57 protein-coding genes, 1 tRNA gene and 3 pseudogenes are annotated in these 54,560 nt (G+C 62.0%); 23 read left to right on the top strand and 38 right to left on the bottom strand.

Annotated features, from left to right (window positions below; translation table 11 throughout):
* Positions 1-177: 177 nt before the first annotated feature.
* Positions 178-1,845, bottom strand: coding sequence for an energy-dependent translational throttle protein EttA (gene ettA, locus OR16_RS19645; protein WP_006159698.1), 1,668 nt, complete (start codon positions 1,843-1,845; stop codon positions 178-180).
* Between the two features lie 64 nt (positions 1,846-1,909).
* Positions 1,910-2,677 carry a FadR/GntR family transcriptional regulator gene (locus tag OR16_RS19640; RefSeq protein ID WP_006159697.1) on the bottom strand — a complete coding sequence of 256 codons (768 nt, stop codon included), beginning with the start codon at positions 2,675-2,677 and terminating at the stop codon, positions 1,910-1,912.
* 327 nt (positions 2,678-3,004) lie between these two features.
* Here OR16_RS19640 and OR16_RS19635 point away from each other — a divergent pair.
* The 8 genes and pseudogenes from OR16_RS19635 to OR16_RS19600 form a co-directional block, all read left to right on the top strand.
* Positions 3,005-4,182 (top strand): annotated as a pseudogene (locus tag OR16_RS19635) (dihydroxy-acid dehydratase); the annotation flags it as partial.
* Positions 4,176-5,147: pseudogene (locus OR16_RS19630) on the top strand (ABC transporter ATP-binding protein); the annotation flags it as partial. The pseudogenes OR16_RS19635 and OR16_RS19630, both read left to right, overlap by 7 nt.
* Positions 5,148-5,230: 83 nt before the next feature.
* Positions 5,231-6,553, top strand: coding sequence for an ABC transporter substrate-binding protein (locus OR16_RS19625; protein ID WP_006159694.1), 1,323 nt, complete (start codon positions 5,231-5,233; stop codon positions 6,551-6,553).
* Between the two features lie 77 nt (positions 6,554-6,630).
* Complete coding sequence (locus OR16_RS19620) at positions 6,631-7,530, top strand: carbohydrate ABC transporter permease (protein WP_006159693.1); 900 nt, start codon at positions 6,631-6,633, stop codon at positions 7,528-7,530.
* Entirely contained in the window at positions 7,527-8,414 is an 888-nt protein-coding gene (locus OR16_RS19615; RefSeq protein WP_006159692.1) for a carbohydrate ABC transporter permease, read from the top strand. The genes OR16_RS19620 and OR16_RS19615 overlap by 4 nt, the downstream gene beginning before the upstream one ends.
* Before the next feature lie 86 nt (positions 8,415-8,500).
* On the top strand, positions 8,501-8,725 hold the full coding sequence (locus OR16_RS19610; protein ID WP_043420367.1) for a hypothetical protein: 225 nt from the start codon (positions 8,501-8,503) through the stop codon (positions 8,723-8,725).
* A 59-nt stretch (positions 8,726-8,784) separates the two neighbouring features.
* Positions 8,785-9,279: a M48 family metallopeptidase gene (locus tag OR16_RS19605; protein WP_043420376.1), complete on the top strand. Its 495-nt coding sequence runs from the start codon at positions 8,785-8,787 to the stop codon at positions 9,277-9,279.
* 267 nt (positions 9,280-9,546) lie between these two features.
* Positions 9,547-11,376, top strand: coding sequence for a DEAD/DEAH box helicase (locus OR16_RS19600; RefSeq protein ID WP_006159689.1), 1,830 nt, complete (start codon positions 9,547-9,549; stop codon positions 11,374-11,376).
* 46 nt (positions 11,377-11,422) lie between these two features.
* On the opposite strand, the gene OR16_RS19595 is transcribed toward OR16_RS19600, so the two are convergent.
* The gene (locus tag OR16_RS19595; protein ID WP_006159688.1) at positions 11,423-12,280 is read right to left on the bottom strand and encodes an endo alpha-1,4 polygalactosaminidase; all 858 of its coding nucleotides are present in this window, start codon (positions 12,278-12,280) and stop codon (positions 11,423-11,425) included.
* A gap of 730 nt (positions 12,281-13,010) precedes the next feature.
* Here OR16_RS19595 and OR16_RS19590 point away from each other — a divergent pair.
* From OR16_RS19590 to OR16_RS19580, 4 genes are all read left to right on the top strand, one after another.
* Entirely contained in the window at positions 13,011-13,787 is a 777-nt protein-coding gene (locus OR16_RS19590) for a retron St85 family effector protein (protein WP_141639892.1), read from the top strand.
* 161 nt (positions 13,788-13,948) lie between these two features.
* Complete coding sequence (locus OR16_RS41550) at positions 13,949-14,869, top strand: retron St85 family RNA-directed DNA polymerase (protein WP_006159686.1); 921 nt, start codon at positions 13,949-13,951, stop codon at positions 14,867-14,869.
* A 93-nt stretch (positions 14,870-14,962) separates the two neighbouring features.
* Complete coding sequence (locus tag OR16_RS19585) at positions 14,963-16,312, top strand: ATP-binding protein (protein ID WP_050983030.1); 1,350 nt, start codon at positions 14,963-14,965, stop codon at positions 16,310-16,312.
* A gap of 29 nt (positions 16,313-16,341) precedes the next feature.
* Positions 16,342-16,674, top strand: coding sequence for a TOPRIM nucleotidyl transferase/hydrolase domain-containing protein (locus OR16_RS19580; RefSeq protein WP_050983029.1), 333 nt, complete (start codon positions 16,342-16,344; stop codon positions 16,672-16,674).
* Positions 16,675-16,705: 31 nt separating this feature from the next.
* Here OR16_RS19580 and OR16_RS19575 read toward each other — a convergent pair.
* Positions 16,706-17,269: pseudogene (locus tag OR16_RS19575) on the bottom strand (IS3 family transposase); the annotation flags it as partial.
* A 1,457-nt stretch (positions 17,270-18,726) separates the two neighbouring features.
* On the opposite strand from OR16_RS19575, the gene OR16_RS19570 reads away from it, so the two are divergent.
* From OR16_RS19570 to OR16_RS19550, 7 genes are all read left to right on the top strand, one after another.
* Positions 18,727-18,987 (top strand): AlpA family transcriptional regulator, encoded by a 261-nt coding sequence (locus OR16_RS19570; protein ID WP_006159684.1) that lies wholly within the window; start codon positions 18,727-18,729, stop codon positions 18,985-18,987.
* A 13-nt stretch (positions 18,988-19,000) separates the two neighbouring features.
* A complete protein-coding gene (locus OR16_RS19565; protein ID WP_006159683.1) occupies positions 19,001-19,753 on the top strand; it encodes a PspA/IM30 family protein in 753 nt (250 codons plus the stop codon).
* A 2-nt stretch (positions 19,754-19,755) separates the two neighbouring features.
* Positions 19,756-19,971 carry a hypothetical protein gene (locus tag OR16_RS19560; RefSeq protein ID WP_006159682.1) on the top strand — a complete coding sequence of 72 codons (216 nt, stop codon included), beginning with the start codon at positions 19,756-19,758 and terminating at the stop codon, positions 19,969-19,971.
* Positions 19,971-20,267, top strand: coding sequence for an ogr/Delta-like zinc finger family protein (locus OR16_RS41545; protein ID WP_337459852.1), 297 nt, complete (start codon positions 19,971-19,973; stop codon positions 20,265-20,267). The genes OR16_RS19560 and OR16_RS41545 overlap by 1 nt, the downstream gene beginning before the upstream one ends.
* A 347-nt stretch (positions 20,268-20,614) precedes the next feature.
* Positions 20,615-20,791 carry a hypothetical protein gene (locus OR16_RS44610; protein WP_006159680.1) on the top strand — a complete coding sequence of 59 codons (177 nt, stop codon included), beginning with the start codon at positions 20,615-20,617 and terminating at the stop codon, positions 20,789-20,791.
* Complete coding sequence (locus OR16_RS19555; RefSeq protein ID WP_006159679.1) at positions 20,784-21,122, top strand: DUF1484 family protein; 339 nt, start codon at positions 20,784-20,786, stop codon at positions 21,120-21,122. The genes OR16_RS44610 and OR16_RS19555 overlap by 8 nt, the downstream gene beginning before the upstream one ends.
* A gap of 10 nt (positions 21,123-21,132) precedes the next feature.
* Entirely contained in the window at positions 21,133-23,943 is a 2,811-nt protein-coding gene (locus tag OR16_RS19550) for a toprim domain-containing protein (RefSeq protein WP_050983031.1), read from the top strand.
* Between the two features lie 419 nt (positions 23,944-24,362).
* On the opposite strand, the gene OR16_RS43580 is transcribed toward OR16_RS19550, so the two are convergent.
* Positions 24,363-24,674, bottom strand: a complete 312-nt coding sequence (locus tag OR16_RS43580) for a hypothetical protein (protein WP_141639891.1) — start codon at positions 24,672-24,674, stop codon at positions 24,363-24,365.
* 565 nt (positions 24,675-25,239) lie between these two features.
* On the opposite strand from OR16_RS43580, the gene OR16_RS43575 reads away from it, so the two are divergent.
* Positions 25,240-25,719, top strand: a complete 480-nt coding sequence (locus OR16_RS43575) for a hypothetical protein (protein ID WP_141639890.1) — start codon at positions 25,240-25,242, stop codon at positions 25,717-25,719.
* A 74-nt stretch (positions 25,720-25,793) separates the two neighbouring features.
* Positions 25,794-26,198, top strand: coding sequence for a hypothetical protein (locus OR16_RS19545; RefSeq protein WP_006159677.1), 405 nt, complete (start codon positions 25,794-25,796; stop codon positions 26,196-26,198).
* A gap of 131 nt (positions 26,199-26,329) precedes the next feature.
* On the opposite strand, the gene OR16_RS19540 is transcribed toward OR16_RS19545, so the two are convergent.
* From OR16_RS19540 to petA, 7 genes are all read right to left on the bottom strand, one after another.
* Positions 26,330-27,535 (bottom strand): tyrosine-type recombinase/integrase, encoded by a 1,206-nt coding sequence (locus OR16_RS19540; RefSeq protein WP_006159676.1) that lies wholly within the window; start codon positions 27,533-27,535, stop codon positions 26,330-26,332.
* 175 nt (positions 27,536-27,710) lie between these two features.
* A tRNA-Thr gene (locus OR16_RS19535) sits at positions 27,711-27,786 on the bottom strand.
* A gap of 61 nt (positions 27,787-27,847) precedes the next feature.
* Positions 27,848-28,345 carry a ClpXP protease specificity-enhancing factor gene (locus OR16_RS19530; RefSeq protein WP_006159675.1) on the bottom strand — a complete coding sequence of 166 codons (498 nt, stop codon included), beginning with the start codon at positions 28,343-28,345 and terminating at the stop codon, positions 27,848-27,850.
* A 63-nt stretch (positions 28,346-28,408) separates the two neighbouring features.
* Positions 28,409-29,020, bottom strand: coding sequence for a glutathione S-transferase N-terminal domain-containing protein (locus tag OR16_RS19525; protein ID WP_006159674.1), 612 nt, complete (start codon positions 29,018-29,020; stop codon positions 28,409-28,411).
* 262 nt (positions 29,021-29,282) lie between these two features.
* Entirely contained in the window at positions 29,283-30,026 is a 744-nt protein-coding gene (locus tag OR16_RS19520) for a cytochrome c1 (protein WP_006159673.1), read from the bottom strand.
* A gap of 37 nt (positions 30,027-30,063) precedes the next feature.
* Entirely contained in the window at positions 30,064-31,467 is a 1,404-nt protein-coding gene (locus tag OR16_RS19515; RefSeq protein ID WP_006159672.1) for a cytochrome b, read from the bottom strand.
* Positions 31,468-31,469: 2 nt separating this feature from the next.
* Positions 31,470-32,087, bottom strand: a complete 618-nt coding sequence (petA, locus tag OR16_RS19510; protein WP_006159671.1) for a ubiquinol-cytochrome c reductase iron-sulfur subunit — start codon at positions 32,085-32,087, stop codon at positions 31,470-31,472.
* 212 nt (positions 32,088-32,299) lie between these two features.
* On the opposite strand from petA, the gene mscL reads away from it, so the two are divergent.
* Complete coding sequence (gene mscL, locus OR16_RS19505) at positions 32,300-32,731, top strand: large conductance mechanosensitive channel protein MscL (protein WP_006159670.1); 432 nt, start codon at positions 32,300-32,302, stop codon at positions 32,729-32,731.
* A gap of 55 nt (positions 32,732-32,786) precedes the next feature.
* Here mscL and OR16_RS19500 read toward each other — a convergent pair whose 3' ends face one another.
* Positions 32,787-33,533 (bottom strand): Nif3-like dinuclear metal center hexameric protein, encoded by a 747-nt coding sequence (locus OR16_RS19500; RefSeq protein WP_006159669.1) that lies wholly within the window; start codon positions 33,531-33,533, stop codon positions 32,787-32,789.
* Between the two features lie 19 nt (positions 33,534-33,552).
* Here OR16_RS19500 and OR16_RS19495 point away from each other — a divergent pair, with 19 nt between their 5' ends.
* Positions 33,553-34,746, top strand: coding sequence for a Do family serine endopeptidase (locus tag OR16_RS19495; RefSeq protein ID WP_006159668.1), 1,194 nt, complete (start codon positions 33,553-33,555; stop codon positions 34,744-34,746).
* A gap of 516 nt (positions 34,747-35,262) precedes the next feature.
* On the opposite strand, the gene OR16_RS19490 is transcribed toward OR16_RS19495, so the two are convergent.
* From OR16_RS19490 to mlaE, 25 genes are all read right to left on the bottom strand, one after another.
* A complete protein-coding gene (locus OR16_RS19490) occupies positions 35,263-36,354 on the bottom strand; it encodes a porin (RefSeq protein WP_006159667.1) in 1,092 nt (363 codons plus the stop codon).
* 246 nt (positions 36,355-36,600) lie between these two features.
* Positions 36,601-37,398, bottom strand: coding sequence for a twin-arginine translocase subunit TatC (gene tatC / locus OR16_RS19485; RefSeq protein ID WP_043420362.1), 798 nt, complete (start codon positions 37,396-37,398; stop codon positions 36,601-36,603).
* A 130-nt stretch (positions 37,399-37,528) separates the two neighbouring features.
* Positions 37,529-38,038 carry a Sec-independent protein translocase protein TatB gene (tatB, locus tag OR16_RS19480; RefSeq protein WP_006159665.1) on the bottom strand — a complete coding sequence of 170 codons (510 nt, stop codon included), beginning with the start codon at positions 38,036-38,038 and terminating at the stop codon, positions 37,529-37,531.
* 151 nt (positions 38,039-38,189) lie between these two features.
* Positions 38,190-38,426 carry a Sec-independent protein translocase subunit TatA gene (tatA, locus tag OR16_RS19475; RefSeq protein WP_006159664.1) on the bottom strand — a complete coding sequence of 79 codons (237 nt, stop codon included), beginning with the start codon at positions 38,424-38,426 and terminating at the stop codon, positions 38,190-38,192.
* A 167-nt stretch (positions 38,427-38,593) separates the two neighbouring features.
* The gene (locus OR16_RS19470; RefSeq protein WP_006159663.1) at positions 38,594-38,950 is read right to left on the bottom strand and encodes a histidine triad nucleotide-binding protein; all 357 of its coding nucleotides are present in this window, start codon (positions 38,948-38,950) and stop codon (positions 38,594-38,596) included.
* A 72-nt stretch (positions 38,951-39,022) separates the two neighbouring features.
* Positions 39,023-39,397, bottom strand: coding sequence for a DUF4870 family protein (locus OR16_RS19465; protein ID WP_006159662.1), 375 nt, complete (start codon positions 39,395-39,397; stop codon positions 39,023-39,025).
* 51 nt (positions 39,398-39,448) lie between these two features.
* Positions 39,449-39,829 carry a phosphoribosyl-ATP diphosphatase gene (locus OR16_RS19460; protein ID WP_006159661.1) on the bottom strand — a complete coding sequence of 127 codons (381 nt, stop codon included), beginning with the start codon at positions 39,827-39,829 and terminating at the stop codon, positions 39,449-39,451.
* Positions 39,826-40,233, bottom strand: a complete 408-nt coding sequence (hisI, locus tag OR16_RS19455) for a phosphoribosyl-AMP cyclohydrolase (RefSeq protein WP_006159660.1) — start codon at positions 40,231-40,233, stop codon at positions 39,826-39,828. Before hisI ends, OR16_RS19460 begins: the two co-directional genes overlap by 4 nt.
* A gap of 15 nt (positions 40,234-40,248) precedes the next feature.
* Positions 40,249-41,019: an imidazole glycerol phosphate synthase subunit HisF gene (gene hisF / locus OR16_RS19450; RefSeq protein ID WP_006159659.1), complete on the bottom strand. Its 771-nt coding sequence runs from the start codon at positions 41,017-41,019 to the stop codon at positions 40,249-40,251.
* A gap of 79 nt (positions 41,020-41,098) precedes the next feature.
* Positions 41,099-41,845 (bottom strand): 1-(5-phosphoribosyl)-5-[(5-phosphoribosylamino)methylideneamino]imidazole-4-carboxamide isomerase, encoded by a 747-nt coding sequence (hisA, locus tag OR16_RS19445; protein ID WP_006159658.1) that lies wholly within the window; start codon positions 41,843-41,845, stop codon positions 41,099-41,101.
* 89 nt (positions 41,846-41,934) lie between these two features.
* Positions 41,935-42,588, bottom strand: coding sequence for an imidazole glycerol phosphate synthase subunit HisH (gene hisH, locus OR16_RS19440; RefSeq protein WP_006159657.1), 654 nt, complete (start codon positions 42,586-42,588; stop codon positions 41,935-41,937).
* Positions 42,585-43,208, bottom strand: a complete 624-nt coding sequence (locus OR16_RS19435; RefSeq protein ID WP_006159656.1) for a YchE family NAAT transporter — start codon at positions 43,206-43,208, stop codon at positions 42,585-42,587. Before OR16_RS19435 ends, hisH begins: the two co-directional genes overlap by 4 nt.
* A 123-nt stretch (positions 43,209-43,331) precedes the next feature.
* Positions 43,332-43,925, bottom strand: a complete 594-nt coding sequence (gene hisB, locus OR16_RS19430) for an imidazoleglycerol-phosphate dehydratase HisB (RefSeq protein ID WP_006159655.1) — start codon at positions 43,923-43,925, stop codon at positions 43,332-43,334.
* A 4-nt stretch (positions 43,926-43,929) separates the two neighbouring features.
* Positions 43,930-45,030 carry a histidinol-phosphate transaminase gene (gene hisC / locus OR16_RS19425; protein WP_006159654.1) on the bottom strand — a complete coding sequence of 367 codons (1,101 nt, stop codon included), beginning with the start codon at positions 45,028-45,030 and terminating at the stop codon, positions 43,930-43,932.
* Between the two features lie 88 nt (positions 45,031-45,118).
* The gene (gene hisD / locus OR16_RS19420; RefSeq protein ID WP_006159653.1) at positions 45,119-46,456 is read right to left on the bottom strand and encodes a histidinol dehydrogenase; all 1,338 of its coding nucleotides are present in this window, start codon (positions 46,454-46,456) and stop codon (positions 45,119-45,121) included.
* 33 nt (positions 46,457-46,489) lie between these two features.
* Positions 46,490-47,152: an ATP phosphoribosyltransferase gene (gene hisG / locus OR16_RS19415; protein WP_006159652.1), complete on the bottom strand. Its 663-nt coding sequence runs from the start codon at positions 47,150-47,152 to the stop codon at positions 46,490-46,492.
* Positions 47,153-47,177: 25 nt separating this feature from the next.
* On the bottom strand, positions 47,178-48,428 hold the full coding sequence (gene murA / locus OR16_RS19410) for a UDP-N-acetylglucosamine 1-carboxyvinyltransferase (protein ID WP_006159651.1): 1,251 nt from the start codon (positions 48,426-48,428) through the stop codon (positions 47,178-47,180).
* A gap of 204 nt (positions 48,429-48,632) precedes the next feature.
* The gene (locus OR16_RS19405; RefSeq protein WP_006159650.1) at positions 48,633-48,890 is read right to left on the bottom strand and encodes a BolA family protein; all 258 of its coding nucleotides are present in this window, start codon (positions 48,888-48,890) and stop codon (positions 48,633-48,635) included.
* 81 nt (positions 48,891-48,971) lie between these two features.
* A complete protein-coding gene (locus OR16_RS19400; RefSeq protein ID WP_085961303.1) occupies positions 48,972-49,742 on the bottom strand; it encodes an ABC transporter permease in 771 nt (256 codons plus the stop codon).
* Positions 49,743-49,798: 56 nt separating this feature from the next.
* Complete coding sequence (locus tag OR16_RS19395) at positions 49,799-50,752, bottom strand: ABC transporter ATP-binding protein (protein WP_006159648.1); 954 nt, start codon at positions 50,750-50,752, stop codon at positions 49,799-49,801.
* Between the two features lie 247 nt (positions 50,753-50,999).
* Positions 51,000-51,380 (bottom strand): STAS domain-containing protein, encoded by a 381-nt coding sequence (locus OR16_RS19390; RefSeq protein ID WP_337459851.1) that lies wholly within the window; start codon positions 51,378-51,380, stop codon positions 51,000-51,002.
* Between the two features lie 61 nt (positions 51,381-51,441).
* Positions 51,442-52,065, bottom strand: a complete 624-nt coding sequence (locus OR16_RS19385; RefSeq protein WP_006159645.1) for an MlaC/ttg2D family ABC transporter substrate-binding protein — start codon at positions 52,063-52,065, stop codon at positions 51,442-51,444.
* Between the two features lie 202 nt (positions 52,066-52,267).
* The gene (locus OR16_RS19380; protein ID WP_006159644.1) at positions 52,268-53,095 is read right to left on the bottom strand and encodes an MlaA family lipoprotein; all 828 of its coding nucleotides are present in this window, start codon (positions 53,093-53,095) and stop codon (positions 52,268-52,270) included.
* Positions 53,092-53,619: an outer membrane lipid asymmetry maintenance protein MlaD gene (mlaD, locus tag OR16_RS19375; protein WP_006159643.1), complete on the bottom strand. Its 528-nt coding sequence runs from the start codon at positions 53,617-53,619 to the stop codon at positions 53,092-53,094. Before mlaD ends, OR16_RS19380 begins: the two co-directional genes overlap by 4 nt.
* A 49-nt stretch (positions 53,620-53,668) precedes the next feature.
* The gene (gene mlaE / locus OR16_RS19370; RefSeq protein ID WP_006159642.1) at positions 53,669-54,445 is read right to left on the bottom strand and encodes a lipid asymmetry maintenance ABC transporter permease subunit MlaE; all 777 of its coding nucleotides are present in this window, start codon (positions 54,443-54,445) and stop codon (positions 53,669-53,671) included.
* Positions 54,446-54,560: the final 115 nt, after the last annotated feature.

Below are 54,560 nucleotides of genomic sequence, written 5' to 3'. Positions count from 1 at the left end.
AGCGTAACGGCTGAGGCGACAACTACCTTGACACACGCCGCGAGACAAGAAAGTAGGTCGCCGCCCCGCAGGGGGGGTGAAACTGCCGTTGAAGTTGCCTTTGACCTTAAGCCGTTGCAGCTGAAGTTGCAGTTGCAGTTGCAGTTGCAGTTCAAAGCCCCCCCCAAAAAAATCCCCTTAACGAACAATAGGCTTATAGCGAATACGCTTAGGCTTAGCCCCCTCCTCACCCAGGCGGCGCTTCTTATCCGCCTCATACTCCTGATAATTGCCCGGGAAGAACTCCACATGCGACTCGCCCTCGAAGGCCAGGATGTGGGTGGCGATCCGGTCCAGGAACCAGCGATCGTGGGAGATCACCATCACGCAACCGGCGAACTCCAGCAGCGCATCCTCCAGCGCGCGCAGCGTTTCCACGTCGAGGTCGTTGGACGGTTCATCGAGCAGCAGCACATTGCCGCCGGAGATCAGCGTCTTGGCCAGGTGCAGGCGCCCGCGCTCGCCGCCCGAGAGCGTGCCCACGTGCTTCTGCTGGTCGGAGCCCTTGAAGTTGAAGCGGCCGATGTAGGCGCGTGACGGCGTTTCGTAGCGGCCAACCGTCAGCACGTCGGCGCCGCCCGAGATCTCTTCGAACACGGTCTTGCTGCCGTCGAGCGCGTCGCGGCTCTGGTCCACGTAGGCCATCTTCACGGTCGGGCCAACCTTGATCTCGCCGCTGTCCGGGGTTTCCTTGCCGGTGAGCATGCGGAAGAAGGTCGACTTGCCGGCGCCGTTGGGGCCGATGATGCCGACGATGGCACCGGGCGGCACCTTGAAGCTGAGGTCGTCGATCAGCAGGCGGTCGCCGTAGGCCTTGCTCACACCGTTGAACTCGATCACCTCGTTGCCCAGGCGCTCACCCGCGGGGATGAAGATCTCCTGGGTTTCGTTGCGCTTCTGGTATTCCTGGCTGTTCAGTTCGTCAAAGCGCGCAAGACGTGCCTTGGATTTGGCCTGGCGCCCCTTGGGGTTCTGCCGCACCCATTCCAGTTCCTTGTGCAGCGCCTTCTGGCGCGCCGATTCGCTCGATTCTTCCTGCTTCAGGCGCGCTTCCTTCTGGTCCAGCCAGGAGCTGTAGTTGCCCTTCCAGGGAATGCCGTGGCCACGGTCCAGCTCCAGGATCCACTCTGCCGCGTTGTCGAGGAAGTAGCGATCGTGGGTCACCGCCACCACGGTGCCGGGGAAGCGCGTGAGGAATTGCTCCAGCCATTCCACCGATTCCGCATCCAGGTGGTTGGTGGGTTCGTCAAGCAGCAGCATGTCGGGGCGCGACAACAGCAAGCGGCACAGCGCCACGCGGCGCTTTTCGCCACCCGACAGGTTGCCCACCTTGGCTTCCCACGGCGGCAGGCGCAGCGCGTCGGCCGCGATCTCCAGCTGCAGCTCGGCGTTGTTGCCGTCGCTGGCCGCGAGGATGGCTTCGTACTTGGCCTGGTCCGCTGCCAGCGCGTCGAAATCCGCGTCCGGCTCGGCATAGGCCGCATAGATCTCGTCGAGCTTCTTGCGGGCTTCGAACACGCCGCCCAGCGCGGCTTCCACCGACTCGCGCACGGTCTGCTCGGGATCGAGCTGCGGCTCCTGCGGCAGGTAGCCGATGTTCAGGTTGGGCATGGGCGTGGCTTCACCCTCGATTTCCTTGTCGAGGCCCGCCATGATCTTCAGCACGGTCGACTTGCCCGAGCCGTTCAAGCCCAGCACGCCGATCTTGGCGCCCGGGAAGAAGGACAGGGAGATGTCCTTGAGAATGTGACGCTTGGGCGGGACGATCTTGCCCACGCGGTTCATGGTGAAAACATACTGTGCCATGCGGATCCGGGTGAAATTGGGGGGAATCGGCCAAGTGTAGCAAAGCCGGTCGGCGCGAGGCCTTTCATGGCGCCCCTGAGGACGCCTTCCTGGCACGCAGCGCGGCACCTGGCGTGCCGGCGGCGCGCTTGCGCGCGCGGGTCAGGCTGGAGGTCAGGCGACGGTAGGCGATATCCATATGCCGCTGCATGACCGCGCGTGCCAGCTCCGGATCCTTGCCGCGCAGCGCCGCCAGCACTTCGCGATGCTCGGCGATGGCCTGGGCCCATACCTCGGGCGTCTCGAAGTGACTGTTCAGCTGATCGAACAGCGGCCCCAGCCGCAGGTCGAAAAGCCTGCGCACCACGCCCACCAGCACGCTGTTGCCGGTGGCCTGCGCCACCCGCACATGGAACAGGCGATCCGCATCGAGCGGCTTGATGCCGGCGGCGGCTTCATCGGCCATCTGCGCGATGGCCTCCTCGATCGCGTCGAACTGGGCCTTGCGCCCGCTCCTGGCCGCCAGCGCGGCGACCTCGCCCTCCACCAGCGCACGGGCGCGGATCAGCTCGAGCGGCCCTTCCTCGCCGGACAGGTCAAAGCCCGCGTCAACGGATGACGGCGGCTCGCACACATAGATGCCGGAGCCCATGCGCACTTCGATATAGCCCTCGACCTCAAGCGCGATCAGCGCCTCGCGCAGCGACGGGCGGCTCACGCCGAGTTGCACCGACAAATCCCGCTCCGCCGGCAGGCGCGAACCCACCGGAAACTCACCGGCCTGGATCAACGCGCGCAACTGCGCACTGATCTGGCGATACAGGCGTTGCGGCTCGATCGAGTGGATAGGCATGTGCAAGCAGCCCGAGTGTCTGGCGAAATTGGTTTGGCCATCTGTCCAGCGGCTGGAGTCTAGGCAGCGCGTTCGCCAAAGTCCAGGCGCATTCATCGCGCGCCGCAGCATGGGCGGCGACATCGGTAAAGACCACTAATTGGTAATACCAGTTTACCTGTCCAGACTCGTGAACTAGACTCCGCTCACTCGGCATGCATGCGGCAAGGCAGTGCAATTGGTCGTGGGCATCCGTATCTGCAGCGCACAATAAAGCGGGCATCAGCACACGTAAAGCGGGCATCAGCACACGTAGCGCCTACGCGCTAGCCGTCGCTACGGCCCCCCGTGCGCCGCAGCCAGGCCTGGTTTGGCCGCCGCGACCGCGATGGCTTCATCTATCGCTCGTGGCTCAAGAACCGCGGTATCCCCCACGACCAGTTCGATGGCCGTCCGGTCATCGGCATCTGCAATACCTACTCCGAGCTCACGCCCTGCAACTCGCATTTCCGCACGCTGGCCGAGCAGGTCAAGATCGGCGTGTGGGAAGCCGGCGGCTTTCCGCTCGAGTTCCCCGTGATGTCGCTCGGCGAGAGCATGCTTCGCCCCACTGCCATGCTGTTCCGCAACCTTGCGAGCATGGACGTGGAGGAATCGATTCGCGGCAACCCGATCGATGGCGTGGTGCTGCTGATGGGCTGCGACAAGACCACGCCCGCGCTGATGATGGGCGCCGCCTCCTGCGACCTGCCCACCATCGGCGTCTCCGGCGGCCCGATGCTGAGCGGCAAGTTCCGCGGCGCGGAGCTGGGCTCCGGCACCGATGTGTGGAAGATGTCGGAGGAGGTGCGGGCTGGCCAGATGTCGCAGGAAGACTTCTTCGAGGCCGAGAGCTGCATGCACCGGTCGCACGGCCACTGCATGACGATGGGCACGGCATCGACCATGGCAAGCATGGTGGAAGCGCTGGGCATGAGCCTGCCCGGCAACGCCGCGATTCCCGCCGTGGATGGCCGCCGCAATGTGCTGGCGCGCGCTTCCGGGCGCCGCATCGTGGAGATGGTGAAGGACAACCTGGTGATGTCGAAGATCCTGACCCGGGACGCGTTCGAGAATGCGATCCGCGTCAACGCGGCCATTGGCGGCTCGACCAATGCGGTCATCCACCTGCTGGCTATTGCCGGGCGCATCGGCGTCAAGCTCAAGCTGGAAGACTGGGACGCGCTTGGCCACGAGTTGCCCTGCCTGCTCGACCTGCAGCCATCCGGGCGCCACCTCATGGAAGATTTCTACTACGCCGGCGGCCTGCCCGCGGTGATCCGCGAACTGGAACCGGTGCTCGCGCGCGACGCGCTGACAGTCAACGGCAAGACGCTGTGGGACAACTGCAAGGACGCGCCTAACTGGAACCGCGAGGTCATCCACGCCTTCGGCGCGCCCTTCAAGGCGAACGCCGGCATCGCAGTGCTGCGCGGCAACCTGTGCCCGACGGCGCGGTGATCAAGCCATCGGCCGCCACGCCCGCGGCAAGTCCACGCTGCTGCGCATGATCGCCGGGCTGGAGGAGATCACCACCGGCGAGATCTCCATCGGCGAGCGCGTGGTCAACCGGCTGCCGCCCAAGGAGCGCGACATCGCCATGGTGTTCCAGAACTATGCGCTCTACCCGCATATGACGGTCTACGACAACATGGCCTTCTCGCTCAAGCTCGCCAAGGGCGACAAGGAAGAGATCAGGCGGAAAGTGGCCAAGGCCTCCGCCATCCTCGGCCTGGACAGCTTGCTGGAGCGTTACCCGCGCCAGCTCTCCGGCGGCCAGCGCCAGCGCGTGGCCATGGGCCGCGCCATCGTGCGCGATCCGCAGGTGTTCCTGTTCGACGAGCCGCTCTCCAACCTGGACGCCAAGCTGCGCGTGCAGATGCGCGCGGAGATCAAGGAGATGCACCAGCGCCTGCGCACCACCTCCGTCTACGTCACGCACGACCAGATCGAAGCCATGACCATGGCCGACCAGATCGTGGTGATGCGCGACGGCCGCGTGGAGCAGCGCGGCAAGCCGCTGGAGCTCTACGACCATCCCGACAACCTCTTCGTGGCCGGCTTTATCGGCTCGCCGGCGATGAACTTCGTGCCCGGCGTGCTGCGCCGCAACGGCGGCGATGCCGTGGTCGAGTTTCCCGATGGCACGCGCCTGCCGGTGCCCGCGCGCTTCGACGCTGCCGCCGGCAGCGACGGCCAACGCGTGATCTACGGCGTTCGGCCCGAGCACTTGAGCCTGGGCGTGCCGGGCCAGGGCCTGCAGACGCGCGTGTCGGTGGTAGAGCCCACCGGCGCCAACACCGAGATCTATTCCCGCTTCTGCGAGACGGAGTTCATCTCGATCTTCCGCGAGCGCCATGACTTTGCCGCGGGCGACATCCTGAACCTGGTGCCCGACCACCAGCACACGCATCTGTTCGCTGCCGATTCAGGCCAGACGCTATTGCGGCGCGTCCCGGCGGCATCGGCGGGCGATCCGGGAAGCAGGCATGACCAGCACGGGGCGGAGCCCCTGACCACGGAGGAGACAAAGCGATGAGCACACCGAGCAACTTCACGAGACGCGATTTCCTGGTATCCACGGCGGCCGTTGCCGCCACCACGGCGATCGGCGGCAATGCCTTCGCCGCCCCGGCTGCGCTGCGATACAAGCCGGAAGCCGGCGCCAAGCTGCGCGTGCTGCGCTGGAAGCGTTTCGTGCAGGGCGATGAGGACCTGTGGAACGCCAACACGAAGAAGTTCACCGAACTGACCGGCGTCGAAGTACGCGTCGACAACGAAGGCTGGGAAGACGTGCGGCCCAAGGCCGCGGTCGCGGCCAGCGTGGGCAGCGGGCCCGACGTCATTGTGGGCTGGTTCGACGATCCGCAGCAATATCCCGACAAGCTGGTCGACCTGACCGACCTGGCTACCTACCTGGGCGGCAAATACGGCGGCTGGTATGACGTGTGCCGCAAGTACGGCACGCACAACGGTAAATGGATCGGCCTGCCGCTGGGCGTGGTCGGCAATGCACTGGTCTATCGCGAGAGCCACGTCAAAGCCGCTGGCTTCGACACCATCCCCAAGGATCTTCCCGGCTTCCTCAAGCTGTGCCAGGGCCTCAAGGCCAAGAACACGCCCTGCGGCTTCGCGCTCGGCAAGGCTGTGGGCGACGGCAACAACTGGGCGCACTGGCTGCTGTGGTCGCACGGCGGCATGCTGGTCGACACCAAGGGCAAGGTGGTGGTCAACTCGCCCGAGACATGGGCCGCGCTGGAGTATGCCAAGCAGCTCTATGCCACCTTCGTGCCCGGCACGCTGTCGTGGCAGGACCCGTCCAACAACAAGGCCTTCCTCGATGGCCAGATCAGCCTGACCGCCAACGGCATCTCGGTCTACTACGCGGCCAAGAATTCGAAGGAGCCCAAGCTGCAGGAAATGGCGCGCGACATCCAGCACGCGCACTTTCCCATCGGCACGCCCGGCAAGCCCACCGAGCTGATGCAGATCACGCAGATGATGCTGTTCAAGTATTCCAAGTTCCCGAACGCAGCCAAGGCCTACCTGCAGTTCATGATGGAGCCGGAGCAATACAACCCGTGGATGGAAGCCGCCATCGGCTACGTGAGCCAGCCGCTCAAGGCGTACGAGGCCAACCCGATCTGGACGGCCGATCCCAAGCACACCGTGTATCGCGACTCCGCCGCGCTGATGCTCGACAACGGCCACGCCGGACCGCTGGGCACGGCCTCGGCCGCGGCCATGGCCGACTACATCGTGGTCGACATGGTGGCCGAAGCGGCCAGCGGCTCCAAGACACCCAAGGAAGCGGCGGCGCGCGCGGCGGAGCGGGCGCAGCGGTACTACAAGGTGTAGCAAGAAAGACACGGGCGCGGCAGCACGGCCGCGCCCGCCAAGCACAATCCTGCGAGGCGAATCATGCGAGGTGAACCATGCTTTCCCGCCTGTTGAACCACCGCCATGCGCTGGGGCTGCTATTCATGCTGCCCACCGCGCTGTTGCTGCTGGTTTTCCTGACCTACCCGCTCGGCCTCGGCGTGTGGCTTGGCTTCACCAATACCAAGATCGGCGGCACCGGCGAATGGATCGGGCTGTCGAACTACACGTATCTGGCCGGCGACTCGCTCACGCAGCTGGCGCTGTTCAACACGATCTTCTACACCGTGGTGGCCAGCGTGGTGAAGTTCGCGCTGGGCCTGTGGCTAGCGCTGCTGCTCAACAAGAACCTGCCGTTCAAGTCCTTCTTCCGCGCCATCGTGCTGCTACCGTGGATCGTGCCCACGGCGCTGTCCGCGCTGGCCTTCTGGTGGATCTATGATGCGCAGTTTTCCATCATCAGCTGGACACTGGTCAAGCTCGGGCTGATCGACCGCTATATCGATTTCCTGGGCGACCCGTGGCTGGCGCGCTTGTCCACCATCGCGGCCAACGTCTGGCGTGGCATTCCCTTCGTCGCCATCTCGCTGCTGGCTGGCTTGCAGACAATCTCGCCCACACTGTACGAGGCCGCGTCCATCGACGGGGTGACGCCGTGGCAGCAGTTCCGCTATGTCACGCTGCCGCTGCTGACGCCGATCATCGCGGTGGTGATGACCTTCTCGGTGCTGTTCACGTTCACCGATTTCCAGCTGATCTACGTCCTCACGCGCGGCGGCCCGCTGAATGCCACGCACCTGATGGCCACGCTGTCGTTCCAGCGTGCGATTCCCGGCGGCTCGCTGGGCGAGGGCGCGGCGATCGCAACCATGATGGTGCCCTTCCTGCTGGCCGCCATCCTGTTTTCATATTTCGGCCTGCAGCGGCGCGGCTGGCAACAGGGAGGCGACAAATGAAAGCGACGGCCGCAGCGCAGCAGCAGGACACCGCGCAGGGGATGGACTACCTGCAATCGATACCGCGGCGCTGGGTGACCATCTACATCCCGCTGGGCATCTTCGTCTTCGTGCTGCTGTTTCCCTTCTACTGGATGGCGATCACCGCTTTCAAGCCGGACGGCGAACTGCTGATGCGCAGCGCCAATCCGTTCTGGGTGATGGCGCCCACGCTCGCCCACTTCAAGAAGCTGCTGTTCGATACGCCCTACCCGGCGTGGCTGCTCAACACGGTGATTGTCTCGACGATCTCCACCTTTGCCTCGCTGGCCGCCAGCGTGCTGGGCGCGTATGCCATCGAGCGCCTGCGCTTCCAGGGCGCGAAGCAGGTGGGCCTCGCCATCTTCCTGGCCTACCTGATCCCGCCCTCGATCCTGTTTATCCCGCTGGCGTCGATCGTGTTCCAGCTCGGGCTGTTCGATACGCGCTGGGCGCTGATCCTCACCTACCCCACCTTCCTGATCCCGTTCTGCACCTGGCTGCTGATGGGCTACTTCCGCTCCATCCCCTACGAGCTGGAGGAGTGTGCGCTGATCGACGGCGCCACGCGCTGGGAGATCCTCGTCAAGATCATCCTGCCGCTAGCCGTGCCGGGGCTGATCTCGGCCGGCATCTTTGCCTTCACGCTATCGTGGAACGAGTTCATCTACGCGCTGACCTTCATCTCCTCGTCGGAGGTGAAGACGGTGCCGGTGGGGATCGTCACCGAACTGATCGAGGGCGACGTCTACCACTGGGGCGCGCTGATGGCGGGTGCCTTGCTGGGCTCGCTGCCGGTGGCGCTGGTGTACTCGTTCTTCGTGGAGTACTACGTGTCGGGCATGACGGGCGCGGTGAAGGAATAGGCGCATGGAGGCCGCAAGGACGCGTGGGGCCATGGCGGGATAAAATACGGTCTAATTTGAATCACTCCGCCTCCAAGCCCGACCCCATGAGCAAACCCGCCCGCACCCTCACCTTCAAGTGCAAGAAGTGCACCAAGCCCGTCACGCTGTTCCTGCAAAAGGTATCGGCCTGCTCGCACATCACGCCGTACCAGGGCTTCTGCAAGTGCGGCGAACTGGTGCGCCACGCCACCGGCGACAAGGACGCCGTGGAGTCCTTCGTCAGCTCCGTCGACGGCAGCTGGGCGCACCATCACCATCATCACCATTGAGCACCCGTAGCACTCCCGCCCCCGCCAGCGAGGCCTGGCGCCCCGGCGTCAAGGATCCGCTGCGCTTTCTCGCCGCCTATCCCGACGGCGTGCTCGACCAGGTGCGGCAGATGGTGGCCGCCGACCGCCTGGGCGAGCACCTGGCGAAAAAATACCCTGCACGGCACACCGTGCAGACCGATCGCGCGCTGTACGACTACACAGCCGAGCTGAAGCAGGAATTCCTGCGCACCGCGCCGCCGATCCACAAGGTCGCCTTCGATGCCAAGATCGACGTGGTGCATCGCGCCCTCGGGCTGCACACCGCCATCTCGCGCGTGCAGGGCGGCAAGCTGAAAGCCAAGAAGGAAATCCGCGTGGCGTCGCTGTTCAAGGAGGCGCCGCCGGAATTCCTGCGGATGATCGTGGTGCACGAACTCGCGCACCTGAAGGAAAGCGATCACAACAAGGCGTTCTACCGGCTCTGCGAATACATGGAGCCGGCGTATCACCAGCTGGAGTTCGACACGCGGCTGTTTTTGGCGTGGCGCGAACTGGAGCCGGCGCAGAGCTGAGCCGGGTTCCCACACGCGCGGCCGGCGGGCTTTGCCTGCGCCGCCGGGCGATAGCCTGGCGGCCTTCCCATCCTGCGCGCATCAATTTCCGCGCTTCCCCCTTTAAAAATACCGAAAACGCCAAGACGCGCAAAAAGTCTATGTTTTCGATTCCATTGTATTTACAATCGGCCCAGGTCACTGCCTGCAGCATCTTGTAGCCGCACTGGGTCCGCGGCGGTACGTAGCAAGGCGCGCAGCTTTCCACAGACAAAGAACAAGAAGGCTATGGCAACGCTGATTCCCGCGCTTGGCTCGGTCACGTCGCGCATGACAGGTGGGGAGAGACGCTTCGCCGAGCGGCTTGAAGCCAAACTGGAGGACGACTACCTCTGCTGGTACGACGTCGCCATCGGCGAGAAGACCCGCCATCCGGACTTCATCGTCTTTCACCCCAGCCGGGGCCTGCTTGTGCTTGAGGTCAAGGACTGGAAGCTCGGCACTATCCAGAGCTTGGACCAGCGCGCCGCCGCCTTGATCACCGAGCGCGGCGTGGTGCATGAAATGAATCCACTGGAGCAGGCCCGGCAGTTCATGTTCTACGTGCTCGACCTGCTGCAAAGGGATCCGCAGTTGGTCTGGCCGACCGGCTCGCTCAAGGGCAAGCCCTTCTTCCCATATGGTGCGGGCATCGTCCTCGCCAACATCACGCGTGCGCAGTTCGAGCAGACCAACCTCGGCGAGGTACTGCCCGCGCATCTGGTGATCTGCAAGGATGAGATGGCGCCAGAGGCGGACCCGGAGGCCTTTCAGAAGCGCCTCTGGGAAATGTTCCCGGTCAAGTTCACGTTCAAGCTGTCGCTGCCGCAGATCGACCGCATCCGCTGGCATCTTTTCCCGCAGATACGCATGCCTGAACAGCGCGCGCTATTTCCGGAAGATGCACAGGATCCACAGGACATTCCCGACATCCTCCGCGTGATGGACCTCCAGCAGGAACAACTCGCCCGCAGCCTGGGCGAAGGCCATCGCGTCATTCACGGTGTAGCCGGGTCCGGCAAGACGTTGATACTCGGCTATCGGGCCGAATACCTCGCCAGGGCGGCAACGCTGCCCATCCTGGTGCTCTGCTTCAACAAGACGCTGGCGGCCAAGCTATCCGCGACGATGATCGAGAAGGGCATTGAAGACAAAGTGCATGTGCACAACTTCCATGCCTGGTGCTCGCGCCAGTTGCGGGCCTTCCACATCGACCTGCCCAAGGGCAGGCCCGACGACGAACTCTTCGAGTCCTTTGTGTCGCGCGTGATTCAAGGCGTCGATCGCAAGGCCATTCCCGGTGGACAGTACGACGCGGTGCTCATCGACGAAGGTCACGACTTCCGGCCGGAATGGTTCAAGCTCATCGTGCAGATGGTCAATCCGGAAAGCAACTCGCTGCTGGTGCTGTACGACGACGCGCAATCCATCTACGGCGGCGCGAAGAAACGAAAGTTCAGCTTCGCCAGCGTCGGCGTGCAGGCAAAGGGCCGTACCACCATCCTGAAGGTCAACTACCGCAATACACAAGAGATCCTGGCGGTGGCGCGCACCTTCGCCGACGACCTGCTGCTGCCGAATGACAACGGCGAGGATGAAGCGCCAACAGTACAGCCGATCGGGGCGGGCCGCCGCGGGCAAAAGCCGCTGCTGATCGCGCTCCCAACCATCGAGGCCGAAGCGGAGCGGATTGCGCAGGTCCTGCTCGATGAGAATCGCACCGGCACCGCGTGGGCAGAGATGGCGATCATCTATCGGCATTGGGAAATGGCAGGCCAGGTCACCAGCGTACTCACGCGCAAGGGCATTCCGTTTGAATGCCCGCAGATCACCAAGCGCTTCACCCCGGGTGGAGACAGCGTCAAGGTGGTGACAATGCACAGCAGCAAGGGACTGGAGTTTCCTCTGGTCTGCATTCCGGGCGTTGGCGCGCCGCACAAGAAAGAAGAACCCATCGAAGACGAGGCGCGCCTGCTTTACGTGGCAATGACACGCGCAACACGCCAGTTGGTGATGACGCATGGCGAGACATCACACTTCTCCGCGCGCCTGCGGGCGGCACTGGACAAACTGGCTTGATCGCAGGGAGGGACTGGGGCCGGCCTGCAGCTAGCGTCGTGGCCGCTCAATCGCAAGCGTAGCGGAACGCGTCATCCAGGTTCAGCGGGAGCACCAGCGTACGAAGGTACGCCGCCTGGGCCGAAGCGCAGAGCGTGGCGCGCGTCGATGCCGTCTTGTACTTCGACGCGTACTCCACGTTGAACACCGCCTTGCCTTGCGCCGTGAACGGCTTGTAGCTCGCGCACTCGCTGTACTGGAAGCACTGCTCGTTCACCGCGAAATCAAAGTCAGTCGCCAACAGCGAGACCTGGTCCACATCGTTCTTCAAGCCCACCGCCAGGCCGCGCGCATGCGCCTGCGCCGCCAGGAAGCGGTTGTAGTCCAGCTGCGTGGCGGCCGTCAGCGGAAAGCCCGGATTATTGGTATAGCCGTCCACGTTGTCCGGGTCCACGCCATCGCAGCCTTTAGCCTTCGCCAGATCCATGCGCGCCTGCATGATCTGGCGCACGTTGGCCGACCGCGTATCGAGCCAGCGCTCGCCCGCCCACCCCGACAACGCCTTGCCCATGTCCGCTGCGGCAAACTGCTTGAAATCCGGCCGCCAGTTCTCCGAACTCCCCGCCGAGAAATAGCAGACCACACGCTTGCCCTGCGCCTTCAAGGCATTGATGGTCGCCTGCGGCGTATCCACCAGGTCGATGTCGAATACCTGCACCGGGTAGCTCGTGTTGAGCGTGCCCGTCAGCTGCAATTGCCATGTATCGGCCGCCGTCGGCACCCAGCGCGAGACCGCCAGCGTTTGCGCCAACGGCGCCAGGGTCGAGGCCGACGCATTCACCGCCGACACGGACTTGACGGAGGCATCCGACTCCACCGACGAGCCCTCCCCTCCGCAGGCTGACAGACAGGCGATCGAGGCCATCCATGCCACGCGTGCAAGTTTCCGATTCACGGATGATTTCCTTTTTGTTTTGCTGCGATCGGGGCGACGAAACGGGTGGTGGGAGCTAGGGCTCCGTAGGGTTGACGGCTAGGGGGATGGATCTTGAGCGGTTTCACCGAGGGGTAAGGTATTCGGGTTGGATGACAAGCGCAAGACGGGGAATGGGGAGCGTTGTTTCCATGGCAGCGCGAAAGCGCTCCTGGCCCGAAAAACAAAAACGGGCTACGCAAACTTCACGTAGCCCGTTTTCGGATTCTGGTGCGGCTGCAGCAACCATATTTTAGCCAATGCCCCTTTGCTCTAATAGGATAAGGAAGCAGAGCTTAGAAAAATGCCCCCAGATATGCCCCCAGCGTCGCCGATGGGGCAACACTTTCTCTGGGGACGGCGACCCACACAGGCGGCTCGCCTCATCCCACGACGTCGCCGCTATATCACGCCATAGAATTTTGCGCAACCCGACTTCGGCTGGAGGTCGAGCCTAAGCCGACAACCGACTTTCCTTGATAGACTTGCTCAGCTCAATTACGCGTTTTGGTGGTCATTGACTAACCTTCGATGATCATTAATGTCGGGCGTTTCGCCAGACTGTTCGAATTGGCGGCATTTACAGCGCAGAGAGGCCCACGCGGCCCGGCTGCGTACACTTGTACTTGCCGCGCCGCGCGGGCCTCTCTGCGCCGTACTCCAAGGTAGTTGAGAATTTACCGTGCAAAGCACAATAAAAGATTTTTGCCAAGCAATTGATCTTCGACAATCCAGGGTTGTGAATGGCCCTCAGAAGATTACACTTTTTGGTGGCAAAACGAAGAATTCTGATGGAAGTACGCTTTCGCAACGCGGTACGTTTCTCCTAAGTTCACCAGCAAGCTCCCTACCTCCTGATTCGTTCGTAGTACCAGAACACTACAAAAACTGGAATCATTTCGGCACCTATGACGACTTATTGTCGTTTGAGGAAGACGTCTGTTCATTGGTAGACAGCGTAATTGTATTCCTGGAAACAGAAGGCGCCATCGCCGAGTTGGGTTGCCTAATTAAACACGAAGACATTGCACCCAAGCTGTTTGTCGTAGTTAGCAACGAATACTATCAGCAAGACTCCTTTATAAAGCTCGGGCCATTATTATATCTCGAGAATATTTACTCCAGTAACATCCATGTTTCGCATGGCGATACGCTCAACGCGGAAGAATGTAGATTCATCGTTGAGGCCGTGCAGGAACGCTTTAATGCGCGCCACAAGACAGAAACCTTTCGCCTCAACAGTATTCGGCATGTGCTCTTTCTGATAGTAGATTTTGTAGACCTCCTACAAGTCGCGCGCATCTCCGACATTCAAGCATTATTGCAGCATCTTGGGATTGCGTACCCAAAAAAGCGGCTGGAGCAGTTATCGGCTGGAGCAGTTATTGCTCGCCTTAAAGAATGTTGGATTGATCAAAGAAGAGAGAGTGCTTCAGGAACGCTGCTTTGTGTTGGGTGAATCAGAACGCCCAGGAATTGAATATCACTTCACAACGTCAACTGCCAAACGCTTATCGTGGAAAGCCAAAGCATTCCAAAAAACCATTGACGATAGGTGGCGTACCTACGCATTCCGGTCACTGAAGGAGCCCAAACAAGAATCGGAAAGTGAGAAAAAAAATGTCGCTTAAAGATCGCCTCCTAAGAGCACTTCCATTTTCGCGTCAAGAACTGGAGTTGCTGATCTCTACCGCGCCATTCCGCTACAAGGAATACAAGATTCCGAAGCGAAAGGAAGGTGCATTTCGGCTCATCGCACAGCCAACGCCGGAAGTTAAGCTGGTTCAGCGCTGGCTCGTAAAAAATGAGCTATCGACGCTACCCATCCATTCGGCAGCCAAGGCCTACAAAGCGGATACCGGACTGATTGAAAACGTCATCCCACACAAGAACCATCGCTTCCTGCTCAAACTGGATTTTGAGAATTTCTTTCCCTCTATAACGGCGAGTGATTTTCATCAATTCATGGAGGATAATGGATTTAGCAACACGGATATTCCCACCCTCATTAACCTACTCTTCAAACGCGATCACGCGACTAAATCTCTAAGACTTGCGATAGGCGCGCCAAGCTCCCCTACGATTTCCAATATTTTACTCTACCCCCTTGACAGGGCGTTGGATAATCACTGCTCTGATCTCGCCGTTTCCTATACGCGCTACGCAGACGATCTTAGTTTCTCTACGAATCTTCCTGGCATCCTGAAGGATATTGAGCAGTCTGTGCCGGCATTGATCAAGGCGTCTTGCTCATTGAATTTGAGAATTAACAAAAACAAGACAACCCATACCTCAAAGAAGCGAGGGCGCCGTGTAACCGGGCTGGTAATTACTTCTGAGAACGAAATTTCTGTCGGCAGATTTCGTAAGCGTTTGCTACGCGCTCAGATTCATCATTTCGGAGCAGGAAAGCTGCCACCAGAGGAAACGGAGGCGCTCAGAGGGTACTTATCTTTTCTTAATTCAGTCGAGCCAGATCAGATAGATCGCCTCCGGATCTTCTATGGTAAGGAACTGATGTCCCGCCTCATGTCTCGATAGTCCTGCGACAACGCTCTGGAGAAATACACCGCGCGTGGGTAAGCGGACCATCGCTAGCAAACGCCGAAATCCCCAAGCAAAGGAGAGTGGTAGATGCGCATTAAGAGTGTTCACATCAAGAATCTCCGCACCATCAAGGAGTCACTCATTGAGTTAGACGATTACATTTGCTTCGTCGGCCCTAATGGTGCGGGAAAATCTACCGTCCTCTGTGCTCTCAATATTTTCTTTCGTGAAAATGAGGGTAGCAGCACTGACATATCTTCGCTAAACATCGAGGATTTCCACCAAAAGGACACCTCTGAACCCATTGAGGTCACGGTAACATTTGTGGATCTTGGTGCCGAGGCGCAGGAGGATTTCAAGGACTATTTTCGCCAGGGGCAACTCGTTGCAAGTGCACGAGCCGAGTTCGACCCAAAGACTGGACGAGCCGAGGTAAAGCAGTATGGCCAAAGGCTTGGAATGAAAGAATTCATGGAATACTTTCGCCGACAGGGCGACGGCGCCAAGGCGGAGGAACTCAAGCAGATCTATTCGACATTGCGGACACAGTTCCCTGATTTACCGAAAGCCACATCTACTTCTGCAATGGCAGAAGCGCTAAAGTCATATGAAGCAGCCAGACCGAGCGAATGCTCGCTCATCCGGAGCGAGGATCAATTTTACGGCGCCACCAAGGGAGCGAATCAGGGAGCGAATCGCATTCAGAGGTATCTGCAGTGGGTTTATGTCCCTGCAGTCAAAGATGCTACGACGGAGCAAGTGGAAGGAAAGGCGACCGCTTTAGGCAAACTTTTGGCTCGAACGGTCCGCTCGAAAGTAAACTTTACGGAGCAAATCGCCACTCTGGCTCAACAGGTGCGGGAGCAATATCAGGCACTGTTGAACGACAGCCAAAGTGCGCTTGACGGAATCTCCGAAGCGTTGCAGCAGCGCCTTACGCAATGGGCACATCCGGAAGCAAGCCTTCTTGTAACGTGGCAGCAAGATCTAGCGAAGTCCGTAAGGGTCGAAGAGCCTTTTGCAAAGATTATTGCCGGGGAAGGGGCCTTCAAAGGGGAACTGGCAAGGTTTGGCCACGGCTTCCAGCGCTCGTTCCTTCTGGCCATACTTCAAGAGCTTGCGAAAGCTGACTCCCCCAGTGGGCCAAGGCTTGTTCTGGGATGTGAAGAGCCGGAGCTATATCAACATCCGCCACAGGCCCGTTACCTGGCAGGTGTACTTACAAATTTGTCGGAGAACGGCTCACAGATCCTTGTGACGACACATAGCCCTCTATTTGTGGCGGGCGAGAGCTTCGAAAGCGTTCGTTTGATCCGACGTGATATCGCAACGAAAGCATCCCATGCCACTCAGCCATCCGTCGTTGAAATCGGGAAGCGTTTTGCGGAGATTACAGGAAGTAAACCAGCGTTGCCTTCGCAAATCTGGCCAAAATAGCACAGATACTGCAACCCACGCTGGCCGAGATGTTCTTTACGCACAGGCTGATTCTAGTGGAGGGTATAGAAGACGTTGCATACACCAACGCTTGGTTGACTCTCACCGATCGCATGCAAGATTTCCGCAGAACTGGCTGCCATCTAGTCCCCGTCAACGGAAAAGAGTATCTCGCACGACCAGCGATCATCGCCGAGCAAATGCGCATCCCGGTGTATGTCATCTTCGACGCCGATACTGATCGCGAGCATGAAAGGGACGGCCACCATCACCTGAAAGACAACACGGCGCTACTGCGACTTCTAGGTGGCGATCAGAATGCTCCCTTCCCTACTGAAACGATTTGGGGCGCTCGCTACTGAACCGCCCCGGGAATCGTGGAGGCTGGTTGTTTTAAGTTAATAGCGGTTCTGCGACAGGCATTTGAAGCTGCCGATAGTAGTTTGCCTCAGCTTCGGCGGGCGGTATATAGCCGAGGGGTTCCATCAGCCGGTGGTGATTGAACCAGGCTACCCATTCCAGCGTGGCCAGCTCAACGGATTCACGCGTCTTCCAGGCAGTACGACGATGGATCAGCTCAGCCTTGTACAGGCCGTTGATCGTCTCAGCCAAGGCGTTGTCGTAGCTGTCGCCCCGGCTACCAACCGACGGTTCGATGGCCGCCTCGGCCAGGCGCTCGCTATAGCGAATACTGACGTATTGCGAACCCCTGTCGGAGTGGTGAATGAGAGATCCATCATTGCCAGGCTGCCGAGCGTAAAGGGCCTGTTCCAGTGCGTCCAGAACGAAGTCCGTGGTCATCGACCCACTGACGCGCCAGCCAACGATGCGCCGGGCGAACACGTCGATCACGAACGCAACGTACAGCCAGCCCTGCCACGTCGAAACGTAGGTGAAGTCCGAAACCCAGAGCTGGTTCGGCCGCTCGGTCCTGAACTGACGATTGACCAGGTCCACTAAACCCGGGGCGGTTCACTACACAATGTGGAGAACCGACCTAGGATCCACAGTTGAATCCGAACTGCTCCATTCCATTGGCGAGGAAGGTCTACAAAGGGTCACGGATCAAGCACATGCCCGCTGTGGCAACGGCGCAGGGCTCAAGAAGAATCCAATGCTAATCGCCACTAAGCTTGCCCTGGCCCTCGATAGCGGCGCCGCCTTGCCGAGCCTGGATCACCTCTGTGAACGTCTTATCGCGTTTGGAACGGAGGGCTAAGCGCGAACCTGCCCCCCTCATGTTTGCAGCCCGATAGAGCCACTCGCTGGTTACATCGCCCTATAACCGTCACTTGGTGGACCTCGTCCTCACGGTAGGGGCTTAAGGTCGGTCGGGGTAGGGGATGCACGATTCGCCAATGAGATCCGGGCGCATCAGGGCGCGTCGGGGCACGTGATATTGCTCACTTCATTCCGCCCCGTGCCGATCTACTCCTTGCTGCGCTGGCGTGGCCTCCCGAGGCTCGAAGGCTCTTCGTTTCCGCGCCAAGAAGCGAGCATGTGGTTGTTACCCCAACGATAACGTACCGCACAAGAGGACTGCCGACCGGACCGCATAAATCTGTGCGGAAAATGCATAGATTCGCATGGTTGTTTGTGCACCTGGAGGGGTTCACCGCCTCAGCATTGAAGCGGGCAGGAGGGGGCGGCGCAACTGCATAAAAACCACTCAATAAAGCGAGCCGGCGAGGCGGGGTCTCAACCGCGCGCCAAGGGGTGCAGTCCCCGAGGGCAGCCGTTTGTTCAACATGCGAAACGAGGCAGAGAGAACGCCGCGCTGCGCCGGGGGCGCCGTGCTGGTGCGCGCACTAGCGTGGTAGATGACGAGCCGTTGCGCCACGCTATGAAGCGGAGTCGCCGGCGAGCCCTCGCGGCTTGGAGCTGAGCTGGCCGGAAGCGGCGTCCAACGGCGTAGCGGTATTCTCGAGCGACGCCCTGCATAGCTTGTCGCCCCATGGGCGCGCCGCAAGAAGCCGAGCTGCCTGGTCATCTACCGTCCCCGCTCTTCGGCCCAGTGTCCAAGCCTGCTGGCCGCATTACCCTCCTCACAGATCAACGGCCCAACTGCACTAGCTCGACCGGAGATCACTCAACCATGCTCAATTGCGCTCAACAGAAATTGAGTTCCGTTGAGCAATAGATGGCGGCAACAACCCCACGGCCACCGCGGCTAGCAGCCACGGACCTTCCCTGCTGAACGTTAGCAAGGACATGTGGAGCCATCGCTCAAGAGCAACCAAAGGATATTGCGTGGCATTGGGCGCTGAATCCGGAGAAATGCGGTTTTGTTGTATGGCGGACTCCCACAACAAGCATCGATTGTTGAACTCGGCCAGTTTTTGGACACTGCACTCGCTCCAAGCAAATCCGAGCGATACCACCCGCATCCATTCGCACAATCAGGAGTCCAGATGATGAACCACCACGCTGACGCGCATTCAGCGCCTCGCTTCGCGCCGCCAGCGCATGTCTTGGCTGGCAAGCCTGCCGCCGAGCGCTTCATGCGTTTGCCTGAAGTCATTGCCACCTGCGGACTATCCCGCTCTTCGATCTACGACGGCATGCGCCGAGGCGATTTCCCTCAGCCCGTGCCGCTCGGCGGCAAGAGCGTTGCTTGGCTCTCCAGCGAGATCCGGCAGTGGATGGACTCCCGCATTGCGGCACGTCAGAAGTAAGCGAGAACACACCATGGAAACCACACTTCCCGAAATCCCCCCCTCCTTGCAGGAGGCTATCGAGCGATATCAGCAGGCACGCAGTGCGTTTGAGACGGCTCGCGATGCCGCGGCGCGGATCGCCGGCGATCTGATCAAGCATCAGAAGTCAGCCGAGGCGTCGGAAACTGAAGCGCAGGCGGCCAGACTTGAAGCTGCCAACCTCATGCGCAACGCTGCCGCGCCACTGAAACAGATACGCGACCTGAAGGCCAAGGAGCGCGCCGCATATACCCAGGCGGAGGACTATCGCGGCATCGTTGCTGATATGCAGTTGGCCGTCGACGAAGCCAAGCTCAATGCCGGTTCCGCAAAAAGCAATGAGCACACGCGATTCTGTGCGGCAATCACCGTCTATGCCGATGTCGCCATGAAGCATGCTGCACAGACGCTTGGGCCTCTGTTCGCGGCAATGGAGCTTGTCGAATTGGCCTATGCCCTCGAAGGCCACCACGGCACGACATGGGGACAATTGGGATACGACAGCCCACGTGATGCGATGCACGATCGGGTCCGGAAAATCATCCAAAACGCCTACACCGCCGCGAAAACCAAACTCACTGGTGACAAGGTGATGGGAATGCTCAAACGGCCCAATGGCCTAGATGCCGTTGAGACTACTAGCCCTGTCGGGCGTCACGTCAAGCGGATTGAACTCGAGAAACGCAAAGCGGAGCTGCTGCGAAGCGGCTTTGCCCTCCCAACGTCACAGTCGGATGGAGCTTGACCATGAACGCCAAATGCCCGAAGTGCGGCACCCTGACCGATATTGACGCCTACCACACCCACCCCAATGGTAAGCGCGAAGGTGTCTATCGCTGTTTCTCGCGAGGCTGTTGGAACACCTTCATGCGTCCGGTGAACGAGGACAGCCGCCGTGATGCCGGCACGGAAACTTTCAGCCACAAGCCGAAGACAGTACCGACCATCAAGACCGACTGTTAATGCGATTGGCGGCCTGTCATCGCTGCTCACGCGCCGTCAATCTCCCATCCCTCTGGAGCCCATTCATGAAGATCAATTGCCCACACTGTGGGGCCGTTGCGCATATCCGGACAAGTCGGCCTGTGTCGCGCATGACGAAGGAGATGTACTGCCAGTGCACCAACGTCGAATGTGGCCACACGTTTGTGGGACTCGTGGAGGTTGTGCGCACGCTCTCACCCAGCGGCACCCCTGACCCGGACATCGCGCAGCAACTCGCGGCGCGGTCCAGCCAGCAAGCTCCGGCAGCCTCCTAGCTTCGCCGCGCTCGCTGCCCTGGCGGCGAGCGCACTCCACACCACATGAAGCGAGGCGCACCTGCTCAGCTTGACACCTACCCCGAGATGATCAAGAATTCAGTCGCCACCGAAACAGCGGTGGCCGGGCGTCGAAACCCGAATAACACACGGCGGACAGCCGCTTTTCGCGGCTTTTTTCACGTCCGTTTTGCCTTCGCGCGCCTAAAGTTACTATGGCGGGCCGGGCGGGGCAGCCTTCGGGCTGGCCGGTTGCCGTGTGTGCCGGTTTTCGACCCCCGCTGTCTGGCCCGCCACCCCTCACGTCGAAATGAGCGGCGGGCCTCCATACACACACGGAGGCCACAATGGTTAATACCTTCGCTCGTCCTGAGCAAACCGCTTTCCCCAAAATCCTCGCCATCGTCCGCGCTGCCTTGCGCGAAGCCATCGCTGCGCCCACCGATCGCGCGTCGCTCGACGTGGCGGGTGCCGCCCTGGTGGCAGTTGCCGCTATCGCCCAATCGGAGGTGGCCCATGTCTAAGAGCAACCGATCCGCCCACACGCTCGCCCTCTTCCGTCAACGTGACCTGATCGCGCAACTCCTGAGTCAGATCAACCCGACCAACAAGCGCGCGAAGGCGCAGCTCGGCGCCGCAGTCACGCAGATCCATTCCTTAGGCGACTGTATCCGCGAGACGACCCAGGATAGTTGCTCCGAGCTGCTGGACGTGAGCGCCGGCCTCGATGGCATCCTGAAACTGCTCGACTTGCAACGAGACAAATCGCCCGAGCACTACAGCCTCTATTGCCTGTTGACCCCGTTGAAACGCCAGTTGGACGACGCGCTGAGCAACGTCCATGACATGCTGTGAAGGGGCAATGATGCAGACACAGCACAGCCCCGCAATGCGCACGTGGTTCGATCAGCTCAAGCGCGATATCGACCTGCACGACCTAGCCGAGCGCCTGGACCTGCGCCGCAACGGCAACAAAGGCAACTATCGCAGCCCACACCACACCGACAGCAATGCCTCGCTGTCTATCTTCGAACAAGGCCGCGCCTGGAAAGATTGGTCGACCGAAGCCGGTGGTTCCTGCATCGACCTGGTGCGCCACTGCATGCCCGAAGTGGCGACGCCGATGGAGGCGGCCAAGCTACTTGGACAGTGGTACAGCATCCCCATGCCGGCGAACGATGCCAGCTCGCTGCCGGTCCGCAAGAGCACAGAGGAATACATTGCGGATCGTTGCCGCCAGAACCCCGAGCCGGTGGTGGCCTACCTGGCCGGACGCGGCATCGCGGAAACCGTCAGCCGCCGCGCCATCAAAGCCGGCACGCTGGGGTGGAATACCTGGCACAGCACCAAGGTGCCAGCGGGCGAGCCCGGCCACGGCGGCCCGGCTGCCGCTTTCATCGTCCGTGCACTGGACGGCGCGCGCGTAGTGGCAGTGGATCTGCGCTACGCCGATCTGGCACGCAACGGCACCGTCAAGACACAGTGCCAAGGCGACAAGCTGGGGCACGGCTGGACCAGTGATGCCACACGCCTGCGCCGCGCCCATACGGTCTACGTCGTGGAGAGCCCCATCAATGCGCTGTCCGTCGAATCGTGTCATCTGCCGGACGGCTTCGCCGCCTTCGCCACACGCGGCACCGCCAACGTCGACAAGATCGATTGGAGCTTCCTGAAGGGCAAGCGCGTGCTGATCGCGCTCGATCACACCGATGCGGTGAACGAGCGCACTGGCCAGCGCCCCGGCCTGGCTGCGGCGTGGAAACTATCGGAGACGCTGACCGCCGCGGATATCGGCTCCCTGCTGGTGGATATGCAGGACTGGGACGAAGGCGAAGACATCAACGACGTACTCCAAAAGCAAGATGCTGACACCCTCACGGCCCGCATGAAGCGCCTGGAGGCGTGGTTAATTCCCGGCATGCCGGGCGGCGGTGAGCGCCTGGCCGGCAGCGCCCGTATCTTCCTGCCGCGACATGACTTCGAAGTGTATTGGCGCTTTCGCGTGAAGGAAGATTTCACGCAATACGTGGACAGGTACAAGGACGTGGAAGACGACGACGGCGATGGCAACAAGCGCCGGAACGAGGAGCTTTCCGATCTCTGCTCGTTTCGCGTGGCCGGCTTCTCCCGGCTGTGCATTCAAAGTCATCTAGCCACCATCAATGGCACGCCGGACAATCAGCCCGAAACCGTGTTCGGCATCAGCGCCCAGGTGGCGCGCCACGGCGCGACGCTGCAACGCGAAGTAGTTGGCAACGACAAGCTGTACAACCTCGAATGGTGGCGCGGCAAGTTCGGCCACATCTGGATGCCAGCGCAGTTCGCCCGCATGGTCAACGTGCTAGAGCGCGCCGCCGACCTGGGCGCGCGCGACGTCGTGAACTTCGTGGGTCTCGCCTGGCGCAGCGGCGAGTTGGCCTCGCTGGAGGGCAGCGACTGCTATTTCACCGAGCCGCAGAAGCAGTGCCTGTACTACAACATGAGCTTCCCGCGTGGCAGCGCTGAGAATGCCCGCACGGTGATCACGGCCTATCAGGCTACCTTCCGGGGCAATGCGGCCGCCATCGGCCTCGTATGGGCCTTGGGTGCCCATTTGAAGACCATCCTGGGCTTCTATCCGCACCTGCAAATGCAAGCGGAGAAGGGCTCGGGCAAATCCAAGCTGTTGGAGAGCCTGCAAGCCACGCTGGCCTTTCAGGTGTTGTCCGGGCAAATGCTCAAGACCGACCACCGCCGCCGCGCGTCCGTGTCGTGGACTTCACAGCCGGTAGGCTGGGACGAATTTTCGAAGCTGCCGAAAATGGTGCTGTCGGATATCGATGGATTGCTGCAAGCCACCTACCGCTTCGAGTTCACCCGCGTAGGCGCCGCGCTCACGCCCTACCTGATGTGCGCCCCGGTATTGCTGGCCGGCGAAGAGGTGGACGTGGAGAGCCTGCAATCCAAGATCTGCCGCACCTCACTGTCGGTGGCAAAGCAAGGCGACATCATCCCGCATAGCCTGCCGCAGTTCCCGCTACGGGAATGGCTGCAATTCCTTGCCAGGCAGCAGCCGGACAGCATCCGCGAGCTGCACGCCGCCTTTGTTGCGCAGTGCCAGCAGCGCAGCCGCGCCGCGAGCAGCGATGCCACCGCGCGCCGCATGATGGAGAACTACGCCGCCATGTTGACGGCCTGGGCGCTGCTGGCCGAGTTCGCCGGCATCGATGTGGACCAGGGCGGCTTTGCCGAGGACCTGATAGCGGAGATGAACAGCCACATTGCCGACACGGACGGTACCCGCCTGCCGTGGGTCTGGATCATGGAGATCCTGTTGTCCGAGCTGGAGGCGCGCCGCTTCGAATTTCCGTACTGCTGGGATGAAATCGTGACCGCCGACGGCAAGCGGGAAATGGCGTTGTTCCTGCGGCCCAATCACGTGATGGACCATATTTCGACCGCGCCACACCTGCGGGCCAAGTTCGACAGCTTGCCCATCAAGACCGGGCGCGTCTTCAAGCAGCAACTGCTGCAATCCGGTGTGGTGCCGGAGCATGGCGGCAAGCTCATGGACGACGTGGAGAAGCGCATCCTTGCCCGGCGCCATGCCCACCTGACGGCGATCAGCTTGGCCAAGCTCGAGCAGCTCGGCCTGCATGCGACGCCGACACCGGAGAATTACCGCCTACCGCCATAGCGCCGCCACCCCGCCCTCGCAAAGCCCGCCCAGTGCGGGCTTTGTCTTGCCCGCTCGGCCACCGTACCTGGTTGCCGACGGCGAGCCGCCAGTCAGCTGGTCCAGCTCCCCAACTGCGGTCCGGTGCCGCCCGCGCTTTGTCAACATGCCGAGCGCCAATGCTGACATGCGGAGCCGCCGGTATTGCCATTGCCATGTCGAGATCTTCAATGTGCCGCGGCTAAGGGGGTTGCAGGTTGCAAGTGCCCCGCCCATGGCTAAGCGCCGCCCATCGAGCGCCAGCCCGCCGATCCGGCGTGCACCCCTTGCCGCCAGCGCTGTCCCAAGGCCAAGCCAGGCCAGCCGCCGTCCCATCTTTGCAGCCCACACAGTCGAAAAAAACCGTGGTTCCGCGGCATTTCTTGCTAAGTGCTTGTTTTTTAACGAAAGGCATCCCACGGTTTGCCTCCGAAATGCCACGGTTTCTCTGTTTTTTGCCACATTACTGCTTTCGTCCCTGTTCTCTCCCTTCTCTGCTTCTTTTTCTTTTTTCCTTTTAAAATCAAAGAGAAAGAGAAAGAACGCAGTGAAAAAGGAAGCGGGAGCCGTGCCACGGTTTCGGCGCGCTGCCTATTTTTTAGGCCACGGAATTTTTGCCGTGCCACACCCCAAACCGTGGCAATTCGTGGCATACCAAACCGTTGATCCATAAGGCTTGACGGGCGACCTTGGGGGCCTTGCCACGGTTCCACGGGTATTTTTGCTAGTGTGCTCCCGGAGCGGGATTCTTCAGTCGGCTAGGGGTCCTCAATCTGGGGACGCCTTTGAATGCCTCCACCACCACCAAATCGCTCTGCCGATGCTCAAGGTGTCAGCAAGCTGCTGCCTCCATCCAGGTCGGCTGAGCCCGAACATTGGACTTAGAACGCCTAAGGGGACAGCACGCTGCATACACCTCGCCGAAGGAGCGCATACGCGGAGGATGATCATCCAGCAAAGTGGGGATTACCAAACTGGTAGTACCTGGAACTCTTGGCAACCGCCTGCGTATTGCCTGCCGGCCTGCAACCGCGCTACAGAAAGGTGCCCGCAGATTGCGGTAACCTTGTATTAATGTTCTGTGTCCTGACCTGGCTCCGGCTAAGGGCGATCATCCTCGCCAAGTAGCATCTGGGACTGGTGGAAAGATCCACTTGGTCGCTGGCGACAGTCTCGGGCGGCTAGCGAGGACAGAGAATTGCATACGGCGCCGAGCCTTCAGGTGTCGAGATCTCACGATAAAATTGATACCCGTATAATATTTATCAATCGCAAACCATGGCAAATGTCTATCTTATTACCGGGTTCAACAACTGGGGCAAAACCCATCTGATCAAAGCGCTGTTTGGCAAGGAAGCCTTTCGAAAGGGAGTAACCCACTCGCACGCAGGAAATGAATTCTGCGTGATTCCGCAATCGAACGATGACCTCGGCCAGGCGGGATACGCCAAAAGGTACGGTGAGTACATCGCCTCGTTAGACAAAAAAGGGATTACCCCCACGCACATTCTTTCAGCATTCTGCCCAACCGGAGAGCCTCACAATGACTCCGCAAAATTAATCAATTCGCTTTATCGAAATGATGATGTGCACATGATTCTGTTGAAACACAAGTGGTGCGGTCACGCACAACTTCAGATCAGATCCATTGAAGATTACTATGCAGGAATAAGAAATCTGAAAATTCATTCTTTAACCCAAACGAATCCAAACAATAAGCTCGCAGACCTCAAATCATTGCTAGCACCAATACTCTGAAACCCACCCTAATAGCCCCACCAACTCCATTCAACCGTCAGGTGCGCAGCTATTCGGCCAAAAGGAACTACGACATGCTTGAATTCGTCATCGACAAGCTTATTGGCCTCCTCGGCCCCATCGCTACGTTATCCAAAGAGAAGCGAGAGCTTAAGGACAACGCGCTGCGAGCAATATCCATGGCACTTTTGGAAACCAAGCTGTACTACCGTGATCGGGCAAAAGGAAAGCCGCGAAACATGGATGTTGAAGCACAACTTTCGAAGTATTGGGGAGCTGCGGCCATCCCGCTTCGCCACATCGACCAGGAACTCGCGATGACTTGCGAGTACAAAGCTGATTTCTGGACAGATCCTGATAACTGGTCGGACGAAGAATTGGAACGTGTAGGCATCAAGCTTGAAGATGTTACCAAAGCATACAGAGACATCGCCATGCCGAGGTTTTCTAGAGCCACTCCGACAGCCCGCAACGGTTAACTCCTCTCGGCATGTCAACCGCACCCAGCCAATCCTCGAAACTGAGCGAGTGCTTCAAAGTCGATTATTTTCCTTCCTTTTGGATGCTTTCCAAGCGAGGCTGACATGAGGAATTACAACCTACCACTTCCTCAAGCTACGCCGTTCAGGGGAATAATCTTGGCGCCAGCGGCCAGCTGATCGAGATAATCCGCCCAATGCTGCATCATTCGTCGGCGCTCGGGAAGGTACTGTGCATGGTTGTATGCCGCACGGACTTTGTTGCGCTCCACATGCGCAAGCTGGCGCTCGATCACGTCCGGGCTATAGCCCATCTCGTGAAGCATTGTGGAGGCGAGCCCACGAAAGCCGTGCCCTGTCATGCGTGAGTGATAGCCAAGGCGATACAGCCCGTAGAGGATTGTATTGTTGCTGATATGCCCGGCACCGCGCGCGCTGTAAAACACGTGGGGGCGCCCTCCTGTCAGCTTCTCCACTTCGCGCAAGAGGCTGATTGCCTGCCGCGAGAGAGCAACGATGTGGGGATCGCGCATTTTCATGCGCTCGGCAGGGATCCGCCATTCGGCCGCATCGAAATCGATCTCCGACCAGTGCGCGCCGATGAGTTCGCTCGTGCGCACGAATGTGAGTGCGAGCAATTGCATGGCTACCCGCGTCACCAAATCGCCGTCATAACCACGGATCTTGCGCATCAGCTCAGGGATCTCGTCAGGACCAACCCGCGCCATGTGCTCCACCTTGCTGACCTTCAGGGCTCCCTTCAGGTCACCGGCCGGGTTGTAGGTGGCTCTGCCTGTGGCAATGGCATAGCGGAACACCGTGGAACAGCGCTGGAGCAACCTGGACGCGATCTCTAGGGCATTGCGACTCTCCACCTTCCGGAGCGTCATGAGCAGTTCGGGCGGGGTGATCTCCGCGATTGGCCGGGCCCCGAGGTCCGGGAAGACGTTGAGCACGAGCGAGCGCAGGATCTTCACTGCGTGATCGTCGGTCCAAGTATCGACCTTCTTTTCATGCCACTCGCGCGCGATCACCTCGAAAGTACTGGCGTGAGCCACAGCCGCCGCCTGCTTGGCTTCCTGCTTTGCCTTGGAGGGGTCTATGCCGGCAGCGATCAGCTTGCGCGCCTCGTCCCGAGCTGTACGGGCCTGCGCCAGGCTGACCGCCGGGTAGACCCCAAGCGCCAGCCGCTTCTCCTTACCGGCGATCCGGTATTTGAGGCGCCAGTACCTGGAGCCCCCAGGGGTGATCTCCAGATACATGCCCAACCCATCGGCAAGCTTGTAGGGCTTCTCCTTGGGCTTGGCGTTGCGCACAGACACGTCGGTGAGGGGCATGTGGAACTCCTTGGGGGCATAAATCCACCGTCGGTGGGCCGATGCCCCCCATTGTGCCCCCTGAGTCTCCCGGATGCCAATGGACCCTGGCGGACGTAGGCAAACAAAAAACCCGCGTAGATGCTTGATCTCACGCGGGTTTCTGGACTTCACTGGACTGCTTGGTACTTGAAACTGGTGCCGGCTGCAGGACTCGAACCCGCCACCTGATGATTACAAATCAACTGCTCTACCTGATGAGCTAAGCCGGCATGTTTGGTGCAGACCGCGATTCTACTGCATGCGGCGCAAATTGACGATGCCTTCCGGTGCTTACTTCACTACCTTCAGCGAAGGTTTCTTGGCGCCGATGCGGGACACGGGTGGCGGCGTGGGTTCGTCGTCGCCGTTGTGGTCTTCATTGGCTTCCGCGGTGACCAGCGGCTCGCTTTCCACCGAGGACAGCTTGGGCGGCGGGTTGTTCTCGCGCTCGGTTGCTGCCTGGGTTTCGGGCACGCTGCGCTCCACGGGGAACGCCATGCCCTGGCCGTTTTCGCGCGCGTAGATGGCGAGCACGTTTTCGATGGGCACCTCGATCTTGCGCGAAATGCCGCCAAAGCGGGCGCTGAAGCCAATCCACTCGTTGCCCATGTCCAGCCCGCTGGTGGCGTCGAAGCTGACGTTAAGCACGATTTCGTTGTTCTTGACGAACTCGCGCGGCACGCTGGTGTTGGCGTCGACGAAGACGGCGATGTACGGCGTGAAGCCGTTATCCGTGCACCACTCGTAGATGGCGCGGATCAGGTAGGGCTTGGTGGAGGTTTCAGGCATTGTGCTTCCAGTGGCGCAGTCCGGCGGCCCGAGGCGAGCTTGTCGCTTCGGGCCGGAGCCGGTTTAGCGGCGCATCACCTTTTCAGACGGGGTGAGCGCTTCGATGTAGGCCGGACGGCTGAAGATGCGTTCGGCGTACTTGAGCAGCGGCGCGGCGTTCTTCGACAGTTCGATGCCATAGTGGTCCAGGCGCCACAGCAGCGGGGCGATGGCGACGTCGAGCATCGAAAACTCTTCGCCAAGCATGTACTTGTTCTTGACGAAAATCGGCGCGAGCTGGGTCAGGCGGTCGCGGATGGCGGAGCGGGCGCGTTCGTGATTCTTCTCGGCGGCCTTGCCCTTTTCGTTTTCGAGGGCGTAGACGTGCGTGAAGAGTTCCTTTTCGAAGTTGAACAGGAACAGGCGCGCGCGGGCACGCTGCACCGGGTCGGCCGGCATCAGCTGCGGGTGCGGGAAGCGCTCGTCGATGTACTCGTTGATGATGTTCGACTCGTACAGGATCAGGTCGCGCTCGACCAGGATGGGTACCTGGCCGTAGGGGTTCATCACCGAGATGTCTTCCGGCTTGTTGAACAGGTCGACGTCACGGATCTCGAAATCCATGCCCTTTTCGAACAGGACGAGGCGGCAACGTTGGGAGAACGGGCAGGTGGTGCCCGAATACAACACCATCATGGTTGGATTCCTTTGATGCGGGGTCGATTGACTGGATCGGTATTCTGGCAGAACCGATATAGAGAAAGCAAATTAGAGATTCTTGAGGCACATTAAAGTGCTCCCGACACGCACTAAAGACGTCTTAAGCGCACATTCATCAGATATTGCACCTGCTGCCTGTAAAGCAAAAGGGCTAGCGCGGGGTTGCTCTGCACAACACCCGCCCCAGCCCCTTGCTCTCCCCATCGGACCAGCAGGTCTTCCGGGGCTTTACCGCGCTTTACTTGATGTCTTTCCAGTACGAAGCGTTCAGGCGCCAGGCGAAGACGGTGAACACGCCGAGGAACATCAGCACCCAGACGCCCAGGCGCTTGCGCTGGTTCTGCGCGGGTTCCGCCATCCAGTCCAGGAAGCCAACCAGGTCGCTCGTGGCCTGGTCGTACTCGAGCGTGCTCATCTTGCCCGGGGTGAGCTGCTCGAAGCCGGCAAACTTGTGCACCTTCTCGCCGTGCTCTTCCGCCTCGACGAACTTGGCGGCGCGCTGGCCTTGCAGCTCCCACAGCACGTGCGGCATGCCGACGCTCGGGAACACCAGGTTGTTCCAGCCCGTGGCGCGGTTGTCGTCACGGTAGAAGGTACGCAGATAGGTGTACAGCCAGTCGTCGCCGCGGGCGCGGGCGATCACCGACAGGTCCGGCGGCGTGGCACCAAAGAAAGCCTTGGCTTCCTTCGGCGGCATGGCGATGGTCATCATGTCGCCCACCTTCTCGCCAGAGAACAGCAGGTTCTGGCGGATCTGGTCGTCGGTCAGGCCAATGTCCTTGAGGCGGTTGTACCGCATCATGGACGCGCCATGGCAATTCAGGCAGTAGTTGACGAACAGCTTGGCGCCGCGCTGCAGCGAGGAAAGATCGCTGGTCTGCACGGGCGCCGGCTCGAGGGGGTAGCCCCCTTCGTTGGCCATGACGGGCGCGGCGGCAAAGCAGGCGCCGGCCAGCGCGAGAATCGAAAGCAGCTTTTTCATCTTTTGTCCTTGTGCTCTTGTCGGGGTACGTCCGGGCTCAGTGCGGGTGGAACGTGACACGTTCCGGCACTGGCTTGAACTGGCCGACTCGGCTCCATAGCGGCATGGTCAGGAAGAAGGCGAAGTACAGCAGGGTGCCCAGCTGCGACACCTTTTCACCAACCGGCGACGGGGGCTGCACGCCCAGGTAGCCCAGCACGATGAACACCACCACGAACACGGCAAGGATGGTCTTGTGGAAGGACGGGCGATAGCGGATCGACTTTACCGGCGAGTGGTCGAGCCACGGCAGGAAGAAGAGGATCACGACCGAGCCGCCCATCACCAGCACGCCCCAGAACTTGGCGTCGATGAAGTAGAAGCCCACTGCCAGGATCACGGCGATGGCAAGCGCGCCAAACTTGATGCGGGCGTCCTTGCTACGCAGGAACACCAGACCGAGCAGCACCGCGAAGAACACCCACAGGATCGGCAGGAAGTTCGAGGTGGTGGCGCGCAGCATCGAGTAGAACGGCGTGAAATACCAGACCGGCGCGATGTGCGGCGGGGTCTTGAGCGGATCGGCCGGGACGAAGTTGTTCGACTCCAGGAAGTAACCGCCCATCTCCGGGAAGAAGAAGATCACCGCGGAGAAGATCATCAGGAAGCCGCCCACGCCCATCAGGTCGTGCACCGAGTAGTACGGGTGGAAGGGGATGCCGTCCAGCGGCACGCCATTCTCGTCCTTCTTGGCCTTGATCTCGACACCGTCCGGGTTGTTCGAGCCCACTTCGTGCAGCGCGATGATGTGCGCGACCACCAGGCCCAGCAGCACCAGCGGCACGGCGATGACGTGGAAGGAGAAGAAGCGGTTCAGCGTGGCATCGCTCACGACGTAGTCGCCGCGGATGAACAGCGACAGGTCGCCGCCAATCACGGGGATGGCCGAGAACAGGTTCACGATCACCTGTGCGCCCCAGTATGACATCTGGCCCCAGGGCAGCAGGTAGCCCATGAAGGCCTCCGCCATCAGGCACAGGAAGATCAGGCAGCCGAAGACCCAGACCAGCTCACGCGGCTTGCGGTACGAACCGTACAGCAGGCCACGGAACATATGCAGGTACACCACCACGAAGAAGGCCGAGGCGCCGGTGGAGTGCATGTAGCGCACCAGCCAGCCCCAGGGCACCTCGCGCATGATGTACTCCACGCTGGCATAGGCCACGGGGATGCCAGCGGCGTTGAGCGTGCCGTCCGGCTTGTAGTTCATCACCAGGAAGATGCCGGTGACGATCTGGATCACCAGGACCAGCAGGGCGAGCGAGCCGAAGAAGTACCAGAAGTTGAAGTTCTTCGGTGCGTAGTACTTGGAAAGGTGGTCTTCCCAGAGTTGCGTTGCGGGGAAGCGCGCGTCGATCCAGCCAAGCAGGCCGGTCGTCTTTACTTGTTTTTCGGCCGCCATGGTCAAGCGTCTCCTTTTTCATCCTTGCCGATCACGATCTTGGTGTCGGACAGGAACTGGTACGGGGGTACGTCGAGGTTTTGCGGAGCCGGCTTGTTCTTGAACACGCGGCCAGCGAGATCGAACGTCGAGCCGTGGCAGGGGCAAAGGAAACCGGGGTCGGAGCCGAGCTGGGGATTGGAACCGGGGCCAAAGGGGCCGGAGGGCGAGCAGCCCAGGTGGGAGCAGATGCCCACCACGACCAGCAGGTCCTTGTGGTCTGCGCGGGAACGGGTTTCGTTCTTGCAGTACTCGGGCGTTGGCATGGTGAAGGGGACGTCCGAGCTGGGGTCCGCCACTTCGGAATCGGTCTTCTTGAGCGACGCGAGCATTTCCTCGGTGCGCTTCAGGATCCAGACTGGTTTGCCGCGCCATTCAACGGTCATCATCTCGCCCGATTTCAGGGCACTGATGTCGGCTTCTACCGGAGCTCCGGCGGCCTTTGCCTTCTCTGACGGCGCAAACGTACTGACGAACGGAACAGCTACCGCCACGCCTCCGATGCCGCCAGCGACTGACGTCGCAATCAACCAATTGCGGCGACCCTTATCCACGTTCTTCACGTTTTGCTGGTCACTCATTCCAAACCCCAGGGGATGTCAAATTAGATTTTGCGTCAACCGTAAATTGTACCTTAGGCACATGTGGCATTGAAAGGCACACAGTGATTGTGCGACGTACGATAATCGGCCACAAAAACGGCGATGTGGCCTGTACGCTTGCGTTACAGCCGGTGATGGGGCAGGCTTTTATCCTGACGACCGTTCAACGAAAGCAACACTGGGAGAAAAGCATGGGGATGATGTCGGAGTTCAAGGCCTTCGCAATGCGGGGCAATGTGGTCGACCTGGCAGTCGGTGTGATTATCGGCGCCGCGTTTGGCAAGATTGTCGACTCCGTGGTGAATGACCTGATCATGCCAGTGGTGGGCCGCATTATTGGCAAACTCGACTTCTCCAACCTTTTCGTGGCGCTGTCCGAGCCGCCGGCGGGCGTGCCGCATACGCTCGACGCGCTTAGGAAAGCCGGCGTTCCCGTATTTGCCTATGGGAATTTCCTGACCATTCTGGTCAATTTCATCATTCTGGCTTTCATCATCTTCATGATGGTGCGCGCCATCATGAAGATGCGAGCCGCCGAACCGCCGCCGGCGCCGGCTGCCACGCCCGAGGACGTGGTGCTGCTGCGCGAAATCCGCGACAGCCTGAAGGCACGCCAGCCCTGAGGCAAAACCAGGCATGCGAACCGGCCACCACGCCGGGCTCGCGGCAACACCGAGTTCAAACCGGGTTGGGAATATCGATAAAGGTATGGCGCAGGCCGAATTGCTGAGCCAGGTGCTCGCCGAGCGACTGGATGCCATAGCGCTCGGTGGCGTGATGCCCCGCCGCCAGGTAAGCCACGCCGCTCTCGCGCGCCAGATGGGTGGTCTGCTCCGAGATCTCGCCGCTCAGGTAGGCGTCCACGCCGGCCGCCACCGCCGCGTCCAAGTAGCCCTGGGCTCCGCCGGTGCACCAGCCCACGGTGCGGATCAACTGCTCGGGATCCCCGATGGCAAGCGGCTCGCGGTTGAGCACGCCGCCCACATGCGCCGCCAGTGCGCAGAGCGGCATGGATTGCGGCAAGGTGCCGGTCCAGCCGAGCTGCCCCTCGCCGAAGCGCCCGGTGGGCGTGAAGCCAAGCTGCAAGCCCAGCTGGGCATTGTTGCCGAACTCGGGATGGTCGTCGAGCGGCAGGTGATAGGCGAACAGATTCACGTCAGCGCCCAGCAACCGCTTCAAACGGGCGTGCTTTTGCCCGATCACGCGGGCATCCTCGTTTTTCCAGAAGTAGCCGTGATGGACCAGGATGGCATCGGCGCCGGCCTCGATGGCGGCTTCGACCAGGGCCAGGCTCGCGGTCACGCCGGTTGCGATGTGCTCCACCTCGGGGCGGCCTTGCACTTGCCATCCGTTAGGGCAATAGTCTTTGTATCGAGGCACTTGAAGCAGGTCGTTCAAGTACAATTCAAGATCTTTTGTTTTCATATCCTGCCCAAAATCCAATATGTTGCGCCGCTTTTGGCTGTTCTTTGCTCAGGCTGTCACCGTCGTGCTGGCAGTGTGGTTCGTCGTGGCCACGCTCAAACCCGAATGGCTGCAGCGCGGCCGGGTGGCCGTGCAATCCGGTTCGCCCATCGTCGCGCTGAAGGAAGTCGTCCCCAATGTGGCCGGCTCCTCCGCGCCGGGCTCCTATAGCGAGGCGGCCCAGCAGGCGATGCCGGCGGTGGTAAACATCTTCACCAGCAAGAACGGCAATAAGCAAACACCCAATCCGCAGGCAGAAGATCCCTGGTTCCGCTTCTTCTTTGGCGATCGCCTGCCGGAACGCCAGGAGCCGGTGTCGAGCCTTGGCTCGGGTGTCATCGTCAGCGCGGAAGGCTACATTCTAACCAACCACCACGTGGTGGACGGCGCCGATGAGATCGAGGTCGCCCTGACCGATGGCCGCAAGGCCAACGCCAAGGTCGTGGGCTCGGACCCGGAAACCGACCTGGCCGTGCTCAAGATCACGCTCAAGGACCTCCCGGCGATCACGCTGGGGCGTATCGAGAACGTCAAGGTAGGCGATGTGGTGCTGGCCATCGGCAACCCCTTCGGCGTCGGCCAGACCGTCACCATGGGCATCGTCTCGGCGCTGGGCCGCAGCCACCTGGGCATCAACACCTTCGAGAACTTCATCCAGACGGACGCGGCGATCAACCCGGGCAACTCCGGCGGCGCGCTGGTCGATGCGCAGGGCAACCTGCTGGGCGTCAACACAGCCATCTATTCGCGCTCCGGCGGCTCGCTGGGCATTGGCTTCGCCATTCCCGTGTCGACGGCCAAGCAAGTGATGGAGTCCATCATCTCGACCGGCTCCGTGACCCGCGGCTGGATCGGTGTGGAGCCGCAGGACATGACCCCCGAGATCGCCGAGTCGTTCGGCCTCGATGCCAAGGAAGGCGCACTGATCGCGGCGGTGGTCCAGGGCGGCCCGGCGGACAAGGCCGGCGTGAAGCCGGGCGACGTGCTGGTCTCGGTGGATGGACAGAGCATTACCGACACTACCGCCCTGCTCAACGCCATCGCCCAGCTCAAGCCGGGCGCGGCAGCCAAGATGAAGGTCGTGCGTCGTGGCAAGCCAACGGAACTGACGGTGATGATCGGCAAGCGGCCACCGCCGCCGCGCCGGGCCCTGCCGCTGGATGAGGAAGAGTAAGTCAGCCAGAACCCCTGAATAGCGCCCTGCTTCACCCGACCCCGCCCACTGTGGCGGGGTTTTTGTTGTGGGGGTGAAATCCCTGTCAGCCTGGATCTGGCACGTGCGTACCCGGTGCTGCGCGAGGCGATCCCGTGGCACGGTTCGGTGCCCTGTCGAGCCTGGACGGGCAACTGGGAACTGGGGAAAAGGAACGGGGATAAGGAACAGGCGGCGAGAGGTTTGACCGCCATGGCGGCCTCGGGCCGGCATCGGTGCCGCGCCCGCTACCGGCGCAGGAGGCCACAGCCGCCCTGCCCCTGCAGGGATCCGTGGCGGCGGGACGGACGGCAATACCGCGGATCGCAGCTGAGACGATACTGCGTCGCGCTCCCGGGGGGAGCGCCATGTCACACGAGTGCCTCGGTTGCCATTGCGCAGCGGCCACCGGCCGCACAAAACAAAACGCCAGCATCCTTGCGGATGCCGGCGTTTTGGATTCAAGCCAATCCAGAGCAGGCTTACGCCTGCGCTAGATTAGAACTTGTGGCGAACACCAACGATGCCGCCGAACTGGTTGCCACCAGTTTGGACGGTCGGGCCGGACGTGATTTGGTCGTTGAAACCATTCACGCTCAGAGCCGAGTTAGCACCCTTGTTCAGGATGTACGTAGCCGACGCGTACAGGTCGGTACGCTTCGACAGCGCGTAGTCGGCGGTCGTCACGAATTGCCACGGGTTAGCCTTGGCATTACGCATGTTCTGGTAGTAAGCCGAGCCCGACAGCGACAGCGCCGGGGTCAGCTGATAGCCCAGACCAACCCAACCCAGGTTCGATGCGGTGTTCTGCGTACCAGCAGCACCCGGCAGGCTCGCGTTGTTGTAAGCCTTGGCATAACGGTAACCAGCGTAGAGCTTGGCCGGACCGAAAGCGTAGGTACCAGCGATGGTAGCGCGACGGATCAGCTGGTTGTCGGTGATGACGCCTGCTGCCGATTTGTTCGACTGGTCATAAGCAGCACCAACCGAGAACGGGCCTGCCGCGTAGCTTGCCAAGAAGCCGTATTCGCGGCCGTTGGTGAAGTTACCAGCAACCTCTTGGTTGTTGTTGTTGAAGCTGTAGAAGGCCGAAGTGGTCAGGCCACCGAACGTGCCGGTGTACTTGATCGCATTGTCAGCACGGAAAGCGTATTCCGGAGCCGTTGCGGTGATCGAGTAACGGGTCGAAATGGCCATCGGATCATACAGCAGGCCGAAGTCATAGAACGTGGTCTGCTGACGGCCCAGGGTCACCGTGCCGTACTGGTTCTGCAGGCCGACGTAGGCGTTACGGCCAAACAGGCGGTTGCCTTGACCCGACGTACCGTTGTCAACGTTGAAGCCGCTTTCCAGGACAAAAATGCCCTTCAGACCGCCGCCCAGATCTTCGACGCCACGCAGGCCCCAACGCGAGCCGGATTGGTTGCCCGACTGCAAGGCAAACAGGTTGTGGTTGCCGGTAGTAGTTGCGTTCTTGTTGGTGTATTCAATACCAGCATCTACCACGCCGTACAGGGTCACGCTCGATTGGGCATACGCACCACCAGCGGCCAGGGCAGCTACAGCGGCTGCAAACAGTTTCATCTTCATATCGACACTTTCCTTGTCAACTGATTGGGAAATCTTGGCTTGCCCAAGTGCTTGGGCGACGCATTTACCTTCACGTCTGTTGCGTATTATGGGTCAGCCCCCCCGGCCGCTAGAAGGCTTTTTCATCGTAAACCATGGTTACGGACACATTTTGTTGTGATGTCGCAACAGCACAGGCGATGTTTTTCACCATTTTGGTGCAAAAGTTGCGGTGCCAAGCCTTGTTTTCGGCATCCGGCCCGGCCGTCAATCCGGCTGGGCTTCGCTGGCTGCAGCGTCCGCTGCAACGGGCTTTGTGGTGAATCGTGCCATGATCAGCCCCAGTTCATAGAGCGCAACCAAGGGCACTGCCAGCAACAACTGGGACAGCACGTCGGGCGGCGTCACCACGGCGGCGATCACGAAGGCGCCCACGATCACGTAGGGGCGAATCTGCTTGAGCTTCTCCAGCTCGACTACGCCAAAGCGCACTAGCACGATCACGACCACCGGCACCTCGAAGGTAATGCCGAAGGCCAGGAACATGGTCATGGCGAAGCTGAGATATTTGTCGATGTCGGTCGACATCTCGGCCCCCAACGGCGCGTTGTAGTGCGCCATGAAATGGAACACCGTGGGAAACACGAGGAAATAGGCAAACGCCACGCCGCAGATAAACAGGATGTAGCTACTGCTCACCAACGGGACGATCAATCGCTTTTCATGCTGGTACAAGCCGGGCGCAACGAACTGCCATATCTGGTAGAGGACCCAGGGCAGCGCTAGCAGGAAGGCCACCAGCAGCGTCACCTTCATGGGCACGAAGAACGAGCCGGTGACATCGGTGACGATCATCCTGCCGCCCTTGGGCAGCGATTCCATCAACGGCCTGGCAAACAGGTTGTAGATATTCGGCGCCCAGTAGACCAGGCTGACGAACACCAGGATCACGCCCGACGCAGCCTTGACGATACGCGAGCGCAACTCCACCAGGTGAGAGATGAAGGTTTCCTGCTGACCATCGTCTTGCGGGTCTTGGGGGTCTTGGGAACGGGAGTCGCTCATGGCGTGGACCGCTCAGCCGGGCAGGCTGGCATCGAGGAATCAGTGGCGATACAACGGCACGGCGCGCAAGTCGGAACGCAAGACAGCGATGGCCGGCCGGGTACCGGCGTGTGGACAAGCCCCTTCATGCTCACTCGAAGAAAGAGCGGGCGGGACCAGTGGCGGGACGGTGGCGCTTGACGCGCGCGGCGCCGGATTGCGCCCACACGCGTACATTGTGCTGGCGCTTGTACCACAGGGGCTGCGCGCCTTGCTTGACGCGCCAGCTCTTGCGGCCGTTGTGGGCCTTGTGCGCCGTGTCCCAGGAAGGCACGTAGCCGCTGGCTGGGCTTGCCCCCTCCTGCGCGCTGGAATCAGTGCCGGTCAGCGCATCGTTCAGGGACTGGCTGTGCTCATGCACTTCCTTGTGGATAGTGCGCTCGACATCGCGCGCGGCGTCTTCGAATTCCGTGCGCATCTTGCGCAGTTCGTCGAGTTCGACCTCGCGGCTGACTTCTGCCTTCACGTCATTGATATAGCGCTGCGCGCGGCCGACCAGTGCGCCGACCGTGCGCGCCACCTTTGGCAGCCGCTCGGGACCGATCACCACCAGCGCCACCGCGCCGATCAGTGCAAGCTTGGAAATGCCGAGATCGATCATGCGAGGTTCGATTGGATGAGGCCGCAACAACGGCCACCCCGGCCAGCGCGCGGATCGTCACGCAGGCAAGCGTGGCAAAGCGAACGTGGCCGGCAAGGCATTGCTGCCAGGAAGAGGGACATCGGGCGTGCCGACAAGGGGGGAGTCGCGCTTACTGCTGGCGCGACTTTTCCTTGGCTTCGACGTCGATGGTAGTGGTGTCGCGCAGTTCCTTGGCAGGCGCGTCCGGAGCGTCAACGGGGTTCCCGTTGGCATCCTTCATGCCGTCCTTGAAGCCCTTCACGGCGCCGCCGAGATCCTGGCCGATATTGCGCAGCTTCTTGGTGCCAAATACCAGCATGACGATCACCAGCACGATGAGCCAGTGCCAAATGCTAAACGAACCCATTTTCTGCTCCTGATGAAGCCTGGGGCGGCGCCTTGCCATCCCGGCTTGTTGTTCCGTCACTGAAGGCCATGCCGGGCGACGGTTGCCGGCACGGCATCTGACCGAAGGCCACGCGGCCCGCGGTCCTGCATGGGTTGGCTGCCAGGCTGGCTTGAGGCCAGTCCGTATTAAGGCAGCGGCACCTTCCACTGACCACGCGGTCCGCCAAGCACGTGCAGATGGAGGTGGTACACCTCCTGTCCGCCATCCGGGCCGGTATTGATCACCGTCCGGAAACCATTGCCACAGCCTGCCGCGCGCGCCAACTCCGGCACTTTCAACATCATTTTAGCAAGCACTGCGCTTTCGCCGGGTCCGCAATCGGCCAGCGAATCGACATGCACCTTGGGAATGAGCAGGAAGTGTACCGGGGCTTTCGGGTGGATATCATGGAAAGCCAGCATTTCGTCATCTTCATAGACCTTGCGCGACGGAAGCTGGCCGGCCACGATCCGGCAGAAGAGGCAATTGTGCGGTGAATTCATGAAAATTTCATTGCGCGCAGCAAATCAGGCTGCGATATCGCCGTGAGCTGCCAGAAACCCGTCTGGATCCCGTTAGAAACGCTGATCCGGGTACATCGGCTTGCCATCGTTCAGGTAGAGCCATCCCTTGACGATACGATACAACATCCACAGGGACAGCACGCCCCATACCGCAAAGGCCAGCGGTATCAGGAACACGGTGGCAAACAGCACGCCGCCCAGGATGGCCCACGCCACCGACCACCAGAACGAGCGGATCTGCCAGGCAAAGTGAGATGCATAGAGGGTGCCCTGCGTGTCGTCGCGCTTGACGTACCCGACCACGATGGCGATCAGCGCGGTGATGCCGCCGGTTAGCCAAAAAATGGCGTATAGAGCATATAAAATGTGCGTCAGCTTGCGCAGGCTGGCGAGCCGGTCGCGGTCGGTGGTGATCACATCCGCCATCTCGTCGTTGCTCCTCTGGGCTGCTGGTTGCGGGGCCGGCAGGTGCGGGATTCAGCTGCCGTCAGGCTTGCGCTGGGCTTTTTCCTCAAGGCCGGACAGGCCTTCGCGGCGAGCCAGCTCATCGACCACGTCGGCCGGCTTCAGGCCGAAGCGGGCCAGCAAGACCATGCTGTGGAACCAGAGATCGGCGACTTCGTACACCACCTTGCCGACCGCCTCAGGGCCGAGGCCGGCGGCGCGCGCATCCTTGGCGGCCATCACGGTCTCCGTGGCTTCCTCGCCGATCTTCTTCAGGATGGCGTCGTCGCCCTTGTGGAACAGGCGCGCCACATAGGACTTGTCAGGATCGCCGCCGTTCTCCGGCTTGCGCGATTCCAGCACTGCGGCCAGGCGGGCCAGCACGTCCGCGCTGCTCAAGTGTTGTTCGCTCATGGCTTGGCCGCGTAGATGGTGGACGGGTCCTTGAGCACGGGCTCGACGGTCTGCCAGTCGCCGTTGTCGGCATCGCCTTCGAACTTCTGGAAGAAACAGGAGTGGCGCCCGGTGTGGCAGGCGATGCCATCGTTCTGGGTGACCTTGAGCAGGACCACGTCCTCGTCGCAATCCAGGCGCATTTCGTGCACCTTCTGCACGTGGCCGGATTCCTCGCCCTTGTGCCACAGGCGCTTGCGCGAGCGCGACCAGAACACGGCCTCGCCGATCTCCGCGGTGCGCTGGAGCGCCTCGCGGTTCATGAATGCGAACATCAGCACGTCGTTCGAGCCGACTTCCTGGACGATCACCGGCACCAGGCCGTTGTCGTCCCACTTAACCTTGTTGAGCCACTTCTTTGCCATGTCGGTTTGCCGTGTTCAGATTCGCACCGGAATGCCCTCGCGGGCCATGAATGCCTTTGCTTCGCCAACGGTGTGCTCGCCGTAGTGGAAGATGCTGGCGGCCAGCACTGCGTCGGCGTGCCCCAGCTTGATGCCGTCTGCCAGGTCCTTCAGGCCGCCCACGCCGCCCGAGGCGATCACCGGCACGGACACCGCGTCGCTGACAGCCCGCGTGAGCTCAAGGTCGAACCCGCTCTTGGTGCCGTCACGGTCCATGCTGGTGAGCAGCAGCTCGCCGGCGCCGCGCGCGGCCATCTCGCGCGCCCATGCCACGGCGTCCAGGCCAGTGGCCTTGCGCCCGCCGTGGGTGAAGACTTCCCAGCGCGCCGGCTCGCCAGGCGCGGAGCTGCGCTTGGCGTCGATCGCGACCACGATGCACTGCGAGCCATAGCGCGCGGTGGCGTCCGACACCAGTTGCGGGTTGGCGATGGCCGAGGAGTTGACGCTGATCTTGTCCGCGCCGGCATTGAGCAGGCGCCGCACGTCTTCCACGGCGCGCACGCCGCCACCCACCGTCAGCGGGATGAAGACCTGCGAGGCCACCGCTTCGATGATGTGCAGGATCAGGTCGCGGTCGTCGCTGGTCGCTGTGATGTCAAGAAAAGTGATTTCATCGGCACCCTGCTCGTCGTAACGGCGGGCGATCTCGACCGGGTCGCCCGCGTCGCGCAATTCGACGAAGTTGACACCCTTGACCACCCGCCCGTTGGTCACGTCGAGGCAGGGGATGATACGTTTGGCTAGCATGAGATTCCTTGCCCGCCACGGCGCTGCGCGCATGCGCGCAGCGCCGTGGCTGCAATTGTCGCGCGCGAGGCGCGTTGTCTTACTGCTCGGCGCCGAGCTTGTCGGCAAGCGCCTGGGCTTCGGCGAAATTGAGGTCGCCCGAATAGATCGCGCGGCCGCAGATGACACCTTCGACACCATCCTTTTGCACGCTGCACAGGCGTTCGATATCGGCCAGGTTGGACAGCCCGCCGCTGGCGATCACCGGAATCGTCGCCGACTGCGCCAGCTTGACGGTGGCATCGATATTGATGCCCTGCAGCATGCCGTCGCGGCCGATGTCGGTGTAGATGATGGCTTCCACGCCGTAGTCCTCGTACTTGCGCGCGAGGTCGGCGACTTCGTGGCCGGTCAGCTTGCTCCAGCCATCGGTGGCAACCTTGCCTTCGCGGGCGTCCAGGCCGACGATGATGTGGCCGCCGAACGCCGTGCAGGCATCCTTGAGGAACCCGGGATTCTTGACCGCGGCCGTGCCGATGATCACGTAAGACAGGCCGCCGTCGAGCCAGCGCTCGATGGTGTTCAGGTCGCGGATGCCGCCACCAAGCTGGATCGGGATCTCATCGCCCACCTCGGCGATGATGGCCTTGATGGCAGCTTCATTGCGGGGCTTGCCCACGAACGCACCATTGAGGTCGACCAGGTGCAGGCGCCGTGCGCCCTGCTCCACCCAGTGACGTGCCATGGCGGCGGGATCTTCGGAAAAGACGGTGGCCTGGTCCATGTCGCCTTGTTTAAGGCGTACACATTGACCGTCCTTCAGGTCGATGGCCGGAATGAGCAACATAAGTGTGACGAGCGTGATTGAGTGAAAGAGAAAATTGAGCTAGCCACCGTGGCCGGCCAACTCGGTCCCGAAAAAACCGCTATCGAGAGTCAGGGATTCCAGTGCACGAAGTTCCGGTACAGCTGCAAGCCCATGGCGGCGCTCTTTTCCGGGTGGAACTGCGTGGCAAAAATATTATCGCGCGCTACCGCGCTCGTAAATAAGACACCGTAGTCGGTTACGCCGGCGATATGTGCCGGATCCTGCGCATGCACGTAGTAACTATGCACGAAATAGAACCAGCTTTCATCGGGAATGCCGGCCCACAGCGGGTGGGAGCGCGCTTGCCGCACCCGGTTCCACCCCATCTGCGGCACCTTGTAGCGCGAGCCGTCCGGCTGGGTCATGCCTTCCAGCTCGAAGCGGATCACTTCGCCAGGCAATAGCCCCAGGCAAGGCGTGCTGCCGTCCTGCGTCCTACTTTCCTTGCTGCAGTCGAACAGCATCTGTTCGCCAACGCACACCCCCAGCATCGGCTTGCTGGCGGCGGCCTCGATCACCGCCTGCTGCAAGCCGGACGCACCCAGCGCGCCCATGCAGTCGGGCATCGCGCCTTGGCCGGGCAGCACCACGCGGTCCGCCGCGCGGATCGCCTCGGGCTGGTCCACCACCTGCACGTCCGCCTCCGGCGCCGCCGCACGCAGGGCCTGCGCTACCGAGCGCAGGTTGCCCATGCCGTAATCCACAATTGCTATGGTAGTCATGATTTCAAAACAGGCAACAATGTCTTAAGCCCGTCCACAATGAATTCCACGGCCAGCGCCGACAGGATCAGTCCCATCAGGCGCGTGCCGATATTGATGCCAGTGCGGCCGATCACACGCGCGATCGGGTCCGCGGCGCGGAATACTATATATACCACTGCGCCCAGCGCGACCCCAATTCCGACCAGAATCAGCAATTGGTACCAATGCTGGGTCTTGCCGGCGTAGACGATCACCGTGCTGATCGAGCCGGGCCCGGTCAGCAAGGGCAGCGCCAGCGGCACCACCGCGATGCTGGCCTTGGCTTCCGCCTCGTCCTCTTCCTCGGGCGTCGCCTTGGTGCGGCTGGTCTGGGCGTTCAGCATGTTCATCGCCATCATGATCATGATGAGGCCGCCGCCCACCTGGAGCGAAGCCACCGAGATATTGAAGAACTCGATGATCTGCTGGCCCAGCAAGGCGGAGATGCCCACTACCGTCGCCACCGAGATCGCCGCGATCTTGATGGTATGCCGCTTTTCTTCCTCGGTCTGCTGGGTTGTCAGGCTGATGAAGAACGGGATGGCCCCGATCGGATTGATCAGCGCCAGCAGCGAGATGAACGACTTAAGCGTATCCATCGGGTTGGGCTAATGTTGCGCTAATGCCGCGTCGGTGCCGCATCGGCACCACATTGATCGGAGGTTTGCCGCCGGCGGCGCAGAACGCGCCGCCATGCGAGGCTGGTGGACGCCAGTCAAGGTTCAGCCGACGAGGGTGCCCTTGGTCGACGGAATCGTGTTGCCGGCGCGCGGATCCATTTCCACCGCCATACGCAGCGCGCGGCCGAAGGCCTTGAACACGGTTTCGCATTGATGGTGGGCATTGATGCCGCGCAAGTTGTCGATATGCAGCGTGACCGCGGCATGGTTGACGAAGCCGCGGAAGAACTCGATGGTCAGGTCCACGTCGAAGCTGCCCACCCGGGCACGGGTGAACGGCACGTGGAATTCCAGGCCGGGGCGGCCTGAGAAGTCGATCACCACGCGTGACAGGCATTCGTCCAGCGGCACATAGCTGTGGCCGTAGCGGGTGATGCCCTTCTTGTCGCCAATGGCCTTGGCGACAGCCTGGCCGAGCGCGATGCCGACGTCTTCCACCGTGTGGTGGTCATCGATATGGGTGTCGCCGCTGGCTTCGACCTCGAGGTCGAACATGCCGTGGCGGGCGATCTGGTCCAGCATGTGGTCGAGGAACGGCACGCCGGACGCCAGTTTCTGGCGGCCGGTGCCATCGAGATTCAGCGAAACGCGAATCTGCGTTTCCGAAGTATTGCGGGTGACCTCTGCAACACGCATGGTGTTAATCCTGCAACGCTGCCTGGAAGGCAGCGAGAAATTGCGCGTTCTCTTCGGGAGTGCTGACCGTGACGCGCAGACAGTTGGCCAGCAATGGGTGCATTTTACCCACGTTCTTGATCAAAACCTTGCGCGCGAGCACCCCGTCGAACACACGGGCGGCATCGTCGACGCGCACCAGCAGGAAATTGGCGGCGCTCGGGTACACCGTCACGCCCGGCAAGGCGGCCAGGGCGCTGGCCACGGTGGCGCGCTCGGCGCGCAGTTGCGCAGCCTGCTGATCCAGCACGTCGACATGCTCCAGCACGAACAGCGCGGTGGCCTCCGTCAGCACATTGACGTTGTATGGCGGGCGCACCTTGTCGAGTTGCGAGAGCCACTCCGGTGCGCCGGCCAGGTAACCTAGCCGGATGCCGGCCAGGCCCAGCTTGGACACAGTGCGCATCACCAGCAGGTTGCCGAACTCGGCCAGGCGCGGCATCCAGGTGTCCTGGGCGAACGGCTGGTAGGCCTCGTCGACCACCACCAGGCTCCGGCAGACCTCGCCCTGGGCGGCACGCACGATGGCTTCCATGTCATCCGCATCGAACAGGTTGCCGGTGGGATTGTTGGGGTAGGCCAGATAGACAATGGCCGGCTGGTGCTCGGCCATGGCCGCAAGCATGGCGGCGCGGTCGAGCGTGAAATCCGCCTTGAGCGGCACGCCGACGAACTCCAGCCCGGCAAACTGGGCGGACATGGCGTACATGACAAAGCCCGGTACCGGTGCCAGCACCTTGGCGCCCGGCTTGGCGGCCGCCAGCGACAACATGCTGATGATCTCGTCCGAGCCGTTGCCCAGCAGCACGTCCATGCCCGCGGGCACGTTCATGACCGTCTTCAGGCGCGCGCGCAGGGCTTCGCTGCTGGGCACCGGATAGCGGTTCAGCGCCACCTCGGCCAGGCGCGCGGCCAGCTTCCCGCGCAGGGCGTCGGGCAACTGGTAGGGATTCTCCATCGCATCCAGCTTGACCAGACCGTGCGAATCCGGCACATGGTAGGCGCCCATGGCGCGTACGTCGTCACGGATGATGCGTTCGATCAGGGAAGGCTGCACTACGGACATTGGAGTTACCTCTTGGCTAGGTGGTTGTCGATGGTAGTTGCTGAAATCTGGCCGGCCCGGGCACAAACCCGGTACCGGCCGCCATGCCTCAGTTGCGCCTGAGGCGGTATTCGGCGCTGCGGGCGTGGGCCTGCAAGCCCTCGCCGTAGGCCAGCTCGGCGGCAATCTGGCCCAGCATCTGGGCGCCCTGCTCGCTCACCTCGATCAGGCTCGAGCGCTTCTGGAAGTCGTACACACCCAGCGGCGACGAGAAACGCGCGGTGCGCGAGGTCGGCAGCACGTGGTTGGGCCCGGCACAGTAGTCGCCCAGTGACTCGCTGGTGTAGCGGCCCAGGAAGATCGCGCCAGCGTGGCGAATCCTCTCGGCCCAGTGGCGCGGGTTCTCGGCGGAAATCTCCAGGTGCTCCGGCGCGATCGCGTTGGCGATCTCGCAAGCCTCATCCATGTCGCGCACCCGAATCAGCGCGCCGCGCCCGGACAGGGAGGCGCGAATGACATCGCGGCGCGGCATGGAATCGATCTGCCGATGAATGCTCTCCTCCACCTGGGCCAGGTAGTTCGAGTCCGGGCACAGCAGGATGGATTGCGCGAGCTCATCGTGCTCGGCCTGCGAAAACAGGTCCATCGCCACCCAGTCCGGATCGGTGGTGCCGTCGCAGATCACCAGGATCTCGGACGGGCCGGCGATCATGTCGATGCCAACGGTGCCGAACACGCGGCGCTTGGCCGCCGCCACGTAGGCGTTGCCCGGGCCGACGATCTTGTCGACCTGGGGCAGCGTGCCCGTGCCATAGGCCAGCGCGCCAATCGCTTGCGCGCCGCCAATGGTGAACACGCGGTCCACGCCGGCGATCTGCGCGGCGGCCAGCACCAGTTCGTTGCGCACGCCGCCCGGCGTGGGCACGACCATGATGACTTCCTTGACGCCGGCCACGCGTGCGGGGATGGCATTCATCAGCACGGACGACGGATACGCCGCCTTGCCGCCTGGCACGTAGATGCCGACGCGATCCAGCGGGGTCACCTTCTGTCCCAGCACGGTGCCGTCGGACTCGGTGTATTCCCAGCTGTGGCTGCCGCACTCGATTTTCTGCTTCTCGTGGTAGGCGCGCACGCGCGCCGCCGCGGTTTCCAGCGCTGCGCGGCGCTTGGGCTCGAGCTCGTCGAGCGCGGCTTCGAGCTTGGCCGGCGAGATCTCCAGCGCGGCCATGGAGCTGGCCTCGACGCGGTCGAAGCGCTGCGTGTACTCCAGCACCGCGGCGTCGCCGCGCGCCTTCACATCGGCAAGGATCTGCGCCACGGCGCGATCGATGGCGTCGTCTTCACCGGCGTCGAACGCCAGCACCTTGCGCAACTCGGCGGTAAAGCCTTGCTCGGTCGAATCAAGCCGGCGGATTTCGAGGTTTTCCATAGAATTTTCGTTCATGACTCCATTCCCCAGGCGCTCACTAGCGCGGCATCAGGCCAGCGCGGCGGAGGCCCGTTCAAACGCGTCGAGAATCGGGGCTAGCCGCTCACGCTTGAGTTTGAGGGCAGCCTGGTTGACCACCAGGCGCGACGATATCTGCGCGATCTCTTCCACTTCGACCAGATTGTTGGCGCGCAAGGTCCCGCCGGTACTGACCAGGTCGACGATGGCGTCGGCCAGTCCCACCAGCGGCCCGAGTTCCATCGAGCCATACAGCTTGATCAGGTCCACGTGCACGCCCTTCTTGGCGAAGTGCTCGCGCGCGGTCTGCACATACTTGGTGGCCACGGCCAGCCGCGCGCCCTGGCGCACCGCACTGGCGTAGTCGAAGCCGGCCGAGGTCGCCACCGACATGCGGCACTTGGCGATATTCAGGTCGATCGGTGCATAGAGCCCGGCCATGCCGTGCTCCATCAGCACGTCCTTGCCCGCCACGCCGAAGTCGGCCGCGCCATACTGCACGTAGGTCGGCACGTCGGAGGCGCGCACGATGATGACGCGCACGTCCGGATCGGAGGTCGGCAGGATCAGCTTGCGCGAGGTTTCCGGATCCTCGGTGACATGGATGCCCGCCGCCTCGAGCAGCGGCATGGTTTCGGTGAAGATCCGGCCTTTGGAGAGGGCCAGCGTCAACTGGGTCGGGGAGGGGCTCATCTGCGTCCTTTATCTTTTCTTGCGCTCAGGCGATGCGGCGGATCTTGGCGCCGACGGCCGACAGCTTGTCTTCCATGCGGTCATAGCCACGGTCGAGGTGATAGATGCGGTCGATCACGGTCTCGCCGTCGGCCACCAGGCCGGCGATCACCAGGCTGGCGGAGGCGCGCAGGTCCGTCGCCATCACCTTGGCGCCCGACAGCCGGGGCACACCGGTGACGACCGCGGTATTGCCTTCCACCGCGATGTCGGCGCCCAGCCGGTTGAGCTCCTGCACGTGCATGAAGCGGTTCTCGAAGATGGTTTCGGTAATGCGGGCCACGCCGCCGGCCACACTGTTCAGCGCCATGAACTGTGCCTGCATGTCGGTGGGGAACGCCGGATATTCGGAGGTGCGGAAACTCACCGACTGCGGGCGCTGGGCCAGCGTCAGGCGGATCCAGTCCTCGCCGGTCTCGATGGCGGCGCCGGTTTCGCGCAGCTTGTCGAGCACCGTGTCCAGGATATGCGGCGACACGCCGCGCAGCACCACGTCGCCCAGCGTCGCGGCGGCCGCGCACAGGAAGGTGCCGGCCTCGATGCGGTCGGCGATCACGGCGTGGCTGGCGCCATGCAAGCGCTCCACGCCCTGCACCACCAGGCGGTCGGTGCCGATGCCCGCGATGCGGGCGCCCATCTTGACCAGCAGGTTGGCCAGGTCGGTCACTTCGGGTTCGCGCGCGGCGTTCTCGAGCACGGTCTCGCCGTCGGCCAGCGTGGCGGCCATCAGCAGGTTCTCGGTACCGGTCACGGTGATCATGTCGGTCACCACGCGCGCGCCCTTCAGGCGCTTGGCACGGGCATGGATAAAGCCGTGTTCGATGCTGATCTCGGCACCCATGGCCTGCAGGCCCTTGATGTGCTGGTCGACCGGGCGCGCGCCGATGGCGCAGCCGCCGGGCAACGACACGCGCGCTTCGCCAAAGCGCGCCACCAGCGGGCCCAGCACCAGGATCGAGGCGCGCATGGTCTTGACCAGCTCGTAGGGAGCCTCGGGCGAGTTGACCTCGGCGCCGTTGAGCGTCACGCGCGTGCCGTCCTGCTCGGCCTTCATGCCCATCTGGCGCAGCAGCTTGAGCGTGGTATCCACGTCCTGCAGCCTGGGAACGTTGTCGAGCGCGATGGTGTCGGCGCTAAGCAGCCCCGCGCACAGGATCGGCAGCGCGGCGTTCTTGGCGCCGGAGACGCGGATCTCGCCCCGCAGCGGGCCATTGCCCTGGATCTCGAGTTTGTCCATGTTCATTCAATTCCGGCCGGCCGCCCGCTGGCGTCCGGCATGTTTCATTACGGCCCGCGGCGGTGCGTCAAGGCGCGCCGTCGCAGCATCTGGTACCCGTGGGCCGCCGCGCGAGCGGCACAGCCCTGATTGTCATGTCCGGCCTGTCGGGCGGCCAGCTTGTTGGTCCGTATCTATTCGTGCGGGTCCGGCTGGTCCCGGCTCTTACTGCTTTCCCTCGCCCGCCTGCGCCTGCCATTCCGCCGGCGTCAGCGTCTTCATCGACAGTGCGTGGATCTCGGCGCGCATGCGGTCGCCCAGCGCGGCATAGACCTGCTGGTGCCGCTGGATCAGGCGCTTGCCGTCAAACTGGGCGCTGACGATGGTGGCAAAGAAGTGCTGGCCGTCGCCCTCCACTTCCAGGTGTTCGCAGGACAGCCCTTGGGCGATGTAGTCCCTGACTTGTTGGGGTGTAGGCAGCATGATGGTCTTTTCGCGTTGATTCGCTTGCGGTTCCGGATCCAGATAGACGGGCTCTTGGCGTTCTGCTCTTGTGGGTAGCGCTCAGTGGCGCAGCTTGTAGCCGCTCTTGAGCATCTGCAGCGCGACCGTTGCAAGCACCACGAAAGCCGTACCCACAACTGCGAGGCTGAAGCTCGGCGCCACGTCGGAGACGCCGAAGAAGCCATAGCGGAAGCCGTCGATCATGTAGAAGAACGGATTGGCATGCGACACCGCCTGCCAGAAGGGAGGCAGCGAGTGGATCGAATAAAACACGCCGGACAGGAAGGTGGCCGGCATGATCAGGAAGTTCTGGAAGGCCGCGAGCTGGTCGAATTTCTCGGCCCAGATCCCGGCGATCAGCCCCAGCGTGCCAAGGATCGCCGCGCCCAGCACGGCAAACACCAGGATCCAGGCGATATTGGCGAAATGCAGGTTGGCAAACCAGGCCGTCACCAGCAGCACGCCAAGGCCCACGGCCAGGCCGCGCACGATGGACGCCACCACATAAGCGCCGAACATTTCCCAGTGCGACAGCGGCGGCAACATGATGAACACCAGGTTGCCGGTGATCTTGGACTGGATCAGCGACGACGAACTATTGGCGAAGGCGTTCTGCAGCACGCTCATCATCACCAGCCCCGGCACCAGGAACGCGGTATAGCTGATCTGGTCGTACACCTTCACGCGGTTCTCAAGCACGTGGCCGAAGATCAGCAGGTACAGGATCGCGGTCAGCACCGGCGCCGCCACGGTCTGGAAGCTGACCTTCCAGAATCGCAGCACTTCCTTGTAAAGCAAGGTACGAAAGCCCACCAGCCCCCCCACCGCCATCGGCGCGAGGTGGGTGTTGATGGCATCTTGCGTAGTGTCCAATTCGGTCGGCATCTTCATGCTGCAGCCTCCACCGCCGTATCCGGCAGCGCGCCCGGCATATGGCCTTCGCGCCGCATGATCTGCACGAACACGTCCTCCAGGTCTGCCTTGTTGATTTCCATGTCTTCGATCTCGCAGCCGGCCTCGCGGCAGGCGGCCAGGATCGGCTCCACCGCCGGGTACCCCGACAGCCGCAGGCGCACCGCGCGCTCACCCGGGTTGGAGGAGGGCATGCGCAGCGGCTCAAGCGCGGCAGGCAACGCACCGCGGGAAAATGTCAGCGCCAGCTGCAGCCCGGCGAACTGGCTCAGCAGGTTGCTGGTGCGGTCCAGCGCCACTACCTCGCCAAACTTGAGCATGGCGATGCGGTCGCATAGCGCCTCGGCCTCTTCCAGGTAGTGCGTGGTCAGGATGATGGTGTGGCCCTCGCGATTCAGGCGCGAGATGAACTTCCACAGCGTCTGGCGCAATTCCACGTCGACCCCGGCGGTGGGCTCGTCGAGCACGATGACCGGCGGCCGGTGCACCAGTGCCTGGGCCACCAGCACCCGCCGCTTCATGCCGCCGGAGAGCTGGCGCATATTGGCGTCGGCCTTGTTGGTGAGATCGAGGTTGGCCATGATCTCGTCGATCCAGTCGTCATTGCGGGTCAGGCCGAAGTAGCCGGACTGCAGGCGCAGCGTCTCGCGCACCGTGAAGAAGGGATCGAAGACCAGTTCCTGCGGCACCACGCCCAGCATGCGCCGCGCCAGCCGGTAATCGGACACCACGTCGTGGCCGAGCACGCTGACGCTGCCGGAATCGGCACGGTTCAGGCCCGCCAGGATGGAGATCAGCGTGGTCTTGCCTGCACCGTTGGGGCCGAGCAGGCCGAAGAATTCGCCCCGCTCGACGGTGAAGCTGACGCCCTTGAGCGCTTGCAGGTTGCGGTAGCGCTTGCGAACGTCTTTGAGTTCGATGGCTTTCATGGCCGGATACTGTTTGGCAAGCGCGTCGGGCTCTTGTGGGCTCGCACGCCGGCCTCCTTGAAATGGCGGGGACCGCCTGGGTGCTTCGACCGTGTCTTGTCCGTGCCTTATATGCCGGAACGGTCGAACAACCCGGAATTATAGGGGATGCGGGAGCAGTCCCGCTTTGAGCGCGAGGCGTGGCGCGAGCCATCGCCCGGGCATCGCGGTAGCAAGCGCAGATCAGCAGCTTGCCACGGATGCCGGTTCAATGTCGGTGGGAAACGGTGCCTTGCGCGTCCCGCGCGCCCGTGGCGCTCGCCTGGGCGCCAAGTTGCAGCAGGGAATCGACGCCGTACAGCGCGGCCAGCTCAGCCAGCTGGGACGGCACGCCCACGATCACCAGCGACTGGCCGCGGCTGGCGGCATCGCGCTGCCAGGCCAGCAGCACCGCGACGGCGGCGGAGTCGACCTGGGTCAGCTTGCCGCAGTCCACCTGGGCTTCGCCCTGGGCCAGGCGTGCCAGCCCGTCACGCAGCACGGTGGCGGCGTTGCGGTTGGTCAGCGAGGTGTCGAGCGAAAGCATCTGGCAGCGGTCCTGGGATGCGGGTCTGGAAAAAAGCACTCCCGCAGGTGCGGGAGCGCTCATTGTAGAACACTTCGGCCAGCCATGCTGGGCCGCAGCCTGCCTTTCCGGCAGGCTGGCAGGCTCAGTTCTTGGCGTTGGCGAGCTGGCGGTTACGATCTTGCAGCGTCTTGATCACGCCGTCCACGCCCTGCTGGCCCACGATGGTGTTGAAGCTGCCCTTGTAGGCCTCGGTCAGCCAGGCGCCCAGCACGTTGATGTCATAGACCTTCCAGCCTTGCGGGGTCTTCTCGAGGCGGTAGTCGAGCTGGATCGGCTCGCCCTTGTTGACGACCTGGGTGCGGATGGTGGCATCGGTATCGTCCGGGCTGCCGCGGTACGGGCGGAACTGCACGCTCTGGTCGCGAATCTGCGCGATGGCGCCCGAATAGGTGCGGATCAGCAGGGTCTTGAACTCGTCCGTGATCTGCTTTTGCTGCTCGGGCGTGGCCTTGGACCAGTTGCGGCCCATGGCGATCTGCGTGGTCTTCTGGAAATTCGCGTTGGGCAGGATCTTCTGCTCGACCAGCGCCGAGATCTTGCCGATGTTCCCGGCCTGCATGTCCTTGTCCGCCTTGACCGAAGTCATCACATCGCTGACCACGGCCTTGACCAGCCCGTCGGGCGTGCTGGCATCCTGCGATTGGGCATGGGCGGCGCCGGAGAAGGCAACCACGGTAAGGAAAGGCAGCAACAGTCGCTTCAGCATATTTCGTCCTTTTCAATTCGATAGCGCAGGGGGCCAAGATACGGCATCCTTGCGCGTCCCGGCACCAAGGCCGGTGATGGTCATGCGCCGAGTTGGAGTTCGGGCAAGGCCTGGGAGTTCGCGGCGCCGGAGCTTCCGGCGCCACATTTTCATACTTTGTTGCACCACTCACAGCGGCGACACGAGCCGCGGCAAATCCCGCTCAGCGCAAGCGGAAATTGCCGATATTGCCGGGTATCTGCACTGGCGACGTGGGCAACGCCTGGTTTTCCTGCGTGGCATCCGGCGGCGGGCTGGCCGGCACGGTATCGTCGCTCTCCGGCGGGTTGCCGTCATAGATCTGGTACTCGCGGCGCTGCAGGTACGCGTCGCGCATGAAGGCGTACTTGTCGAGCGCCGCCATCTCGATCAGGCCCGAGGCGCCAAGCAGCGAGGCCCGGGTGTTGACGACACGCACCCCGAACAGCGTGTTGCGCAGCCACACGGGATCGAGATACGCCGACGGATCGATCTGGCGGTCGACCAGCATGCCGGCGGTATCGCGCACCGTGCTGGGCCCGAACAGCGGCAGCACCAGGTACGCGCCCGCCGGCACCCCCCATACGCCCAAGGTCTGGCCGAAGTCTTCCTTGTACTTCGGCAAGCCGGCCGGCGTGGCGATGTCGATCAGCCCGCCGATGCCCAGCACGCTGTTGATGGCCACGCGCATGGTGTCTTCCGCGGCGCGGGTGGGCTTGCCCTGCAGCAGGTTGTTGACGGCAGAGTAGACATCGCTGACGTTGGAGAAGGCGTTGTCGATTGCGGTGCGGATCGGCGACGGGACGTAATCGGCGTACACCTGGGCAACCGGGCGCAGCACGGTCCTGTCAACGGCGTCGTTGATCTTGAAGACTTCCCGGTTGAGGGGCTCGATGGGGTCCTTCGGGTTGGCCGTCGGCCCGGTCGCGCAACCTGCCGCCAACCATGCGACCGATGCCGCCAGCAAGCAGTTTCGTCCCGCGCGCCAGCGCGCAGCACCCTTGCCGTTCATTTCGATCCCCCCGCGGCACCGCTGGCTGCTCCAGCGGCAGCGCCGCCGGCGTTGTTGCCACCCGCCCCCGCATCGGCGGCCTTGTTATAAAGGAACTGCCCGATCAGGTTTTCCAGCACCACGGCCGACTGCGTCATGGTGATGCGCGAGCCTTCGGCCAGCATGGCGGTGTCGCCGCCCGCCTCAAGGCCCAGGTACTGCTCCCCGAGCAAGCCCGAGGTCAGGATCTTGGCCGAGGTGTCCTTGGGAAACTGGTAGCGCTTTTCCAGGTTGATCGTCACGGTCGCCTGGTAAGTCTTGTCGTCGAAGCGGATATCCGCCACCCGGCCCACCACCACGCCGGCACTCTTTACCGGGGCGCGCGGCTTCAGGCCGCCGATATTATCGAAGCGCGCCTGCACCGAGTAGGTGTCCTGGAACGACAGGGCGCTCATATTGCCGGCCTTGAGCGCCAGGAACAGCAGCGCCACGAAACCCGCCACAACAAACAGCCCAACCCAGAAATCGAGTGTATTTCTTTTCATCTGCGTCTCTTCTTCAAGTACTCCGGCTCCGGCGACCGCACCGGCCAAGTCAGCTGAACATCAGCGCAGTCAGCAGGAAATCCAGCGCCAGCACCGCCAGCGAGGCAATCACCACGGTGCGCGTGGTGGCACGCGACACGCCTTCCGGCGTCGGCTTGGCCTGATAGCCCTGGTACAACGCTATAAACGTCACCGCAATGCCAAAAATGAAGCTCTTTATGACGCCATTGAGCACGTCATTGCGAACATCGACCCCGTTTTGCATCTGCGACCAGAACGCGCCCGCGTCCACGCCGATCATCTGCACCCCGACCACATAGCCGCCCAGGATGCCAACGGCGCTGAAAATCGCCGCCAGCACCGGCATGGCCACCACGCCAGCCCAGAAGCGCGGTGCGATCACGCGCTGCAGCGGATTGACCGCCATCATTTCCATGGCGGTGAGCTGCTCACCCGCCTTCATCAGGCCGATCTCGGCGGTCAGCGAAGTGCCGGCGCGGCCGGCGAACAGCAGCGCCGTCACCACCGGGCCCAGCTCGCGCACCAGCGAGAGCGCCACCAGCAAACCCAGCGCCTGCTCGGAGCCGTAGCGATTTAGCGTGTAATAGCCCTGCAAACCCAGCACGAAGCCGACAAACAGGCCTGAAACCGCGATGATCACCAGCGACAGGTTGCCGACAAAGAAAATCTGGTCGCTCACCAGCCGGAAGCGGCGCAGCAGCGCCGGCGACATCGCCAGTACCGTGAAAAACATGCGCGTGGCATGGCCAAGGCCGCTGACCGACTGCCGCACCGCGGAGCCGATGCTCGTGAAAAATCCCATCATCGTCCCGCCCCGCTCACGAAGTCCTCGGCCAGCGACGGCCCCGGATAGTGGAACGGGACCGGCCGTCAGGCTCGGCAGTGGACGAACGTGGTGCGAACGGAAGGACGTCCGTCGA

Source organism: Cupriavidus basilensis OR16 (assembly GCF_000243095.1).
Classification (GTDB): domain Bacteria; phylum Pseudomonadota; class Gammaproteobacteria; order Burkholderiales; family Burkholderiaceae; genus Cupriavidus; species Cupriavidus basilensis_D.
Note: the sequence above shows the minus strand (reverse complement) of the source record. Positions and strands in the feature narration are given on the sequence as shown.

Excerpts from the sequence above, each read along its gene's own strand:
- ettA (WP_006159698.1), bottom strand. The coding sequence starts at position 1,845 with ATGGCACAGTATGTTTTCACCATGAACCGCGTGGGCAAGATCGTCCCG.
- OR16_RS19640 (WP_006159697.1), bottom strand. The coding sequence starts at position 2,677 with ATGCCTATCCACTCGATCGAGCCGCAACGCCTGTATCGCCAGATCAGT.
- OR16_RS19625 (WP_006159694.1), top strand. The coding sequence starts at position 5,231 with ATGAGCACACCGAGCAACTTCACGAGACGCGATTTCCTGGTATCCACG.
- OR16_RS19620 (WP_006159693.1), top strand. The coding sequence starts at position 6,631 with ATGCTTTCCCGCCTGTTGAACCACCGCCATGCGCTGGGGCTGCTATTC.
- OR16_RS19615 (WP_006159692.1), top strand. The coding sequence starts at position 7,527 with ATGAAAGCGACGGCCGCAGCGCAGCAGCAGGACACCGCGCAGGGGATG.
- OR16_RS19610 (WP_043420367.1), top strand. The coding sequence starts at position 8,501 with ATGAGCAAACCCGCCCGCACCCTCACCTTCAAGTGCAAGAAGTGCACC.
- OR16_RS19600 (WP_006159689.1), top strand. The coding sequence starts at position 9,547 with ATGGCAACGCTGATTCCCGCGCTTGGCTCGGTCACGTCGCGCATGACA.
- OR16_RS19595 (WP_006159688.1), bottom strand. The coding sequence starts at position 12,280 with ATGGCCTCGATCGCCTGTCTGTCAGCCTGCGGAGGGGAGGGCTCGTCG.
- OR16_RS41550 (WP_006159686.1), top strand. The coding sequence starts at position 13,949 with ATGTCGCTTAAAGATCGCCTCCTAAGAGCACTTCCATTTTCGCGTCAA.
- OR16_RS19585 (WP_050983030.1), top strand. The coding sequence starts at position 14,963 with ATGCGCATTAAGAGTGTTCACATCAAGAATCTCCGCACCATCAAGGAG.
- OR16_RS19580 (WP_050983029.1), top strand. The coding sequence starts at position 16,342 with ATGTTCTTTACGCACAGGCTGATTCTAGTGGAGGGTATAGAAGACGTT.
- OR16_RS19570 (WP_006159684.1), top strand. The coding sequence starts at position 18,727 with ATGAACCACCACGCTGACGCGCATTCAGCGCCTCGCTTCGCGCCGCCA.
- OR16_RS19565 (WP_006159683.1), top strand. The coding sequence starts at position 19,001 with ATGGAAACCACACTTCCCGAAATCCCCCCCTCCTTGCAGGAGGCTATC.
- OR16_RS19560 (WP_006159682.1), top strand. The coding sequence starts at position 19,756 with ATGAACGCCAAATGCCCGAAGTGCGGCACCCTGACCGATATTGACGCC.
- OR16_RS41545 (WP_337459852.1), top strand. The coding sequence starts at position 19,971 with ATGCGATTGGCGGCCTGTCATCGCTGCTCACGCGCCGTCAATCTCCCA.
- OR16_RS44610 (WP_006159680.1), top strand. The coding sequence starts at position 20,615 with ATGGTTAATACCTTCGCTCGTCCTGAGCAAACCGCTTTCCCCAAAATC.
- OR16_RS19555 (WP_006159679.1), top strand. The coding sequence starts at position 20,784 with ATGTCTAAGAGCAACCGATCCGCCCACACGCTCGCCCTCTTCCGTCAA.
- OR16_RS19550 (WP_050983031.1), top strand. The coding sequence starts at position 21,133 with ATGCAGACACAGCACAGCCCCGCAATGCGCACGTGGTTCGATCAGCTC.
- OR16_RS43575 (WP_141639890.1), top strand. The coding sequence starts at position 25,240 with ATGGCAAATGTCTATCTTATTACCGGGTTCAACAACTGGGGCAAAACC.
- OR16_RS19545 (WP_006159677.1), top strand. The coding sequence starts at position 25,794 with ATGCTTGAATTCGTCATCGACAAGCTTATTGGCCTCCTCGGCCCCATC.
- OR16_RS19540 (WP_006159676.1), bottom strand. The coding sequence starts at position 27,535 with ATGCCCCTCACCGACGTGTCTGTGCGCAACGCCAAGCCCAAGGAGAAG.
- OR16_RS19530 (WP_006159675.1), bottom strand. The coding sequence starts at position 28,345 with ATGCCTGAAACCTCCACCAAGCCCTACCTGATCCGCGCCATCTACGAG.
- OR16_RS19525 (WP_006159674.1), bottom strand. The coding sequence starts at position 29,020 with ATGATGGTGTTGTATTCGGGCACCACCTGCCCGTTCTCCCAACGTTGC.
- OR16_RS19520 (WP_006159673.1), bottom strand. The coding sequence starts at position 30,026 with ATGAAAAAGCTGCTTTCGATTCTCGCGCTGGCCGGCGCCTGCTTTGCC.
- OR16_RS19515 (WP_006159672.1), bottom strand. The coding sequence starts at position 31,467 with ATGGCGGCCGAAAAACAAGTAAAGACGACCGGCCTGCTTGGCTGGATC.
- petA (WP_006159671.1), bottom strand. The coding sequence starts at position 32,087 with ATGAGTGACCAGCAAAACGTGAAGAACGTGGATAAGGGTCGCCGCAAT.
- mscL (WP_006159670.1), top strand. The coding sequence starts at position 32,300 with ATGGGGATGATGTCGGAGTTCAAGGCCTTCGCAATGCGGGGCAATGTG.
- OR16_RS19500 (WP_006159669.1), bottom strand. The coding sequence starts at position 33,533 with ATGAAAACAAAAGATCTTGAATTGTACTTGAACGACCTGCTTCAAGTG.
- OR16_RS19495 (WP_006159668.1), top strand. The coding sequence starts at position 33,553 with ATGTTGCGCCGCTTTTGGCTGTTCTTTGCTCAGGCTGTCACCGTCGTG.
- OR16_RS19490 (WP_006159667.1), bottom strand. The coding sequence starts at position 36,354 with ATGAAGATGAAACTGTTTGCAGCCGCTGTAGCTGCCCTGGCCGCTGGT.
- tatC (WP_043420362.1), bottom strand. The coding sequence starts at position 37,398 with ATGAGCGACTCCCGTTCCCAAGACCCCCAAGACCCGCAAGACGATGGT.
- tatB (WP_006159665.1), bottom strand. The coding sequence starts at position 38,038 with ATGATCGATCTCGGCATTTCCAAGCTTGCACTGATCGGCGCGGTGGCG.
- tatA (WP_006159664.1), bottom strand. The coding sequence starts at position 38,426 with ATGGGTTCGTTTAGCATTTGGCACTGGCTCATCGTGCTGGTGATCGTC.
- OR16_RS19470 (WP_006159663.1), bottom strand. The coding sequence starts at position 38,950 with ATGAATTCACCGCACAATTGCCTCTTCTGCCGGATCGTGGCCGGCCAG.
- OR16_RS19465 (WP_006159662.1), bottom strand. The coding sequence starts at position 39,397 with ATGGCGGATGTGATCACCACCGACCGCGACCGGCTCGCCAGCCTGCGC.
- OR16_RS19460 (WP_006159661.1), bottom strand. The coding sequence starts at position 39,829 with ATGAGCGAACAACACTTGAGCAGCGCGGACGTGCTGGCCCGCCTGGCC.
- hisI (WP_006159660.1), bottom strand. The coding sequence starts at position 40,233 with ATGGCAAAGAAGTGGCTCAACAAGGTTAAGTGGGACGACAACGGCCTG.
- hisF (WP_006159659.1), bottom strand. The coding sequence starts at position 41,019 with ATGCTAGCCAAACGTATCATCCCCTGCCTCGACGTGACCAACGGGCGG.
- hisA (WP_006159658.1), bottom strand. The coding sequence starts at position 41,845 with ATGTTGCTCATTCCGGCCATCGACCTGAAGGACGGTCAATGTGTACGC.
- hisH (WP_006159657.1), bottom strand. The coding sequence starts at position 42,588 with ATGACTACCATAGCAATTGTGGATTACGGCATGGGCAACCTGCGCTCG.
- OR16_RS19435 (WP_006159656.1), bottom strand. The coding sequence starts at position 43,208 with ATGGATACGCTTAAGTCGTTCATCTCGCTGCTGGCGCTGATCAATCCG.
- hisB (WP_006159655.1), bottom strand. The coding sequence starts at position 43,925 with ATGCGTGTTGCAGAGGTCACCCGCAATACTTCGGAAACGCAGATTCGC.
- hisC (WP_006159654.1), bottom strand. The coding sequence starts at position 45,030 with ATGTCCGTAGTGCAGCCTTCCCTGATCGAACGCATCATCCGTGACGAC.
- hisD (WP_006159653.1), bottom strand. The coding sequence starts at position 46,456 with ATGAACGAAAATTCTATGGAAAACCTCGAAATCCGCCGGCTTGATTCG.
- hisG (WP_006159652.1), bottom strand. The coding sequence starts at position 47,152 with ATGAGCCCCTCCCCGACCCAGTTGACGCTGGCCCTCTCCAAAGGCCGG.
- murA (WP_006159651.1), bottom strand. The coding sequence starts at position 48,428 with ATGGACAAACTCGAGATCCAGGGCAATGGCCCGCTGCGGGGCGAGATC.
- OR16_RS19405 (WP_006159650.1), bottom strand. The coding sequence starts at position 48,890 with ATGCTGCCTACACCCCAACAAGTCAGGGACTACATCGCCCAAGGGCTG.
- OR16_RS19400 (WP_085961303.1), bottom strand. The coding sequence starts at position 49,742 with ATGGCGGTGGGGGGGCTGGTGGGCTTTCGTACCTTGCTTTACAAGGAA.
- OR16_RS19395 (WP_006159648.1), bottom strand. The coding sequence starts at position 50,752 with ATGAAAGCCATCGAACTCAAAGACGTTCGCAAGCGCTACCGCAACCTG.
- OR16_RS19390 (WP_337459851.1), bottom strand. The coding sequence starts at position 51,380 with ATGAGCGCTCCCGCACCTGCGGGAGTGCTTTTTTCCAGACCCGCATCC.
- OR16_RS19385 (WP_006159645.1), bottom strand. The coding sequence starts at position 52,065 with ATGCTGAAGCGACTGTTGCTGCCTTTCCTTACCGTGGTTGCCTTCTCC.
- OR16_RS19380 (WP_006159644.1), bottom strand. The coding sequence starts at position 53,095 with ATGAACGGCAAGGGTGCTGCGCGCTGGCGCGCGGGACGAAACTGCTTG.
- mlaD (WP_006159643.1), bottom strand. The coding sequence starts at position 53,619 with ATGAAAAGAAATACACTCGATTTCTGGGTTGGGCTGTTTGTTGTGGCG.
- mlaE (WP_006159642.1), bottom strand. The coding sequence starts at position 54,445 with ATGATGGGATTTTTCACGAGCATCGGCTCCGCGGTGCGGCAGTCGGTC.